The 55,884-nt window shown below is 63.4% G+C and carries 52 protein-coding genes and 1 tRNA gene (1 of these 53 only partly in view); 29 read left to right on the top strand and 24 right to left on the bottom strand.

The annotated features are described in order from the left end of the window. The 4 genes in view from NKI32_RS25210 to NKI32_RS25195 are tightly spaced (at most 31 nt apart) and all read right to left on the bottom strand, a layout consistent with a single transcriptional unit that may run on beyond the window. Positions 1 to 742, bottom strand: partial view of a rhomboid family intramembrane serine protease gene (locus NKI32_RS25210; RefSeq protein ID WP_352459754.1) — the 5' portion only. 59 nt of this gene lie to the left of the window's left edge; 742 of the gene's 801 nt are visible here — the first part of the coding sequence; it begins with the start codon at positions 740 to 742; its stop codon lies off the left edge, out of view. A gap of 31 nt (positions 743 to 773) precedes the next feature. Next, the gene (locus NKI32_RS25205) at positions 774 to 1,355 is read right to left on the bottom strand and encodes a cob(I)yrinic acid a,c-diamide adenosyltransferase (protein ID WP_023671672.1); all 582 of its coding nucleotides are present in this window, start codon (positions 1,353 to 1,355) and stop codon (positions 774 to 776) included. Positions 1,356 to 1,374: 19 nt separating this feature from the next. Beyond that, entirely contained in the window at positions 1,375 to 1,566 is a 192-nt protein-coding gene (locus NKI32_RS25200) for a twin transmembrane helix small protein (protein ID WP_023671673.1), read from the bottom strand. A 24-nt stretch (positions 1,567 to 1,590) separates the two neighbouring features. Beyond that, positions 1,591 to 2,457, bottom strand: a complete 867-nt coding sequence (locus NKI32_RS25195; RefSeq protein WP_352498154.1) for an SDR family oxidoreductase — start codon at positions 2,455 to 2,457, stop codon at positions 1,591 to 1,593. A gap of 60 nt (positions 2,458 to 2,517) precedes the next feature. Between NKI32_RS25195 and NKI32_RS25190 the strand changes: the two genes are divergently transcribed. Beyond that, a complete protein-coding gene (locus NKI32_RS25190; protein ID WP_023671675.1) occupies positions 2,518 to 3,369 on the top strand; it encodes a YihY/virulence factor BrkB family protein in 852 nt (283 codons plus the stop codon). On the opposite strand, the gene NKI32_RS25185 is transcribed toward NKI32_RS25190, so the two are convergent. Next, positions 3,366 to 4,241 (bottom strand): DMT family transporter, encoded by an 876-nt coding sequence (locus NKI32_RS25185; RefSeq protein ID WP_031195766.1) that lies wholly within the window; start codon positions 4,239 to 4,241, stop codon positions 3,366 to 3,368. The two genes, NKI32_RS25190 and NKI32_RS25185, sit on opposite strands and share 4 nt — an antisense overlap. Before the next feature lie 218 nt (positions 4,242 to 4,459). On the opposite strand from NKI32_RS25185, the gene NKI32_RS25180 reads away from it, so the two are divergent. Continuing rightward, the gene (locus NKI32_RS25180) at positions 4,460 to 4,747 is read left to right on the top strand and encodes a hypothetical protein (protein ID WP_023671677.1); all 288 of its coding nucleotides are present in this window, start codon (positions 4,460 to 4,462) and stop codon (positions 4,745 to 4,747) included. Here the strand turns inward: NKI32_RS25180 and gluQRS are convergent, their stop codons facing one another. Beyond that, positions 4,748 to 5,623, bottom strand: a complete 876-nt coding sequence (gene gluQRS / locus NKI32_RS25175) for a tRNA glutamyl-Q(34) synthetase GluQRS (RefSeq protein WP_352533932.1) — start codon at positions 5,621 to 5,623, stop codon at positions 4,748 to 4,750. A 74-nt stretch (positions 5,624 to 5,697) separates the two neighbouring features. On the opposite strand from gluQRS, the gene NKI32_RS25170 reads away from it, so the two are divergent. Both NKI32_RS25170 and NKI32_RS25165 read left to right on the top strand, forming a co-directional pair. Continuing rightward, entirely contained in the window at positions 5,698 to 6,339 is a 642-nt protein-coding gene (locus NKI32_RS25170; RefSeq protein WP_352533934.1) for a DNA-3-methyladenine glycosylase family protein, read from the top strand. Positions 6,340 to 6,466: 127 nt separating this feature from the next. Next, the gene (locus NKI32_RS25165; protein WP_008874122.1) at positions 6,467 to 7,024 is read left to right on the top strand and encodes an HNH endonuclease; all 558 of its coding nucleotides are present in this window, start codon (positions 6,467 to 6,469) and stop codon (positions 7,022 to 7,024) included. 266 nt (positions 7,025 to 7,290) lie between these two features. Here NKI32_RS25165 and NKI32_RS25160 read toward each other — a convergent pair whose 3' ends face one another. Together NKI32_RS25160 and NKI32_RS25155 are read right to left on the bottom strand one after the other, a co-directional pair. Next, positions 7,291 to 7,809, bottom strand: coding sequence for a disulfide bond formation protein B (locus NKI32_RS25160; protein WP_023731053.1), 519 nt, complete (start codon positions 7,807 to 7,809; stop codon positions 7,291 to 7,293). Positions 7,810 to 7,871: 62 nt separating this feature from the next. Next, a complete protein-coding gene (locus NKI32_RS25155; protein ID WP_353004108.1) occupies positions 7,872 to 8,456 on the bottom strand; it encodes a YqaA family protein in 585 nt (194 codons plus the stop codon). A 206-nt stretch (positions 8,457 to 8,662) separates the two neighbouring features. Here NKI32_RS25155 and NKI32_RS25150 point away from each other — a divergent pair. Next, a tRNA-Leu gene (locus NKI32_RS25150) sits at positions 8,663 to 8,747 on the top strand. A 189-nt stretch (positions 8,748 to 8,936) separates the two neighbouring features. Here NKI32_RS25150 and NKI32_RS25145 read toward each other — a convergent pair. The 4 genes from NKI32_RS25145 to NKI32_RS25130 form a co-directional block, all read right to left on the bottom strand. Then, positions 8,937 to 9,431, bottom strand: a complete 495-nt coding sequence (locus tag NKI32_RS25145) for a cation efflux transmembrane domain-containing protein (RefSeq protein WP_353004106.1) — start codon at positions 9,429 to 9,431, stop codon at positions 8,937 to 8,939. A gap of 133 nt (positions 9,432 to 9,564) precedes the next feature. Next, positions 9,565 to 10,716 carry a YncE family protein gene (locus NKI32_RS25140; protein ID WP_023815698.1) on the bottom strand — a complete coding sequence of 384 codons (1,152 nt, stop codon included), beginning with the start codon at positions 10,714 to 10,716 and terminating at the stop codon, positions 9,565 to 9,567. Positions 10,717 to 10,791: 75 nt separating this feature from the next. Then, positions 10,792 to 12,072: a GNAT family N-acetyltransferase gene (locus NKI32_RS25135; RefSeq protein ID WP_023673759.1), complete on the bottom strand. Its 1,281-nt coding sequence runs from the start codon at positions 12,070 to 12,072 to the stop codon at positions 10,792 to 10,794. After that, entirely contained in the window at positions 12,072 to 13,475 is a 1,404-nt protein-coding gene (locus NKI32_RS25130; RefSeq protein WP_023714963.1) for a lipopolysaccharide biosynthesis protein, read from the bottom strand. Before NKI32_RS25130 ends, NKI32_RS25135 begins: the two co-directional genes overlap by 1 nt. Before the next feature lie 172 nt (positions 13,476 to 13,647). On the opposite strand from NKI32_RS25130, the gene NKI32_RS25125 reads away from it, so the two are divergent. The 3 genes from NKI32_RS25125 (at position 13,648) to NKI32_RS25115 (ending at position 17,029) form a co-directional block, all read left to right on the top strand. Next, a complete protein-coding gene (locus tag NKI32_RS25125; RefSeq protein WP_353004103.1) occupies positions 13,648 to 15,618 on the top strand; it encodes an N-6 DNA methylase in 1,971 nt (656 codons plus the stop codon). Then, positions 15,549 to 16,676: a type ISP restriction/modification enzyme gene (locus tag NKI32_RS25120; RefSeq protein ID WP_353004101.1), complete on the top strand. Its 1,128-nt coding sequence runs from the start codon at positions 15,549 to 15,551 to the stop codon at positions 16,674 to 16,676. Before NKI32_RS25125 ends, NKI32_RS25120 begins: the two co-directional genes overlap by 70 nt. Positions 16,677 to 16,738: 62 nt before the next feature. Beyond that, positions 16,739 to 17,029 (top strand): hypothetical protein, encoded by a 291-nt coding sequence (locus NKI32_RS25115; protein ID WP_156932561.1) that lies wholly within the window; start codon positions 16,739 to 16,741, stop codon positions 17,027 to 17,029. Positions 17,030 to 17,721: 692 nt separating this feature from the next. Here the strand turns inward: NKI32_RS25115 and NKI32_RS25110 are convergent. Further along, entirely contained in the window at positions 17,722 to 18,225 is a 504-nt protein-coding gene (locus NKI32_RS25110) for a hypothetical protein (protein WP_023686685.1), read from the bottom strand. A gap of 435 nt (positions 18,226 to 18,660) precedes the next feature. Then, positions 18,661 to 18,933 carry a DUF4242 domain-containing protein gene (locus tag NKI32_RS25105; protein WP_023685308.1) on the bottom strand — a complete coding sequence of 91 codons (273 nt, stop codon included), beginning with the start codon at positions 18,931 to 18,933 and terminating at the stop codon, positions 18,661 to 18,663. 244 nt (positions 18,934 to 19,177) lie between these two features. On the opposite strand from NKI32_RS25105, the gene NKI32_RS25100 reads away from it, so the two are divergent. Continuing rightward, positions 19,178 to 21,766 (top strand): helix-turn-helix transcriptional regulator, encoded by a 2,589-nt coding sequence (locus tag NKI32_RS25100; protein WP_353004099.1) that lies wholly within the window; start codon positions 19,178 to 19,180, stop codon positions 21,764 to 21,766. Positions 21,767 to 21,982: 216 nt separating this feature from the next. Here the strand turns inward: NKI32_RS25100 and secA are convergent, their stop codons facing one another. Continuing rightward, entirely contained in the window at positions 21,983 to 24,715 is a 2,733-nt protein-coding gene (secA, locus tag NKI32_RS25095; protein ID WP_023672992.1) for a preprotein translocase subunit SecA, read from the bottom strand. A 244-nt stretch (positions 24,716 to 24,959) separates the two neighbouring features. Here secA and NKI32_RS25090 point away from each other — a divergent pair, with 244 nt between their 5' ends. Further along, the gene (locus tag NKI32_RS25090) at positions 24,960 to 25,880 is read left to right on the top strand and encodes a peptidylprolyl isomerase (protein ID WP_353004096.1); all 921 of its coding nucleotides are present in this window, start codon (positions 24,960 to 24,962) and stop codon (positions 25,878 to 25,880) included. A 44-nt stretch (positions 25,881 to 25,924) separates the two neighbouring features. Here NKI32_RS25090 and NKI32_RS25085 read toward each other — a convergent pair whose 3' ends face one another. Further along, entirely contained in the window at positions 25,925 to 26,512 is a 588-nt protein-coding gene (locus tag NKI32_RS25085; protein ID WP_353004165.1) for a TetR/AcrR family transcriptional regulator, read from the bottom strand. A gap of 114 nt (positions 26,513 to 26,626) precedes the next feature. Continuing rightward, positions 26,627 to 27,856 (bottom strand): caspase family protein, encoded by a 1,230-nt coding sequence (locus tag NKI32_RS25080; RefSeq protein WP_353004094.1) that lies wholly within the window; start codon positions 27,854 to 27,856, stop codon positions 26,627 to 26,629. A 169-nt stretch (positions 27,857 to 28,025) separates the two neighbouring features. On the opposite strand from NKI32_RS25080, the gene argJ reads away from it, so the two are divergent. The 5 genes from argJ (at position 28,026) to NKI32_RS25055 (ending at position 31,175) form a co-directional block, all read left to right on the top strand. Beyond that, entirely contained in the window at positions 28,026 to 29,267 is a 1,242-nt protein-coding gene (gene argJ, locus NKI32_RS25075) for a bifunctional glutamate N-acetyltransferase/amino-acid acetyltransferase ArgJ (protein ID WP_353004092.1), read from the top strand. A 29-nt stretch (positions 29,268 to 29,296) separates the two neighbouring features. After that, on the top strand, positions 29,297 to 30,046 hold the full coding sequence (locus NKI32_RS25070) for a GNAT family N-acetyltransferase (RefSeq protein WP_023713717.1): 750 nt from the start codon (positions 29,297 to 29,299) through the stop codon (positions 30,044 to 30,046). Beyond that, on the top strand, positions 30,043 to 30,459 hold the full coding sequence (mutT, locus tag NKI32_RS25065; protein ID WP_023685791.1) for an 8-oxo-dGTP diphosphatase MutT: 417 nt from the start codon (positions 30,043 to 30,045) through the stop codon (positions 30,457 to 30,459). The genes NKI32_RS25070 and mutT overlap by 4 nt, the downstream gene beginning before the upstream one ends. Positions 30,460 to 30,556: 97 nt before the next feature. After that, the gene (locus tag NKI32_RS25060) at positions 30,557 to 30,865 is read left to right on the top strand and encodes a hypothetical protein (RefSeq protein WP_023694000.1); all 309 of its coding nucleotides are present in this window, start codon (positions 30,557 to 30,559) and stop codon (positions 30,863 to 30,865) included. 127 nt (positions 30,866 to 30,992) lie between these two features. Further along, a complete protein-coding gene (locus tag NKI32_RS25055; protein WP_023704292.1) occupies positions 30,993 to 31,175 on the top strand; it encodes a Flp family type IVb pilin in 183 nt (60 codons plus the stop codon). A 12-nt stretch (positions 31,176 to 31,187) separates the two neighbouring features. Here NKI32_RS25055 and NKI32_RS25050 read toward each other — a convergent pair whose 3' ends face one another. After that, positions 31,188 to 32,060: a methyltransferase domain-containing protein gene (locus NKI32_RS25050; protein WP_023704291.1), complete on the bottom strand. Its 873-nt coding sequence runs from the start codon at positions 32,058 to 32,060 to the stop codon at positions 31,188 to 31,190. A gap of 72 nt (positions 32,061 to 32,132) precedes the next feature. On the opposite strand from NKI32_RS25050, the gene NKI32_RS25045 reads away from it, so the two are divergent. From NKI32_RS25045 to NKI32_RS25030, 4 genes are all read left to right on the top strand, one after another. Then, entirely contained in the window at positions 32,133 to 32,918 is a 786-nt protein-coding gene (locus NKI32_RS25045; RefSeq protein WP_502897993.1) for a ComF family protein, read from the top strand. Positions 32,919 to 32,940: 22 nt separating this feature from the next. After that, the gene (gene grxC / locus NKI32_RS25040; RefSeq protein ID WP_023672982.1) at positions 32,941 to 33,222 is read left to right on the top strand and encodes a glutaredoxin 3; all 282 of its coding nucleotides are present in this window, start codon (positions 32,941 to 32,943) and stop codon (positions 33,220 to 33,222) included. 86 nt (positions 33,223 to 33,308) lie between these two features. Beyond that, on the top strand, positions 33,309 to 34,175 hold the full coding sequence (locus NKI32_RS25035) for a carbon-nitrogen hydrolase family protein (protein WP_023748462.1): 867 nt from the start codon (positions 33,309 to 33,311) through the stop codon (positions 34,173 to 34,175). Next, positions 34,172 to 34,597, top strand: coding sequence for a DUF1178 family protein (locus NKI32_RS25030; protein ID WP_023672980.1), 426 nt, complete (start codon positions 34,172 to 34,174; stop codon positions 34,595 to 34,597). The genes NKI32_RS25035 and NKI32_RS25030 overlap by 4 nt, the downstream gene beginning before the upstream one ends. 4 nt (positions 34,598 to 34,601) lie before the next feature. Here NKI32_RS25030 and NKI32_RS25025 read toward each other — a convergent pair whose 3' ends face one another. Beyond that, positions 34,602 to 35,087: a MarR family winged helix-turn-helix transcriptional regulator gene (locus NKI32_RS25025; protein ID WP_023672979.1), complete on the bottom strand. Its 486-nt coding sequence runs from the start codon at positions 35,085 to 35,087 to the stop codon at positions 34,602 to 34,604. Between the two features lie 101 nt (positions 35,088 to 35,188). Between NKI32_RS25025 and NKI32_RS25020 the strand changes: the two genes are divergently transcribed. Further along, positions 35,189 to 36,079: a DMT family transporter gene (locus NKI32_RS25020; protein WP_353004088.1), complete on the top strand. Its 891-nt coding sequence runs from the start codon at positions 35,189 to 35,191 to the stop codon at positions 36,077 to 36,079. Between the two features lie 85 nt (positions 36,080 to 36,164). On the opposite strand, the gene NKI32_RS25015 is transcribed toward NKI32_RS25020, so the two are convergent. The 4 genes from NKI32_RS25015 to NKI32_RS25000 all read right to left on the bottom strand — a co-directional run bounded on the left by NKI32_RS25015 (position 36,165) and on the right by NKI32_RS25000 (position 39,494). After that, positions 36,165 to 36,497, bottom strand: coding sequence for an MmcQ/YjbR family DNA-binding protein (locus tag NKI32_RS25015; RefSeq protein WP_353004161.1), 333 nt, complete (start codon positions 36,495 to 36,497; stop codon positions 36,165 to 36,167). A gap of 25 nt (positions 36,498 to 36,522) precedes the next feature. Further along, complete coding sequence (ubiG, locus tag NKI32_RS25010) at positions 36,523 to 37,272, bottom strand: bifunctional 2-polyprenyl-6-hydroxyphenol methylase/3-demethylubiquinol 3-O-methyltransferase UbiG (protein WP_023672976.1); 750 nt, start codon at positions 37,270 to 37,272, stop codon at positions 36,523 to 36,525. An 84-nt stretch (positions 37,273 to 37,356) separates the two neighbouring features. After that, the gene (locus tag NKI32_RS25005) at positions 37,357 to 37,656 is read right to left on the bottom strand and encodes an antibiotic biosynthesis monooxygenase family protein (protein WP_352443928.1); all 300 of its coding nucleotides are present in this window, start codon (positions 37,654 to 37,656) and stop codon (positions 37,357 to 37,359) included. Further along, positions 37,653 to 39,494, bottom strand: a complete 1,842-nt coding sequence (locus NKI32_RS25000; RefSeq protein WP_353004086.1) for a CHASE3 domain-containing protein — start codon at positions 39,492 to 39,494, stop codon at positions 37,653 to 37,655. Before NKI32_RS25000 ends, NKI32_RS25005 begins: the two co-directional genes overlap by 4 nt. A 245-nt stretch (positions 39,495 to 39,739) precedes the next feature. Between NKI32_RS25000 and NKI32_RS24995 the strand changes: the two genes are divergently transcribed. The 9 genes from NKI32_RS24995 (at position 39,740) to NKI32_RS24955 (ending at position 53,306) form a co-directional block, all read left to right on the top strand. Next, positions 39,740 to 40,993: an aspartate kinase gene (locus NKI32_RS24995; RefSeq protein ID WP_023672973.1), complete on the top strand. Its 1,254-nt coding sequence runs from the start codon at positions 39,740 to 39,742 to the stop codon at positions 40,991 to 40,993. Positions 40,994 to 41,076: 83 nt separating this feature from the next. Further along, positions 41,077 to 43,347: a phosphoenolpyruvate--protein phosphotransferase gene (gene ptsP, locus NKI32_RS24990; RefSeq protein ID WP_023693992.1), complete on the top strand. Its 2,271-nt coding sequence runs from the start codon at positions 41,077 to 41,079 to the stop codon at positions 43,345 to 43,347. Between the two features lie 8 nt (positions 43,348 to 43,355). Continuing rightward, a complete protein-coding gene (gene prfA, locus NKI32_RS24985) occupies positions 43,356 to 44,435 on the top strand; it encodes a peptide chain release factor 1 (RefSeq protein ID WP_023824677.1) in 1,080 nt (359 codons plus the stop codon). Continuing rightward, positions 44,428 to 45,306 carry a peptide chain release factor N(5)-glutamine methyltransferase gene (gene prmC, locus NKI32_RS24980; protein ID WP_353004084.1) on the top strand — a complete coding sequence of 293 codons (879 nt, stop codon included), beginning with the start codon at positions 44,428 to 44,430 and terminating at the stop codon, positions 45,304 to 45,306. The genes prfA and prmC overlap by 8 nt, the downstream gene beginning before the upstream one ends. A 304-nt stretch (positions 45,307 to 45,610) precedes the next feature. Next, a complete protein-coding gene (locus tag NKI32_RS24975; RefSeq protein WP_353004081.1) occupies positions 45,611 to 46,591 on the top strand; it encodes a DUF4167 domain-containing protein in 981 nt (326 codons plus the stop codon). A 208-nt stretch (positions 46,592 to 46,799) separates the two neighbouring features. Continuing rightward, positions 46,800 to 49,406 carry an ATP-dependent chaperone ClpB gene (gene clpB, locus NKI32_RS24970; RefSeq protein WP_023672968.1) on the top strand — a complete coding sequence of 869 codons (2,607 nt, stop codon included), beginning with the start codon at positions 46,800 to 46,802 and terminating at the stop codon, positions 49,404 to 49,406. A gap of 71 nt (positions 49,407 to 49,477) precedes the next feature. Further along, a complete protein-coding gene (locus NKI32_RS24965) occupies positions 49,478 to 49,834 on the top strand; it encodes an MmcQ/YjbR family DNA-binding protein (RefSeq protein ID WP_023685771.1) in 357 nt (118 codons plus the stop codon). A 292-nt stretch (positions 49,835 to 50,126) separates the two neighbouring features. After that, positions 50,127 to 51,644, top strand: coding sequence for a L,D-transpeptidase family protein (locus NKI32_RS24960; RefSeq protein ID WP_353004079.1), 1,518 nt, complete (start codon positions 50,127 to 50,129; stop codon positions 51,642 to 51,644). 102 nt (positions 51,645 to 51,746) lie between these two features. Then, the gene (locus tag NKI32_RS24955) at positions 51,747 to 53,306 is read left to right on the top strand and encodes an MFS transporter (RefSeq protein ID WP_353004076.1); all 1,560 of its coding nucleotides are present in this window, start codon (positions 51,747 to 51,749) and stop codon (positions 53,304 to 53,306) included. Positions 53,307 to 53,479: 173 nt separating this feature from the next. On the opposite strand, the gene NKI32_RS24950 is transcribed toward NKI32_RS24955, so the two are convergent. Further along, positions 53,480 to 55,450, bottom strand: coding sequence for a M23 family metallopeptidase (locus NKI32_RS24950; protein WP_023686664.1), 1,971 nt, complete (start codon positions 55,448 to 55,450; stop codon positions 53,480 to 53,482). Positions 55,451 to 55,884: the final 434 nt, after the last annotated feature.

Genomic DNA, 55,884 nt, shown 5'->3' with positions numbered 1-55,884 from the left:
GACCGGCTGGCGCCGGCCCAGTAGAAGCGGCTGGCTGATCGGCGGGTTGCGGCTCGCCGTCGCCACCGGCGAGCAGCGGCACGCCGCGGCTGCGCATAATGAGCACCAGCACGCCACCGGCAATGATGCCGCCAATATGGCAGGCCCAGGATATCTGGTTTTCGCCGCCGGCGGCAAACATCACCACCTGGAAGCCGATCCACAGGATCAGCGGGATGAAGGCCGGGATACGCAGCGGAATCCGGGCAAAGACCAGCACCCACACTTTCACCCGGGGGTAGAGGACCAGATAGGCGGCGACGACGCCGGCAATGGCGCCGGAGGCGCCGATCAGCGGAACCTCCGAACTCCAGGCGACGAGCCCCTGGAAGAAGGCGCCGGCGATGGCGCAAAGCAGGTAGAAGATGAGGTAGCGGATGTGGCCGAGTGCGTCCTCGACATTATCGCCGAACACCCACAGGAACAGCATGTTGCCGCCGAGATGAAAGATATCGGCATGCAGGAAGGCATAGGTGAGGTAACTCAGGCTCTCCGGAATGACGACGAATTGGGGCGAGAGTTCTGCCGTATCGTGGACAACGGAAGGAATAAAGCCGAGGCCGAGCACGGCGGCATTGTTGAAATTTTCGCCGCCGATCGTGGTGATGAGAAAGACCAACGCGTTGGCCGCGATCAGGCCGATCGTCACATATTGCAGCCGGATGTGGCGCAACCTGTTGGAGTCGTAAAGCGGGATGAACATGCCCCAAGCCCTTTCCCGCCTTCGAGAAAATTCAGCGGTTCTTGCCGGGCACCCATAACACGTCGGCATTTCCGTTGTCATTGACCGCACGGGCGGCGACGAACAGAAAGTCGGAGACGCGGTTTATGTATTTCAGCCCCTCGCGATTGACATGTTCGGCCGGGTCCTGCGCCAGCGCCACCATGATCCGCTCGGCCCGTCGCGCCACGGTGCGGGCAAGATGAAGTGCTGCCGCCGCCGGCGTGCCGCCATTGAGCACGAAGGATTTGAGCGGCTGCAGATCCTTGTTGAGAAGGTCGATATCCTTTTCGACGCGGTCGGTCTGCGAGGCGATGATGCGCAGCGGCTCGTAGCCCAGCGGCTTGCCGTCGTCGGGCACGGCGAGATCGGCGCCGAGGTCGAACAAATCGTTCTGGATGCGGGACAGCATGGCGTCGATGGCGGGATAACTTGCCGCTGTGTGCAGGCGGGCGATGCCGATGCAGGCATTGGCTTCATCGACGGTGCCGTAGGCATCGACGCGCAGGTCGGATTTCAGCCTGCGTTCACCGGTGCCGAGGCCAGTGGTGCCGTCATCGCCGGTGCGGGTGTAGATCTTGTTGAGCTTGACCACGTCGCCTCCCGAACGGCCGTCACTTGCGGGTGAAATACACCACCAGCAGGATCAGTGCCAACGCCAGCGCCTGCAGCAGCACGCGTGCCTGCATCAGCTTGTTCGAGCTCACACCGGAGCCGCCGCGCATCATGTTGATGAGGCCGCGGACAAGCACGATCACCACGGCGACCATGACGAGGACGAGGAGGACTTTGATGACGGTTGCCATGATCTGTTCCCAGTTCTGTTGCGATCAGGCGCGTCCGGCCAGAACGCGGTAGAGCATCGATGCCGGCAGGATGCGCTTGAGCATCACGCCAATCCTGGCCGGCACTGTTACCACATAGTGCGGGCGCGGGCGCCGCGACAGAAGTGCATGGCGCAAGGCCGCATAGACCACCTCCGGCCCCTTTTTCAGCCGTGATGAGCTGCCGCCGGCCCGAAGCCGCGCCAGCTGCGTGGCATAGGCGACGTGGTGGACGGAATTCTCGTGGTCGATGTTTTTCAGGAACCAGAACAGCCCGTTGCTGGCGATTTTCGAGGTCACCGGCCCCGGTTCGATCAGCGAGACATGGATGCCGCTGCCCCTGAGTTCCTGCTGCATGCACAGCATCAGGCCTTCGAGCGCGTGCTTGGAGGCTGAGTAGGCGCCGCGAAAAGGCACCGGCGCTAGCCCAAGGATCGAGGAACAATGAACGAGGCGGCCATGTCCCTGGCGACGCATTACCGGTACGATGCGTCGGGTGAGGTCGTGCCAGCCGAAGAAATTGGCCTCGAACTGCTCGCGCAATGCCGCAACCGGCAGGTCTTCCACGGCGCCGGGCTGTGCATGGGCGCCGTTGTTGAACAGGGCGTCGAGGCGTCCGCCTGTCCGCTCCAGCACCGATGCCGCAAGTGCTGCGATGGAATCCGGCTCACGGTAGTCGAGATAAAAGGCCTCGATGCCGTCGGCTTCAAGTGCGGCTATGTCATCCGGCTTGCGCGCCGTTGCAAACACGCGCCAGCCATCCGCCTTCAGTGCACGGGCGCAGTGGGCGCCTATCCCGGACGAGGCGCCGGTGACGATGATGGTGCGCAACTCTTTGGCAGGCGGCATCGTGGTTTGAGCAAGGGTTGCCATTTGCCACAATCCCTTCCCATATTCGCGGCGTCGAGACAATCGAAGGGAACGCGGCTCTTGATGCGGAATATCGTCGTGCTGCGCCGCGTGCTCTATGACGCGCTTGGCCATTTCAACACCGATGACGGCTGGGCCATGGCCAGCCATCTGGCGATCACTTCGCTCATGGCGCTGTTCCCGTTCCTGATCTTCGCCACCACGCTGGCGAGCTTCCTCGGTGCGCAGGCGTTCGCCGATACTGCCGTGCACCTGGTCTTCGACACCTGGCCCGAACAGATCGCCAAGCCTATCGCGCGCGAGGTGCTCAACGTGCTGACCGTGCGGCGCACCGATCTTTTGACCTACGGCGTGCTGCTGGCGGCCTATTTCGCCTCCAACGGCATCGAGGCGCTGCGCACCTCGCTCAACCGCGCCTACCGCGTCGCCGAAACGCGCGGCATCATCTACCGCCGGGTGCAGAGCATTTTCTTCGTGCTGATCGCGACGGCCGGTTTCCTGGCGATCAGCGTGCTCCTGGTCTTTGCGCCTTTGCTGGCGCGGCTGGCGGAAGCTCATTTCGAGTGGATCAAACCCTATACGGGCACGATCACGCTGTGGCGCTACGTCATCGCCTCAACCGTCATCATTGGTGGCTTGTTTGCCGTCCACTACTGGCTGCCGGCGGGCAAGCGCCGCTTTGTCTCGCTGGTGCCTGGCATCATCTTCACTCTGGCTGCGTGGCTTGTCGGCTCGACGATGTTCGCGACCTACCTCGACCATTTCTCGTCCTATGTGACGACCTATGCCGGCCTCGCCTCGATCATGATCGCCGTGGTTTTCCTCTATATGCTGTCGGCGATCTTCATCCTCGGCGGCGAACTCAATGCGGCGATCAGCCGCTTTCTCGAAGCGCGCGCACGGGTCGGCAGCTAGGTTTTGGCTGGCCGAGCCGTGGCCAGCCCGACGCCGAGCGTCGCGATTGCCATGCCGACGATCTGCACGAGGCTGAGCTGTTCGCCGAACAGCGCCCAGGCGATGACAGCGGTGACGGCCGGCACCAGGTAGAACAGCGACGCGACCTTCGACATCTCGCCGTCGCGGATCATCACCATCAGCAGGAAGATGGCGCCGATCGACAGCACCAGGACCAGCCAGGCCATGGCGAAGATCAGTTCGCCGTTGATGATCACCGTGTGGGTCTCCAGTGCCAGCGAAGCCAGGATCATCAGCGAGCCGCCGCCGATATATTGCCACATCGTCGCCGCCACCAGGTCGCCACCCGAGGCATAGCGCTTCTGCCAGATGGTCCCGGCGCTCATGCCCAGCACCGAGACCAGCGACGCCGTCAGGGTTTCGGGCGTAACGCCGCCGCCGAGAGCGCCGAGCTTCGGCCACAGCACGATGATCACTCCCACAAGGCCGACGGCAAGGCCGGCCCAGTGGCGCGGCAGGATGTCCTCGCCGAGGAACCGGCCGGCAAGCACGGCGGTGATCAGCGGTTGCAGGCCGACGATCAGCGCCGAAAGCCCGGCGGGCATGCCCCTGTGGATCGCCCAGAACACGGCGCCGAGATAGATGCCATGCATGAGGATGCCGGCGACCGTGGCGTGAAGCGCTTCTGCCCTTGTGGCTCGCTTCGAGCCAAGCACGAGCATCAGCCCGGCAAGCAGCAAGGCGGCGATGACAAAGCGGGCTGCCAGAAAGGTGAAGGGCTCCGCCCAGGGCATGGCGTAGCGCGCGCCGATGAAACCTGTCGCCCACAGGACGACAAACGAGGCGGGGATGAACCGCTTGAGACTGTGCATTTCGGGGAAGCCGTTTCCGGTGGAGAGGTCCGATTCGGTGAAGAGACAAATACGGCAATTGCTCTAATGCGGTTCAATCCGGCAAGCAAAGTGAAACAATTGGTACATAAGCTCATCCTGATGTAGGAGGTGGCCGAATTCAAAGGGCGGCGTCAGGGCAATCGACTTCTGTCGATCGATCCGGCGACATGGCGTTTTGGCTTCGACAGGGAGCGCGCATGCTGTTGCATCTCGATACAAGCTGGCTGTTGATGACGGTGGCCAGTGTGGCCGTGTTCGGCTTCTTCTTCGGCTCAGCGCTCGACGCCATCATGCAGGAGGACGGTTTTGGGTCGACCGGCAACACGCTGCTGTTCACGCTCGGCTTTTTCGCCGCGGTCATGGCCGCGAACGAACATGGCATCGTCCTGAGAGATCTGAAGCTCGCGGTTGCCTGGGGACTGGGCGGCGCCTTCGCGTTTATCGGCGCGTTGGCGCTGCTCAAGGCGGGGCTGGCCCGGCTTTAGTCATAGCCCGGCCAGCCGCCTGACTTCGTCCGGCGACATGCCTGCCTGCCTCAGCGCGGCAAGGCCGGTATCAGCAAAACTCTTCGACAGTTTGCGCCCATCCGGACCGAGTATGAGACGGTGGTGGAAATACTGCGGCTGGCCGAGGCCGAGCAATTCCTGCAGCAGGCGCTGGATGCCGGTCGCGGAATAGAGGTCGCGGCCACGCACGACATGGCTGACGCCTTGCAGAGCGTCGTCGACGACGACGGCCAGGTGATAGCTGGTCGGGATGTCGCGGCGCGCCAGAATGACGTCGCCCCAGTCCTGCGGACGCGCCTCGACACGCTGCGTCGCCGAAAGCGTCTCGTTGGTGAATTCGCGCCAGGACAAATCCGTGCCGACGCGCGCCAGCGCTGCATCAATGTCGAGGCGCCAGGCGAAGGGCGCATTTTCGGCGATGCGGCGGTTGCGTTCGCTGACCGGCAGCGCCTTGTCGGCGGCGGGATAAAGCGGCACGCCGTCCGGGTCGCGCGGCCAGCCGCGGCCGCGCTTTTCGCTGTCGGCGATGAAGGCCCTGATCTCGCCACGGCTCATAAAGGCAGGGTAGACGAGTTCTTCGCGGACCAGCCGGTCGAGCACGGCCTGATAGTCGGAGAAATGCTCGGCCTGGCGCCGCACCGGCTGTTCCCATTCGAGACCTAACCATTCGAGGTCGCGAAAGATGCCGGCCTCGAATTCAGGCGTGCAGCGGATCGTGTCGATGTCCTCGATGCGCAGCAGCAGGCGGCCGCCGGCCGCACGCGCCAGTTGCTGGTTGAGCAGTGCCGAATAGGCATGGCCGAGATGCAGTTCGCCATTCGGGCTCGGCGCGAAGCGGAATGTCAGGAGCGTCATCTCACAAGCGGCAATCGGGTTGTGCAGCGGTTTTGCCAATTGCTACCGTGAGGTCGGTTCAGGAACAAGAAAACATGCAACGCATCGCGACACTGGACGATATTGCGCGCGGGCTGGATGCGCTTTGCGCAATCGATCCGCGCCTGGAAAAGGTGCGCGGCATGGCCGGCGAGGTGCCGCTGCGGCTGTCGGAGCCCGGCTTTCGAAGCCTGGCCTCCATTATCGTTTCGCAACAAGTATCCCGTGCGAGCGCCGATGCCATTTTCGGCCGGCTGGTGAAACTGGTCGATCCGCTAACGCCGCAGGCGATCCTTGCCGCCGGCGAGGACATGTTTCGTGAGTCTGGGCTGTCGCGGCCGAAGCAGCGCGGTCTGATCGCGGTTGCGCAGGCCGTGGTTGAGGGGCTCGACCTGCATCACCTCTGTTCGCTCGACGCCGAAGAGGCGATCGCGGCTATGATCGCGGTGCCGGGCATCGGCCCGTGGACGGCGGAAGTCTATCTCCTGTTTGCCGCCGGCCACCCCGATATTTTCCCCGCGCGCGACGTCGCGCTGCAGAGCGCGGTTGGCCACGCGCTCGGCATCGAGCCGCGTCCGCCGGAGAAAACGCTGATCGCCCTGGCCGAATCATGGAGCCCGTGGCGAGGTGTCGCATCGCGGCTTTTCTGGTCCTATTATCGCGAAACCAGGGGCCGGGACGCAGCACCTCCGGCCTGAAACCGTAAAAAAGCATGAAAATCCTGCATTTTTGCCGCTTTTGGCTGATGACAATCCGCTTCACATCCCTGTCATGTCGGGCTTACAGTATCCGCGCCGATCGGTTCTAGAACGAGGAGGTCAACAAGTGACGGTTGCCGTATCTCCGGATGGGCTTCCTGCGCTGGTGCTGAATGCGGATTACCGTCCGCTCAGCTATTACCCCTTGTCGCTCTGGTCCTGGCAGGACGCCATCAAGGCGGTGTTCCTCGACCGGGTCAACATCGTCGCCGAATACGAGCATGCGGTGTCTTCGCCGACCTTTTCGATGAAGCTGCCCAGCGTCGTCAGCCTGAAGGCCTATGTGAAGCCGTCGAGGCACCCGGCATTCACCCGCTTCAACGTGTTCCTGCGCGACCGCTTCCAGTGCCAGTATTGCGGCACGCCCGAGGATCTGACCTTCGACCACGTCATCCCGCGCCATCGCGGCGGGGCGACGACGTGGGAGAATGTCGTGGCCGCCTGTTCACCCTGCAATCTGAGGAAGGGTGGCATGATGCCGGCGCACGCCAAGATGTGGCCGCTGCAGAAGCCCTACCAGCCGACCGTGCACGACCTGCACAACAATGGCCGGCTGTTCCCGCCCAACCATCTGCATGAAAGCTGGATGGATTATCTCTACTGGGATGTGGAGTTGGAGCCGTAGGGATTGGCCCGATCGGCCTTGCCAGGGCAATCGCCGATGTCAGGTGCTGCCCCTCATCCGGCTGCCGCCACCTTCTCCCCGTATTGTGACGGGGAGAAGGGAATTGGCTGCAAATCTGGCGCCCTTTTTTCAGCGTTCGGGATTGGCGAAACCATCGATGACTGCGTCTTTCTCCCCGTCACTACACGGGGAGAAATGCCCGGCAGGGCAATGAGGGGCGGTGCCAACATTTAGAGACTGGCCGCATGGCGCGACCTCGCACTTGATTAGTCGCGCGCCAGCGCGCCGCGGAAGGCGATGGCGGCGAGGATGAAGCTGGCGATGGCGTTCCAGCCGGCCAGCGACAGGCCGAGGATACGAAGGGCTGCCTTGTCGCAGGATGGCGGCACGAATTTGTCGAGCGCGTCGAGCACGCCCTTGCCGCCGGTGTCGACCGGGCCGGCGCCGGCCGTGCAATCGGCCGGGCCCTGCCACCAGGCCCATTCGACGCCCGAATGATAGACGCCGAGATAGAGGCCATAGAGCATCAGCAGGCCGCCGACGGCAAGCAGGCCGCGCGTCAGCCATGCGGGCGCGCTAAGCATCGAGGCAATCACCGCCAGCAGCATCAGCGGGGCGCCGATATAATAGGGCGTGCGCTGCTCCAGGCACAGATGGCAGGGGATGTAGCCGCCTATGTGCTGGAAGGCGAGCGCGGAGCCGACCGTGGCGGCCATGGCGACGGCGAGAAACAAAGCGGTGCGCGTCCGCTGGCGTCCGGTATCGGCTGTCATCGTGGCTGTCATGTTTCGTCCGTTGAATTCGCCGTCCGCCGGCATAGTCCTGACCCACCGCCCGCCTTGGGCGGTCAGAAGGCGTATTTGACGACGATATAGAGCAAAATCAGGGCGGCGGCGCCGACGCCGACGATCAATCCCAAACGCTTCTCGATGAATTCCTTGATCTCCTCGCCATAGCGGCGCAGCAGCCAGGCAAGGAGCAGGAAACGAGCGCCACGCGCCAGGATGGCGGAGACGATGAAGACGACAAGATTGACGTGGAGGGCGCCTGCCAGAATGGTGACCACCTTGATCGGCGGCAGGTGGGCGGCACCCGATGTGACGAGCAGCACCAGCATCAGCCCGGTGCCGGCCGACTGCCACCTCTCGAACGCGTCAAGGCCGCCAAAGTGCTCCAGCATCGGCCGTGCTATCGTGTCGTAGGCATAGTAGCCGATCAGCCAGCCGGCAATGCCGCCCAGCACGGACGCAACGGTGGCGGTCAGCGCGTAGCGATAGGCGCGTTCGGGCCGCGCCAACGCCATGGGCAGGTACAAGACGTCGGCAGGTATGAAAAACACCGAGCTTTCGACGAAGGCGATGAAGGCCAGCCACCATTCGGCGGATTTGCGGGCCGCCAGCGACAAGGTCCAGTCGTAAAGTCCGCGAAGCATCGGCTCTCCTGGATGCAGGTTGCCCAGACGCAACGCGCTTTGATGCGCGTCTGTCTAGAAAGATTTTCCGCGCCGCACAATGGCAGGAGCGTCATGAAACAGAAAGGCGGGCTTTTGCCGCAAGCAGGGCACGGCGGCGCATTTGGCCAGTTGACGAACAGGCCTCCAACCGTATAGTCCGCGCCCATCCAGGCCTTTGGGCCTGAGCCCCTATGGCGGAATTGGTAGACGCGCTCGACTCAAAATCGAGTTCCGCAAGGAGTGCTGGTTCGATTCCGGCTAGGGGCACCATTTTTTATCTCACGCCAGTTCGCTTCGCTCACGGGCTCCGATGGGGCGGCCTGACCGGCCGACGGGCGGTCGCCCTTGCGAACCCTCCGGGGTTCGAACAGTGCCTCGAACACAGAGCCAACCGCGGCTGCTGAGGATGACAGCGATAGCGCCAATCAGCGGCGGCCGGTAGCCCCGCTCTACGTGCTCTCAGGCCGCCGCACGGTGTTCTTCACGGGCAGCTTCCCACACTTCGCGGGCCGCGCCGGCGTTCATGACCGCGATCCCCAATCCCACCGCCAAATCGGGCCACGCGGAATGCCAGAGCAAGGCCGTGACCAACCCTGCGGCAATAATGGCGATGTTGGCCAAGGCGTCGTTGCGGGCCGACAGGAAGGCCGCCTTTGTGAGGCTGCCGCCACGATGCCGGTGCGCGGCCAGCATGTAGGCACAGGACAGGTTGACGGCGAGAGCGCCAAGTCCCGCCAAGGTCAAGGCGATAGGCTGCGGCGGCACCGGCACGTTGAACTTTTCCCAAGCCGTCCAGAGCGTTGCCAGACCCGGCATGAGAAGGATGAGCGCCAATGCCATCCCCACCCGCGCACGGGAGCGCGCAGACCAGCCAAGTGCGAGCACAGCGAACTCGATCCCGAAATAGGCAAGATTGAGAAGCGCGACGATGAGGACGATGCGGCGGAGGTTCATCTTCTGGCGGTATCCGAAACCAGTGTGTGGAGCTACAGCTTCGCGGTGTCCAAGGAAAGCCCCTGCTCGTTCCGGGCCGACGAGCGGTCGCCCTTTGCGACCTCTTGCGTTCGAGCGCGCCTCGAACGCGGACTTAGCGCATATTTCCCGTATGGCCTTGGGAATACCGTCCCGGTTGCGGCCACACCGTCAGGCCGTGCGGCTCTGAGCCAACCCGAAACTTGGTCACGGCGCCTGTTGTCGTGTCGATCATGTAGGCGGCACTGTCGAAGCGGCCGGACAGCCATAGTTGTTTGCCGTCGGCGCTGACATTGCCCATGTCGGGGCTGCCGCCGCCAGGGATCGGCCAAAGTGCTACGACCGCGCGGGTGGCGAAGTCGATCACGCTCACGCTGCCCGGTCCCTTTGCCTTGCCCTGCTCCATCTTGTGCGAGCCCCGGTTCGAGACATAGAGCCGCTTGCCGTCGCGGCTGACGACGAAGCCATGGGCGCCGATGCCGGTCGGGATGAAGCCGATCTCCTTGAAACTGTCGCCATCGACGAGGAACACGCCGTCATTCATCATGTCGGCGACGTAAAAAACCTTGCCGTCGGGCGAGAGGCGGATGTCCTGCGGCATGCCCATTTTCGAGAAGTCGAGATGGCCAAGCACCTTCTGGTTCTTCAGGTCGATCTTGGCCAATCCGCCATTGCCGTATTCGCAGGTGAAGATCGCGTAGGCCCCGTCGACCGAGAATTCGGCGTGGTTGATGCCGGGGCAAGTGGGCGTCGGCAGGCTCGACATTAGCGCCATGGTGTGAGGATCGCGGAAATCGAGCCGCTCCAAGGCTTCGTCGACGACGATGGCCGCGCCCGGCATGAAATACAAATTATAGGGATCGTCCACGGCGATCTGCGGGCCGGGCTTGCCGGTCATCGGGTCGATCGGCGTCAGGCTGCCGTTCTTGCCGGTGCCATTGTTGGCGACCCAGAGCGTCTTCAGGTCCCAGGACGGCACGACGTGCTGCGGTTTGCTGCCGACCGGGAACCTGTCGACTTCCTTGAGTGTCATGGTGTCGATCACCGTGACGCTGTTGGAGGAGCGGTTCGGCACATAGACGCGCGGCAGTGCACCCAGCGTGGCCGGGCTGAGATGGCTGGCGGCGGTGTGGCTGTAGATGTTGATGGACGGCGCGGGCTCGCTGCAATCCTCGGGACAGCTATCGGCCCAGGCGCGGACAGGCAGCAGCGCAAGCAGCAAAAAGGCCGCACGGGGACCGGCGTGACGCAAAAAGGTTCTGATCATCAGGATGGCTTGTCGTGAAGGCCGGCCGAAATTGCCGCCGGAGCCATAGCTGGTGTCTTGCCGTTGATCCAGTGGCTATCGCCGTCCCAGCAAACTCTTCACGCGGTTGCGCAGCAGGCGGGCCATGTTGCGGGTCTCGCGGTAGAGATGCAGCTGCGAGGCGGCCTGGCGGGCGAGGCGGTCGGCATCCGGCGTCAGCCCGATCACCAGCGAGCCCATCGGCTTGCGCTCGCTCCACAGCCGGCTCATCACCGGGTGGTCGGGCACGGCGCAGGAATCGGTCATCATGATGTTGGGGTCGTCGAGATGCTGCCTGGTCACCTCGATCATCAGCAGCGTGCCCGGCGAATAGGTCGCCAGCGTCTCGTCATAGGCGGTCTTCCAGGTGTAGGCGACGCCGGCCTCGACGAAGACGACCAGGCAGGCGATTGTGCGGCCGTCCAGCGTCAGCGAATGGATGCGGCACATGTCGTGCTCGGCCAGCCGGTGCACGGCCTCGCGGGCAAAGGCGGCGCGGTAGCGGTCGATGGCCATGGCGGTGCGCTCGCGGCCCTTCCAGCCGGCGGCTTCCAGCGTCAGGAAGCTTTCGATGGCGTGGCGGATTTCGTCCGGTCCCCGCGCCACGATATGTTCCAGCCTGCCGAGATCCCCCAGGCGCCGCTTCAGGCGGCGGAATTCGCGGTAGTGGTGCGCGCGCAGCGATGCCTTCAGATACGCCTCGCCGTCGAGCGTACTTTCGAGCACCGGCCGGTCCGCCTTGCCGGTGGTGACCATTGTCAGGCCGCGCGTCTCGGCAACGGTGGCCAGCACGCTGGCCAACGGGCCGTCGAGGCGCATGTCGGGCAGCACGAAGACCTTCGGCAGCTTGAGATGCGGCCGCGACAGCATGCCGAAGAAATCCTCGACGACGCCGATCGGGTCGTCGTGGTCGACCAGCGGTGTGCCGATCGGGCCGAACGGGCTCGACCAGGTGCGCATCACCGGAACGCCGAGCGGCACGGCCGGCCTTTCGACCGAGAACGGCACCAGCAGGCGCAGCCGGTTGCGGTATTCGTCGCCGTCGCGGATCACCGCCAGCTTGACCTCGCGATCTTCCAGCCGGGGCATGGCCGGCGCCAGAAAGCGCGGGTTGAAGAAAACGTTGGGCTCGATCGTGCGGGTGCACAGATAGTCGAGTTCCTCGACCAGTTCGAAGCCGGCCGAAGCCGGATAGATCGCCAGCTTGCGCAGCGGCCGGTTGTTGGCGAGGATCTCAAGATGCGCCGGATCGGCGTCGCGCGCCAGGCCGGCAAGGCCGGACACCATGGCGCCGGCCGGACCGCCGCTGGTTTCCTCGATCAGCGGGATGGCGGCCATCAGGCGGCTCCCTCGGCAGCGGGCACGAAGATCAGCATGACGATGCCGAGCTTGCGCCAGACGGTGAAGGACAGGGCGCTGGCCTCGAAGACCATGGCGAGGCTGGTGGCGATCGCCGCCCCCCACAGGCCAAAGAGCGGGATCAGCACCACGTTGAGGCCGATGTTGAAGGCCAGCGTCATGGCATAGACGGCGGCGCAGATGTTCTGGTTGCCGCTCATCGTCAACAGGCTTTCGCACGGGCCGACGGCGGCGCGCGCCACGACGCCGAACACCAGCAGGAACAGCAGCGGATAGCCGGCGGTGAATTCGGGGCCGAACAGCACCAGCATCGGTTCGCCGAGCGCCAGCACCAGCAGCGCCATCAGCAGCGACGGCCAGAACGTCCATGACACCGTCTCGCGGGCGAAGGCGGCGAGCTTTTCCGGTTCGCCATGGGTGAACTGCGCATAGCGCTGGGCAACGCCGGCCTTGACGGAGAAATAGACGAAATGCACCAGCGCCAGCGTCTTGACGGTGGCGAAATAGACGGCGACGTCATTGGGCTGGAGATAGGCGCCGACCATCAGCACGTCGGCGTTGGTGAGCAGGAAGAAGAAGCTCTCGACCAGGAAGATCGGCAGCGAGACGATGAACCACTCGCCGAAATGCACCTTCATCGGCCCGGGCGGGATATTCCTGCCCATGCGCGTGGTCACGCCGATGAGCTGGCCGAGCGTGGTGGCGTAGGTGGCGGCGATCGAGGCGAAGATCGCTGTCCTGGCGTCGGGCGCATAGCCCAGCGCCAGCATCAGCGCCATCAGCGCCAGGATCAGCACCGGCCGCACCAGATAGGTCGGCGACAGCGCAAACAACGCCCAGGAATTGGCGCGTGACTGGCCTTGCAGCAGGTCGCCCATGGCGATCATCGGCAGGCAGAACAGGCCGAGGATGAAGGGCATCACATAGTAGCTCTCGATCCAGTTCGCGCACAGCCAGACGCCCAGTGCGCCAAGTCCGGCGATCGCGGTCGAGGCAATCAGCACGAACAGGCGGCTGGCGACCACGATGCCGCGCAGCTCGGCCATCATGTTGCGTTCGCGGTATTCGGGGATGAAGCGGATGACCGAGGTGTGGAAGCCGAGGCAAGCAAGGTTGCCGACGATGACCATCGTCACCCAGACGAGGACGAAGATGCCGTATTCGAACGAGCCCATCCAGCGCGCCATCAGCACCTGGCTGATGAAGGCGATGACGGCGCTGACGATGCGGATGGCAAAGGCGATCAGCGACATGCGACCGGCTTCGCCGCGCTCGTCGGCGGTGAACAGCACCGCATCGATGCGGCCAAGCAGAGGCCCCATGCGCAGCGCCAAGCGCTGCGGCAAGAACCGCCCGGCCGTCGTCGCCGCGGAAAAGCGCACCCCGATGTCTCTCCGTTTTCCGCCTCTTTTCAAGGTTTCGATGTAGCGGAGACACATTAAGAAAGGGTGGGCGGAGAGGCGGTCCGCCGGAGCGGACGAAAGGCCAACGATTTCTTGTCGACGCTTGCTTAGAACATCAGTTACGGGTTCATTGCTAGAATAGGGGGAGCGCATGGACATTCGTTTCGATAGGTATTTGAAGGCGCTGGCGGCCAACTACCGCGATGGCGGAACGGAACATACCGGGCGAGCCGCGCTTGAAAACTTTCTTAATACATTCGCTGTGGACGCGATGGCGCCCGGCATTGAAGTGCAACACGAGCCGAAACGAGACGCCGACAAGGGCTCACCAGATTTCAAAGTGAAGCGGCAAGGCATGATCCTTGGATATGTCGAGGTGAAAGAGATTGGCGCAAACCTGGACAAGATTTTGAAGTCCGACCAAATCGTCAAGTATCGCAAGCTATCGGACAATATCGTCGTCACCGACTATTTCCATTTCATCCGCATTGACGGTGCCGGCAAGATACTAGACCGCCAGTCGCTGGCCTTTCCTAACGACATCGAAAGCCGCACGATCCAAGTTAACCCGGACAAGGCCGAAGCGGTGTCAAAGCTGCTCGCGGCATTCTTCTCCTCTCCCCCGCAGGGTTTGCAAAGGGCACAGCAACTGGCGGTCGCTCTAGCGACCCGATCGAAGCTGCTTCGCGACTACCTGACAGAGGAACTGGTTCGACAGACAAAAGTGCACAAAGAAGGGAGACTACATGGACTCTACGACGTTTTTCGCGAGCAGGTCTTCCATGAGCTAACAGTTACCGAGTTCGCCGACGCGTTCGCGCAGATGCTTGCTTACGGTCTCTTTCTCGCAAAGTTGAACGCGAGCGACGACGAAATCATCCGGCTCGACAACGTGCGCCGCTTCATTCCCGGATCTTTTCGACTGATCCGCGAACTAGTCCGATTCTTGGAGGAGATGCAGGAGACCGAATATGATGAGGCGAAATGGGTGGTCGACGAGATTCTATCGATCGTCAACGGCCTCGCCATAGCTAACATTCGCGAAGACCTGTCGTTCCGCCAGCGCAAGGCGATCAGTCGCAAGATCCGTGCCGGGGACGAAGAAGAGCACCGGCTCTTCGAGCGCGATCCGTTCATCTATTTCTATGAAGACTTTCTGAGAGCCTATGACAAGGAGACACGCAAGGCACGTGGCGTTTACTATACGCCACCACCGGTGGTTAACTTCATTGTGCGGGCTGTAGACGACATCCTAAAAAATCAGTTTCAAATCGCCGACGGACTTGCCGACCACAAGAAGGTGACGGTGTTAGATTTTGCGGCAGGAACGGGCACTTTCCTGCTCGAAGTGATGCAACGCATCTTCGACAACATAGGCGGGCCGGAGACAGGCAAGGCGGATGCTGTGGTGCGCGAGCACATGCTCAAGAATCTCTACGGATTTGAGTACCTAATCGCGCCCTATACGATCGCCCATTTGAAGCTTTCGCAGTATCTCAAGGACAAAGGCCATCCGCTGACAGAAAATGAACGGCTACAGGTGTTCTTAACCAACACGTTGGAGCCTGTTGAGCCGCAAAAAAGCGCCTTCTTACCGGAGCTGTCGAACGAGGTGAGGGAAGCGCAGACCGTTAAGGAGAAGCCGATCCTCGTGATCCTTGGCAACCCGCCTTATGCAGGCCATTCAAAGAATAAGGGAAAGTGGATCACAACTGCTATTGACGGCTATAAATACACCTTCGGTCGTCCGCGTCCGTCTCCGTTTGCACACGACGGAAATCCGGTCTTTAGTGATGTGAAAAAGCCGCTGGGGGAAAAGAATCCGAAATGGCTGAATGACGACTATGTCAAATTCATTCGGTTTGCTCAGTTGAAAATGGACGAGGTCGAAGAAGGGGTCGTCGGAATTATCACCAATCACTCATGGTTGGACAGCAAGGGGTATGGCATACGGACATCTGGGGAAGCCGGCTGTCCAAATATCAGGAGTGTGCCGAGGCAGAGATCTCCACGATCGAATGGTCGCGACCTAAACCGTTCTCTCCCTACTTCATGCTCTCAGCGGTCGACTGGACTGGATGGGAAGAATACGGGCAATGGTGGCAGATCGCGGATAGCCTGAGCGCTGCATCCGATAAAAGGCAAATCTTCTCTGCGAATGTGCTAGGATTTCAAACTCATAGGGACCATTTCGCCGTGGCGTTTGATCGCCAAGAGATGCTGTCTCGCGTCCGAGATATGTGCGACACAAGCAAATCAGATCAGGTTCTCAGGGATCTGTATTTCCTCAAAGACAACCGGGACTGGCAGCTCAAAAACGCACGCGAATCATTACAGAAAGCGGAAAATCCGGAACGTCCCATCATCGATTGCGCCTTTCGACCCTTTGATGACCGACCATGTTATTTTGGTCCAGAGTTCATGGACTATCCCCGAAGGGAACTGCTCGACCATGTGGCTTGGCAGCAAAATCTTCAATTGCTGGTTTCTCGTCAAATTGGAACCGGCAGCTGGCGACACTCGCTCGTCGTCGAAACGCCCGCGAATGATTGCACCGTCTCGGATGCCTCAAGCGAGGCGAACTACGCGTTTCCGCTATGGCTGTATGATGTAACTGGAACCAAGTCAGAGAACCTCTCCCCCGATTTCCGCGCTTTCCTCGACAGGGGGTACGACCACCACTATTCGCCGGAAGAAATTCTCGGCTACATCTATGCGGTTCTGCACGCGCCAGCTTACCGGTCGCATTATGCTGCGTTTCTTCGCATTGATTTCCCACGCATTCCTTTTGCCGAGAAGGCAAAAGATTTCGAGGTGCTGTCTCTGCTTGGGTGGGCCTTGGTGCAGGCACATCTGCTTCATGATCTGCCTCGGCGGAGCCTAGCAAACTATCACGGCAAAGGGGCTAACGAGGTTGAGCATGTGCGTTGGTCGGCGGAAGATGAGCGCATTTCAATTAATAAAACACAGAGTTTTGCGCCTGTGCCGGAGGCGGTGTGGAATTTCCATATTGGCGGCTATCAAGTGATCGACAAATATCTGAAATCGCGCAAAGAGCGAATGCTATCACTCGACGAAATCAACCAAGTCGGGCGTATCGCCGACGCGTTGGCCTTCACGAATGAGCAGATAGCGCGCATTGATACTGCTTATGCACAGGCTTTTCCCAACCGGGGATAAGCTGGCGACGCCACTCGCATCGTCCACCAAGCTTTGTCATGATCGGGGTGATTCGAGGCGCCATGACAAAGCAAAGCGAACCTGACCTATTCGGTAATGTCGACTCGCAGGGCGACCTGTTCGGGACCGAACTCACGCAGCCCGTGTGGCAGCCCGATCCGGATAAAGTGCGGCGGCGACTAGAGCGCATTCTTGCCGAAGCGAGGGCGGCAAAGTCGATGCCTTGGGATTGGTCCAAGCAGAGCCTCTACCGGACAATCTTTCCACAGATGGCCGGGCTGCTGTCTGACGAGGAGGCAGCGCAGTACTGCTTCCAGTTTGACCAGGAATGGGAACGGCTCAAGGCAGCTTAGGAAATATTGATACGCTGGGCCGGACAGTGCCCTCCTCTGGCCTACCGACCATCTCCCCCCAGGTGGGGAGTGGGCAATAACAAAGCCCGGCTGGCAGCCGGCGCGAAGCTGTCAACTGACAGGCTGCGTCAGGAACAGGGGATACGCCGGTTACGGGTGGTCGCTTCATGAAAACGGGATGAGGCAGAGTTCGGCCCAGAATCGACCCGTTACATCCGTGGACATGGCAAGAAATCAACTCGATCTTTTTGGCGCCGAAGAACAGTCCGAGCTGTTGCGCTGACTGTTTATTATCATGGCGATCCTGGCCGGGTACGCGCGCGATTGCATAGGCTTATCGCCGAGGCGCGAAGCGTGGAAACGCTGCCCTGGATCAGGACAGTGTCCGGCTCTACCGCAAGATCGTGCCCCAGATGGTGCTCTGGCTGCCGGAAGAAGAAGCCGCGCAGCTGAAGTTCGAGTTCGAGGCCGAAATGGTGCGGCTGAAGGCGGCGTAGAAACGGATACGCCAGCCCTGGGTTGTCGTCGGCTCGGGCATCGCTGTCTCGGGCTTGGCGAGTCGGAGGAAACAAAAGGGCGAGCGAACGCCGGGGAAGACTGGGGAGCCGGTCGGCGTTGCGCTCGCCCCTCCCCCGCCAAGGGGGATGGCCAGGCACCGGATGTCCGGTGCCCGAGGTGTCACATGTGAGGCGTTACATCCCCTTCATGGCGTCGCACGACACGTTCGGGTTCATGTCGGCGAAGGCGCCCGTCGGGTTCTGTTTCCATGCCCAGACGTGCAGTTCGTAGAACGGGCCGAGGCCGTAGCGATTGGGGGCGCTGTTGAAGTTGAACAGCTGGCCTTCGAGCGAGGCCGGGCCTTTCGAGGTGATGTATTCGACCGCTATCAGCTTCAGGCTGCCGTCGGCCGTCGGCTCGTACATCACCGCTTCGGGCTTGGCGACATCGACGGCATCGTCCTTGAGATAGGCGCCGTTGACATAGTGGATGCCCATGGCGCCGCCGGTGATGCCGCTGGCGCAAGGGATGGGGGCATAGCCTTCGGCGGTGGCGGCTGCCACATTTTCGAAGCGGCTGTTGGCTGCGCGCACCTTTTCGGCCAACGGGTTGGCGTCGTGCGCCTGGGCGGCCGCACCCGCCGCGATCGAGATGGCGGCGAAAGCCGCGAAGCGTGTCGTCCAAAGCATTTTGGTCATGGTCTTCCGTTCGTTTGTTGACGCTTGAGGCGACGGCGGCCGATGCCGAAACGCCTGCGGCGTTGGTTTAGGATTTGGTTTGTCCGTCCCGGTTCATGCGATGCGGCTTCCGTTGCCGGGCTTTGGCCGCAGCCATTAAAAACCGTGCAAAATCAACGATCCCAAAAGTAATATTGCCAATATTCCTGCGGGACGTCCCGCTCCGATAGCCCGATGTCGCGCCTCAGATAGCCGCCTTCCGGGGGCAAGCGCCGCCTTTCAGACAGATACGCAGGCAGCTTCGACGCGAACCGCCATAGACGGCCGAGCACGGAGGTTGGCCGGCCGGTCTTTCCCAGGACAGGCCCGATTCCACCGAGCGGCAGGCCATCAGGCAGTTCGCCACGGCCGCGAAGGACAGTTTGATGCTCATCATCGTGGCGACCGAACGCAGGATCAGAGGTAAAAGTAAGGGTCAAGAACCCGCACCTCCGTGATCTTGTCGACCGGCAGCGAGTTTTTCTGAGCGGTGCTGCGGATAGCTTCGGGCGTCGGCGCGTCGTAGATGCAGAAGCTGTGCTTCTTGTCGGGCGTGACGAAGGACTGGATCCAGGTGACGCCCTTTTCGGCATTGCGCATGACGACCCCGCCGACCGCAGTGGCGCCGATGTCGGTCATCGGAATGTTGAGGCCGTCCGGAAATGTGCGTTCAATCAGATAGCGAGGCATGGAAGACTTCCTTTTCCATTGGTTCACGCTCGATCGGAGCGCGGCTGGACGTTGACCACGCCGGCCCGGCCCGCGCATCGGAACGATTCCCCATATTGGACGGGACGATTCCCTATATTGGCGTCGTTCTTTGTGGAAAGAGGCACGGCAATGTGTGCAAAGTCACATTGCGTCGCTTTCTTCACGGGCTAATCGTGAGCGGCCCGCCATGGTGGGAAAACTCCGATCCTGTGAGACGATGACAATGATGCTTCTGGAACGGCAGACGCAGCTGCAGCAGCTCGAGACACTGCTTGGCGATGCAATAGGCGGCCATGGCCGAGTCGCGGTGCTGGCGGGGGAGGCCGGCGCCGGCAAGACGGCGATTGTCGAGGCGTTCGCGGCCCGTGTCGGGCAGAGCGCGGCAATGTTGCGCAGCGCTTGCGAGGATCTGTCGATCCCCGATCCGCTGGGGCCGCTTTACGATCTGGCCCGTGAGGCGCAATGGGCGCTGCCGCGCGCAATCGACGCCCGGCATGGGCAGAGACTGCCGCTGTTTTCCGATGCGCTCGACGCCTTTGCGGCCAAGGGACCGAGCCTGCTGGTGATCGAAGACCTGCACTGGGCCGATGATGCCACGCTCGATTTCGTGCGCTTCCTCGGCCGGCGTATCGTCAACACCCACATCCTGCTGTTGCTGACGGCCCGCACCGACCGCAGCGAAGGACAGATGCGGGTGCGCCGCGCCCTGGGCGAAATCCCGGCCGGCAGCGTGGCGCGCATCGACGTGCCGCTGCTCAGCGAGGCGGCCGTGCTGTCGCTCGCCGATGCGGCCGGCCGCGATGGCGACGCCATCTACCGGGCGACCGCAGGCAATGCCTTCTTCGTCACCGAATTGTTGTGCGCCGAAAACGAAATGGCGCTGCCGGCAAGCGTGCGCGACGCGGTGCTGGCGCGGGCCGAGCGGCTGTCGGTTGGCGCCCGGGCCATGCTCGACGCGGTGTCGGTGTTTCCGCGCCGCGCCGACGCCTGGGCCTTGCAAGGCCTGTGCGGCGTCGCCAGCGCCGGCCAGTTGGCCGAGTGTGTCGCCAACGGCCTGCTTGACGATCTGGGCGACGGCTACGCCTTCCGCCACGACATCGCGCGACGCGCCATCGAAATGATGCTGACGACGTCGCACAGGCGGCAGTTCAACCAGCGTGCGCTGGCGGCACTGCTCGAAAATGGCGACGTCTCCACAGGCCGCCTGGTGCATCATGCGGTCGAGGCGCACAATCTGGCGGCGGTGCGCGAACTTGCGCCAATCGCCGCGCGCGAGGCGTCGCGCGTCGGCGCCCATCGCGATGCCGCCGGCTATTACGAGATCGCCTTGCAGCAGGCCGACAGCCTGCCGGTGATCGAGCGCGCCGCGCTCTACGAAAGTCATGCCTTCGAGTGCCATCTCATCGGCAAGATCGATGATGCGCTTGCAGCGCAGGGACAGGCGCGCCGGTTGCATCAGGCAGACGGCAACAGGCTGAAGGAGGGCGACAGCCTGAGATGGCTCTCCCGGCTGAGCGAAATGGGCGATGACCGCGAGGCGGCGGCCGCCTTCGGCGCCGAGGCTGTGGCGATGCTGGAAGCGGCTCCCGCCGGTCCCGAACTCGCCATGGCCTATTCGAACCTCTCACATCTGGCGATGCTGTCGGAGAGGGTGGAAGACACGCTGTTCTATGGCGAGAAGGCAGCGGCGCTGGCTGCGCGCATGAATCGTCCCGACATCGCCTCGCATGCCCTCAACAATGTCGGCTGCGTCGAGCAGTGGCTCAATCCGGATGCGGGACGCCTGCGCCTCGACCAAAGCCTTGAAATTGCGCTCCAGGGCAATTTCCAGGAGCATGCCGCGCGCGCCTTCACCAACCGCGCCTGTTTCGAGATCACCCAGATGAGCTACGACGCGGCACGTCCGGTGCTCGAGAGCGGCATCCACTATTGCACCGAGAACGACCTCGGCACCTGGCGCGACTATCTCAGGGGCATGCTGGCCGATGTGCAGCTGCGTCAGGGCCAATGGGATGAGGCCGCCGCGACGGCAAGCGATGTCATCGACAATGAGCGGACAACCACCGTGGGCCGGTTTCCGGCGCTGCTGGCACTGGCGAAACTGCGCCTGAGGCGCGGCGATCCCTCGGCCGAGCCGCTGTTCGCCGAAATGGCGCGTCTGGTCGGAAGCGGCGGCGACCTGCAGATGCTGAGCTCTTACGCAGCGCTGATGGCGGAGCAGGCATGGCTGGGCCTGGCCGACAGGCAAGAGGCGCTGGCGCTGATCACCCGCGCCGAAACGCCGGTGCGCTCGCGTGCCCATGTCGGGGAGCTGGCTCTGTGGCGAACATTGCTCTCTCCCGATATGCCGGCCGGCGACACCGCCGAGATGGCGACACCATACCGGCTGCTCCTGACCGGCGACTGGCGTTCGGCTTCGGCACTCTGGTCCGAATTGAATGCGCCATACGAGCGCGGACTGGCGCTCATCCTCGGCGATGACGAGGGGCAGCGTCTGGCATTGGATATTTTCGACGGCCTGGGGGCAAGGCCGGCGGCCCAGCGCCTGCGCGATATCATGCGCAGGAACGGCGTTGGCGGCATCGCCCGCGGCCCGCGCCGCTCGACGCGCGCCAACCTCGCCGGCCTCACCTTGCGCCAGATGCAGGTGCTGCAGCTGATCGAACGCGGCCTCTCCAACAAGCGGATCGCCGAGCAATTGACGATTTCGCCAAAGACGGTCGATCACCATGTCTCGGCGGTGCTGGGCAAGCTGGATGCGGTGTCGCGCGGCGAGGCGACAGCGACCGCGCGCGATTCGGGGTTGTTGTGAGGTTTTGACGAGGGTTGGACCGAGAGGTCGCGATCCTTCGCACCCCCCTCTGTCCTGCCGGACATCTCCCCCTCAAGGGGGGAGATTGGCTGTCATCGCGGCTTTCGCCAATTGTCGAAGTTGAAAGAAGTCAGAGCGCCGCAACTGCTGATCTCCCCCCTTGAGGGGGAGATGGCCGGCAAGCCAGAGGGGGGTGCTGTCCCGCCGACCTAATGATCAAGCAAACGCGCCGTGGCAGTGCTTGTATTTCTTGCCGGAGCCGCAGGGGCAGGCTTCGTTGCGGCCGATCTTGCCCCAGGTCGCCTGGTTGTTCGGATCGCGGTCTTCGGGAGCGACGATGGCGTTGCTCTCCTGGCGGACCAGAAGTGCGGTCTCGCCGCCCTCGAAATCGTCCTCGCCCGTGGTGCCGTCAATGTGGCTGCCGAACATTTCAGGCGCTTCGGGCGGCGGTGCTTCGGCGGCCTGGCGGACCAGTTCGACGCGCATCAATTGCGCGGTGACGGCCTGGCGCAGATTGCCGAGCAGCGCCTGGAACAGCTCGAACGCCTCGCTCTTGTATTCCTGCAGCGGATCGCGCTGGGCGTAGCCGCGGAAGCCGACGACCGAACGCAGATGGTCGAGGTTGACGATGTGCTCGCGCCACAGATGATCGAGCGTCTGCAACACCACCGAGCGTTCGACATAGCTCATCACGTCTGGGCCGAAGCGCTCGGCGCGCTCCTTGGCGGCGGCGTCGGCGGCCTTGGTCAGGCGCTCGCGGATGTCGTCCTCGGCGATGCCTTCTTCCTTGACCCAGTCCTCGACTGGCAGGTCGAGATTGAGGAATTCGGCGACCTCGGCCTTGAGGCCGGCGACGTTCCACTGCTCGGCATAGGCGTTTTCGGGGATGTTCTTGGTGACGATCTCCTCGATGACGCCTTCCCGCATCTCGGCGATCGTCTCGGACAGGCCTTCGCCGTCCATCAATTCGATGCGCTGCTCGAACACCACCTTGCGCTGGTCGTTCGAGACGTCGTCGTATTTCAACAGGTTCTTGCGGATGTCGAAGTTGCGCGCTTCGACCTTCTTCTGCGCCTTTTCCAGCGCCTTGTTGATCCACGGATGGATGATGGCCTCGTCTTCCTTGAGGCCGAGCTTCTGCAGCATGCCGTCCATGCGCTCGGAACCGAAGATGCGCATCAGATCGTCCTGCAGCGACAGGAAGAATTTCGAACGGCCGGGGTCGCCCTGGCGGCCGGAGCGGCCGCGGAGCTGGTTGTCGATGCGGCGCGATTCATGGCGCTCGGTGGCCAGCACGTAGAGGCCGCCAGCGGCCAGCGCCTTTTCCTTCAGGCGCTCGACATCGGCAATAATTTCCTTTTCGCGTGCCTCGCGCTCGGGGCCTGCAGGCATGTCGCCCAGTTCGTCCTCGATGCGCATCTCGGCGTTGCCGCCGAGCTTGATGTCGGTGCCGCGTCCCGCCATGTTGGTGGCGATGGTGATGGCGCCGGGCTTGCCGGCCTGGGCGACGATGGCCGCTTCGCGCTCGTGATGGCGGGCGTTCAGCACTTCGAAATCCTTGAACCCTTCCTTGCGCAGGCGCTCGGCCAGCTGCTCGGATTTTTCGATCGAGGTGGTGCCGACCAGCGTCGGCTGGCCCTTGGCGCGCGCTTCCTTGATCTCCTTGACGATCGCCTTGTACTTCTCCTCGACCGTCCGGTAGACCTCGTCGTCCTCGTCCTTGCGGATGACCGGCAGATTGGTCGGGATCTCGGTGACTTCGAGGCCGTAAATGTTGCCGAACTCCTCGGCCTCGGTCAGCGCCGTGCCGGTCATGCCGGACAGCTTCTTGTAGAGGCGGAAATAGTTCTGGAAGGTGACGGATGCCAGCGTCTGGTTTTCCGGCTGGATCGCCACATGCTCCTTGGCTTCGAGCGCCTGGTGCAGGCCTTCCGAATAGCGGCGCCCCGGCATCATGCGGCCGGTGAATTCGTCGATGATGACGATCTCGTCGTTGCGGACGATGTAGTCCTTGTCCTTCTGGAACAGCCGGTGCGCCTTCAGCGCGTTGTTGACGTGGTGGACGATGGCGACGTTCTCGACGTCATAGAGCGACTCGCCCTTGAGCAGGCCGGCCGCGCGCAGCAGGTTTTCCAGCTTCTCGGTGCCTTCCTCGGTGAAGATCGAGGTCTTCTGCTTCTCGTCGATCTCGTAGTCGGCCGGGCCGAGCTGCAGCATGAAGGCATCGATGGTGTTGTACATTTCTGAACGGTCCTCGAGCGGACCGGAAATGATCAGCGGCGTGCGCGCCTCGTCGACCAGGATGGAATCGACTTCGTCGACGATCGCGTAATTGTGGCCGCGCTGCACCATCTGCGCGCGCTCATACTTCATGTTGTCGCGCAAATAGTCGAAGCCGAGCTCGTTGTTGGTGGCATAGGTAACATCGGACGCGTAGGCGACGCGGCGTTCCTCGTCGGACAGGCCATGGACGATGACGCCGACCGAGAGGCCGAGGAATTTGTAGACGCGGCCCATCCATTCGGAGTCGCGGGTGGCAAGGTAGTCGTTGACGGTGACGACATGGACGCCCTTGCCGGCAAGCGCGTTGAGATAAACGGGCAGGGTGGCGACCAGGGTCTTGCCCTCGCCGGTACGCATTTCGGCGATGCCGCCATTGTGCAGCACCATGCCGCCGATCAGCTGCACGTCGAACGGGCGCATGCCGAGCACGCGGCGGGATGCCTCGCGGACGGTGGCGAAGGCCGGCACCAGCAGGTCATCGAGCGTGGCGCCGTTGGCGATATCCTGGCGGAATTTTTCCGTGCGGGCCTGAAGCTCGGCGTCGGACAGCGCCCGCATCTCGTTTTCCATGGCGTTGATCGCCTCGACACGCGGCCGGGTCGATTTTACGCGACGATCGTTGGAGGAACCGAAAACCTTACGGGCGAGACCGCCGAGACTGACCATCCGATGGTCCTTTCGATAGAATTCTCAATCTTGAGATGAGCGCCGGCCGGCCCCATCAATTCCGCGTGAAACGCGGACAAACACAAAAAGCGCCCGGAAAACGGTTCTGGACGCAAAGTCGTTGGACAGATAAGAGGGGGCTCAACTGATGTCAACGCCGCGTTAGCCCTATGGGCAGCGCCAAATTCCGCCACAATCCGGCTGATCTGCAAGCCCTACCAATCCCCCCTTGGAGTTAATCTTGATGTCCTTACTGTTTCGCCGTGCGTCGCTCGCCAGCCTTGGCTTGGCTTTCGGCCTGTCGGCCCTGTCGCTGTCTCCGCTGATGGCCCAGGAAGCCGCTCCCGCCCCGGCCGATGCCGCAGCAGCGCCGGCGGCAGCCCCCGTCGATCCGAACGCCGTCATCGCTACCGTCAATGGCCAGAAGCTGACCGAGGCGGACCTTGGGCTTGCCGAGGGCGAGCTGTCGCAGCAGTTCTCGCAGTTGCCACCCGAGCAGCGCCGCGCCGCGGCCCTTTCGGCGGCCATCGAAATCCGCGTCATGGCCGCCCAGGCGGTCGCCACCGGGCTCGACAAGGATCCCGAATTCCAGCGCCGCATGGCGTTCCTGCAGCAGCGCGCGCTGCATAGCGAGATGGTCGAGAAGGGCGTCGTCGACAAGGTTACCGATGCCGAGGTGCGCGCCCGCTACGACCAGGAAATCGCCAGCACGCCGCCGGTCAATGAGATTCATGCCCGTCACATCCTCGTGAAGACGAAGGAAGAGGCCGAGGCGATTATCAAGCAGCTCGATGGCGGTGCCGACTTCCAGAAGCTCGCCAACGAGCATACCAGCGATCCCTCGGGCAAAACCAATGGCGGCGATCTCGGCTGGTTCGGCCCGGGGCAGATGGTGCCGGAATTCGACAAGGCGGCAGTTGCGCTCGAAATCGGCAAATACACCAAGGAGCCGGTGCAAACGCAATTCGGCTGGCATGTCATCAAGCTCGAGGACAAGCGCACCAAACAGCCGCCGGCCTTCGACGACGTCAAGGACCAGGCCAAGCAGGCGGTGATCCGCGACAAGTATTTCGCACTGGTCAAGCAGCTGCGCGGCGCCGCAAAGGTTGAAATCCCCGACGCCAATCTGAAGAAGGCCGTCGACACGATGGAAGCCGGCAAGTAAGGCCGGCACCGAAAACATGCAAAGGGCGCCGTTCGGCGCCCTTTTCAATTGCGGGAGATGCCTGACATCACATAGCGGACAGTGGCAAGGATTGTCGCCTCATCTTCGTCCAGCCGGTTGGTCAAAAGGTGTTTCCAGGCATAGGCAGCGATGAGGTCGGCGACCAGCGCTGCGTCGATATCGGCCGCAACCTCGCCGCGCGCCTTGGCGCGCTCGATGATCCGAGCGGTGTGGGACACGCGCCCATCGGCATAGCCAGTCAGGGCCGCGGCCGCCGCTTCGTCCGACTGGGCCTCGGCGATCAGCGAGCGGAATACGCTGCCCGAGGATGTGTCGCGCCAATGCGCGAAGAGGTTCCTCAGGAAACCGACGAGGTCGTCTTCGAGACTGCCGGTATCGGGGACGTCGACACGCTTTTGCCGCTTGTAGACCTCTAACAGCAGGGCCGCCTTGCTCGGCCACCAGCGATAGATCGTGGGTTTGCCGGCGCGCGCCCGCCGCGCCACCGCCTCTATGGAGAAGCCGGCATAGCCGGCCTCGACCAGCACCGCCTCCGCGGCCTCGAGAATGGCCTCGGCGCTGTCTGGGTTGCGCCGCGCCCCGATCGATCTGCGCGCCGGATCCTCGCCCATGTCTGTCCTCGCCAACAATCTCGCCGGCAATATAGGTGAGCTGGCAGGCAAACGAAACGGCCCGTTTCCAGCGCTTGTAGAAGCAGGTCTCACATTCGCCCTTCGCGGGCATTTTCAGTTCATCGCTTGCGAGGTTTCCGAGGCGATCCGCCACTGGCCGTCGCTCTTCACCAGCCCAAGCGTGACTCGTGCCTTGCCGGTCATGCGCGCCGCCGATTTGTCTTTCGACATATAGTCGTAGCTCATCGCGAACACGGCTTCGGCGCGGTTCTCGCCCTGCGGCGTCACATTGAGGCTGCCGGGCTCGAGACTGAACGACCAGGATGCAAATTGCGCGAACCAGTCCGTCTTGAGCTTGACGACGGCGTCGCTGTCATAGCGCGTGCCGAAGATGGTGGCGGAAGGCGCATAGAGCCGCTTGACGGTCTCGCCGATCGCCGCGGCATCGGGCGCAAGATAGTCGTCGCGCAGGAATTTCTCGATTGCGATCTTGTCGTCGCCTACAGACCGTTCGAGTGCCGCAACCTTTGTTTCGGGCGCCGGGGGGACGGCGGGCTTCGGCTGTGCAACCGTTTCGCCGCCGGGCACAAACTCAAACCGTTCGAGCAGCGAACCCTGTTCCCATGGGCGCTGTCCCTCGCGGGTTTCGGAGACCACGTCGCGGCGCACCGCGATCATCATGTCGTTGATGCTCTGGCCGGGCTCGGCCATGTGCCGCAGCAGGGCGGCGGCGAACGGCGAATTGCGTCCGGTGCCGTCCATGGCGACAGCGCCCGGCGCCGTCGAGAAGGCGATGAAGGAGCCGCGCGTCGAATCGAACTGCGCCAGACCGGCAAGCGCCGTTGCCGAGCGCGTGGCGGCGGTGCGGCTCAGGCTGCGGGCAAAGGGATTGTTGCGGCAGGCGTCGAGGAAAACCAGGCTGACCTTGGTCTGCTGCTCCATGATGTCGAGGACTTCGTCGATCGGCACGGCTTCGAGCTGCAGCTTGACCGGCATGTCGAGCCGGGCGTCGACCGGCACGATGTAGTTGCGCCCTTCGACCTGGAGGCCGTGGCCGGCATAATAGAACAGCCCGACCCCGGCGCCTTCCAGCGCATCGGAAAATTCGCCGATCTTGCGCTCGAGTTCGCGCTTGCCGAGATCGTTGCCCTCGATGACGTCGAAGCCGATCGAGCGCAGCTTGCCGGCAATATCGAGGGCATCGTTGACCGGATTGGTGAGCGTGCCGGCTTCGGCATAGGTGCCGTTGCCGATGACCAGCGCCACGCGCCGTTCCGGCTGCGCATCGGCGCTCAGGAGCAAAAGCCCCATAAACGCCACCGCCAAGATCACCAGCCTGCCCATGGCCGATATCATAACGCCAGAGGCCCCGGTGACGCCAACGGATTTGAAATGCAAGCTTAATCCCTGGTGGCTTGCCGACAGCGGCGGCCAAGAAAACGCCCTTGCGCCGGGCCGTGCTATCGGGCAAACCGGCCTTCGCCTAGCGTTTTTCCGTCGCCCGAGGTCCCCAATGTCCGCAACGATTTCGCCGCTCGCGCCGAAGAAATATCCCAAAATGCCTGCCATTGAGGGCGTGCGCATCGCCACCGCAGAGGCCGGGATCAAGTACAAGAACCGTACCGACCTCTTGGCCATGGTCTTCGATGCCGGCACAGCGGTTGCCGGCGTGTTCACGAAGTCGAAATGCCCCTCGGCGCCGGTCGACTTCTGCCGCGAGAACCTTGGCGCCGGCAAGGCGCGAGTGCTGGTGGTCAATTCCGGCAACGCCAACGCGTTCACCGGCAAGAAGGGCCGCGCCTCCACCCAACTGACCGGCGAGGCAGCGGCCAAGGCCGCAGGCTGCACGCCAGGCGAAGTGTTCCTCGCTTCTACCGGGGTAATCGGCGAGCCGCTCGACGCCACCAAATTCAGCCATTTGCTGGCCGGACTGGTCAAGGACGGCAAGCCGGATCTGTGGACCGAGGCGGCAAAGGCCATCATGACAACCGACACCTATCCGAAAGTGGCGACAGCGACGGTCAAGCTCGGCGACACCGACGTCATCATCAATGGAATCTCCAAGGGCGCCGGCATGATCGCGCCCGATATGGCGACTATGCTGTCCTTCATCGCCACCGATGCGCCGATCGCCGCCCCCGTGCTGCAGGACTTGTTGTCGCGCGGCACCGCCAAGACCTTCAACGCCGTCACCGTCGACAGCGACACCTCGACCAGCGACACGCTGCTGTTGTTCGCCACCGGAGCCGCTGCCAAGCGCGGCGCGCCCGCCATCAGCGATCCCAAGGATGCGCGTCTCGGCGCGTTCCGCCGGGCGCTGGGCAAGGTGCTCAAATCGCTGGCGCTGCAGGTGGTGCGCGACGGCGAGGGCGCCCGCAAGCAGGTCGAAGTCACCGTTACCGGCGCCAAATCGGCGCGCTCGGCCAAGCGCATCGCGCTGTCCATCGCCAATTCGCCGCTGGTCAAGACGGCGGTTGCCGGCGAGGACGCCAATTGGGGCCGCGTCGTCATGGCCGTCGGCAAGGCCGGCGAGCCGGCCGATCGCGACCGGCTGTCGATCTGGTTCGGCGACAACCGTCTGGCGCATGAGGGCGAACGCGACCCGGGCTACTCCGAGGAAGCGACCTCGGCCTATATGAAGCGCGACGACATTCGCATCCGCGCCGATATCGGTATCGGCCGCGGCAAGGCGACGGTGTGGACCTGCGACCTCACCAAGGAATATGTCGCCATCAATGGCGATTACCGGAGCTGATGGAGTTGGCTTCCAGGCATCCGGCAAGCATGCTCGCCATCGTGCGCCGCTACGAGGCTGCGGGGTTTCGCGCCTGGCCGGCGGCGGCCGTGCATTATGACGGCACCTGGGTGGTGCGGCTGACAGCCGGCCATCCGGCCAAGCGGCTGAACTCGGTCAACCCGCTCGATCCCGGCGACACCCAGCACATTGCCGAGCGCATCGGCCGCGCCAGCCGGCGCTTCGACGCCTATGGCAGGCCGCTGACCTTCCGCATCTCGCCGCTGTCGGGGCCGGACCTAGCCAAGCATCTCGACAATGAGGGCTGGAGCACATTCGACGAATCCCTGGTGATGCGGCTGCCGCTGGCGGACGCGCAACTGGCGCCGGCCATGGACCAGATTCCGCTGAAGGATATCAGCCGCTTTCTCGGCGCGTCGCTCAAGGTCAGCGGCTCGGATGCATCGCTGCGGCCCGGTCTTTCGGAAATCATCGGCGCTATCCAACCCGAAGTCGGGCTGTTTGCGCTGGAGGAAGGGGCCGACCCTCTGGCGGTGCTGATCTGCGTCCATGACGGCGATCTTGCCGGTCTGTTCGAGATCGCCACCGCCAAGTCGGCGCGCAATCAGGGCCATGGCCGCAACCTGATCCTGTCGGCGCTGAAGTGGGCGAGGCTGCGTGGCGCTCGCGAAGCCTGGCTGCAGGTCGAGGCCGGCAATGCGCCGGCGCTGGCGCTCTATCGCTCGCTGGGCTTCGACGAAGTCTATCGCTACCACTATCGCCGGCCGCCGGGCGCATGAGCGAGATCACCGGCAAACGCCTGCTGCTGGTCGCCGCGTGCGCGCTGGTCGATACCGATGGGCGGGTGCTTCTGGCGCAGCGGCCCGAGGGCAAACAGCTTGCCGGCCTGTGGGAATTTCCCGGCGGCAAGGTAGAGCCAGGCGAGACGCCGGAACAATGCCTGATCCGCGAACTGCAGGAAGAAATCGGCATCGAGACTGACATTCCTTGCCTGGCGCCGCTAACCTTCGCCAGCCATTCCTATGATGATTTCCATCTCCTGATGCCCCTGTTCGTCTGCCGCCGCTTCCGCGGCATCGCGCAGCCCAGGGAAGGGCAGGCGTTGAAATGGGTGCGGCCAAAGCAGATGCGCGACTATCCCATGCCGCCGGCCGACGCGCCGCTAATCCAGTTCCTCATCGACCTGTTGTGATACAAAGCCATTTCGCGGTCTGATCTAGCCAGCGTTAATGGAAGATTTATCTCGTCGTGAAAAATTGCGGCAAAGCGGGTTCGCGGGGAGCGATTGCATGAGCCTCGACAGGGAATGGGACTCGATCCGGCCAGATCGCAGCTTTCGCGCCGCCGGCGTCGGCTTATTGCGCGTCACGCTGTTGTTCGGCTCGGCCGCAGTGGCGCTGGCGCTGATCGCGGTCCCCGTGCTGGACAACCAGACGCGATCATCCAGCCGCGATGCTCTTGCAGGCGGTCTCGACCCGATGAGCACGGGTTCGATCGGCTCGCGGGCCACCTATACGCTGCGCAGAAGCGTGCTGCAGCCCTCACCGAGCTCAGTCTGCATCATCCGCGCCGACGGCCAACGCAGCGGCGACTGCTGACCAACAAGGTCGACACCAGCTTGAGAACTTCCTCAACGCAGGCCCATTTCACAGCCTGTTAAGCTTGTGCCGTTAACCTTTCTTAACAGGTCGGCGATATGGTCGGGGATGAGAGGGATCGACGATCATGAAGCAATTGCTGCGCCGATTTTTGCAGGACGAAACAGGCGCCACGGCCATTGAATATGGCCTGATCGTTGCGGTGCTGTCGCTTGCCATCGTCGGGGGTGTCGGCAAGGCCAGCAATGCGATCCAGTTTCTGTTCAGCGACAACAACAGCAGGCTCGCAAACGCCTTCGCCGAGCACTGATCCGGAGCGCCGTCACCGCCCGTCGGGGTTTTCCAGTATCGTCTTCAGCGAGACCTTCGCCGAACCCGGTTTCAAGGGCTTTTGCTGCGAGGCATCGGGCGCCCAGCCCGACATCCAGACGATGGAAAAGCTTGCCCTGATGCGGCCATCAGCGTCCGAAAAGCGTTCGGCATAGATTTCGGCGGCACGGGTAAAAAGCTTTCGCGCTCCCGGTCGCCGGCTGCGATCGGTCAGCGCGCTGGTTTCGCCCATCGCCCTGAGATCGGCAATGAGGTCGAAGAGGGTATCGTAGCGGACGGTCACCGTTTCGACGTCGGCCACCGGTAGCGCCAGTCCGGCGCGCTGCAGCAGTGCGCCGGCGTCGCGAACATCGGTGAAGGGGATGACACGCGGGCTGGCGCCGCCATAGAGTTCGGTCTCGGCGGCGAGCAGGCTTTCGCGCAATTCGGAAAGCGTGCCGGCGCCGGCAAAGGCGCCGAGGAAAAGCCCGTCGGGCCGCAGAGCGCGGCGGATCTGCACCAGCATGCCGGGAATGTCGTTCATCGCCTGCAACGACAGAAGTGAAACGACGAGGTCGAGGCTTTCCGGCTGGAACGGCACTGTTTCCAGCGGTGCTATCAGCCCTGGCCGGCCGTCCAGAAACGCTGGATCTGCCTCGACGCGCACGATCTCCGCTGCCTTGCCGCTTGCAGCGACCACGTCCGTTGCGTCCGGCGTCTGGCAAAACAGCACCGCGGCCTTGCCGAATTTCCGCTCGACCGCGCCGAGCCGGTCGGCAAGGTCTTCCGCCGCCCGCCGCATCAGAAAATCCGCGCCGGCTACGGGGTGGGCCAGCGCCCTGCGCTTGCGCACCAGCCAAAGTTCAGTATCGATGATCGGCTGCAACGGTAGACATCCCTGTTTGTCCGTCTAGTGATATCCTGGCGCGGACGACAAAACCACGTGGCCGATCCGGTGATGGAGATCAAGAGCCTCGCTCAAACCATGTTGAAACTGGCCATGTTGGACTGGCCGGCGCGGATGCTGTTCCCGCCGGTCTGTGCCGGCTGTCGCAGGTACGTCTCGCAACCCGGCGTTTTGTGCGGTGCCTGCTGGCCGAAGCTGAGGCTGCTGGAGCGGCCATGGTGCGCGGTGATGGGCACGCCATTCACCCACGATATGGGCGAGGGGTTCCTGTCGGCCGAGGCGATCGCCGATCCGCCGCCGTTCGAGCGGGCGCGGGCGGCCGTGGCCTATTCCGGTGTCGCCCGCCAGATGGTGCAAGGGCTGAAATACCAGGATCGCACCGATCTGGCGCCGTGGATGGCGCGCTGGATGCTGCGCGCCGGCGCTGAGGTAATTGCAGACGCCGATGTCGTCGTACCGGTGCCGCTGCACTGGCGGCGCTTCTTTCGGCGGCAGTTCAACCAGTCGGCGGAGTTGGCAAGGGCGGTTGCGCAGCTTAGCGGGCTGCCTTTCTCGCCCTCGGCGGTCCGGCGCGTCAAGCTCACGCGCCAGCAGGTCGGGCTGGAGCGGCAGGAGCGCGAGGCCAATGTCCGCGCCGCCTTCCGTGTGCCTGCGGAAGCCGAAATCGAGATCACTGGGCGCCGCGTGCTTCTGGTCGACGATGTCTACACCACCGGCGCCACCGTGCGCTCGGTCGCCAGGGCGCTGAAGAAGGGCGGCGCCGGAGCGGTCGATGTGCTGACCTTCGCGCGTGTCCTGCCGGGGGACTTTCGGGCCGACGAGTCCGCGACTATATAAGGTCGAGGAAAGGCACGGACCGATGCTCGATGTGACGATTTACACCCGTATGATGTGCGGCTATTGCGCGGCGGCCAAGCGGCTGCTCGACCGCAAGGGCGTCGCTTACACCGAGCATGACGCTTCGTTTTCGCCGGAATTGCGCCAGGAAATGATTTCGCGGGCGCATGGCCGCTCGACCTTTCCGCAGATTTTCATCGGCGACACGCATGTCGGCGGCTCCGACGACCTCCACGAGTTGGAGGCACGGGGGCAGCTGGATAGGCTGCTTGCCAACGGCTCGACGACAAAGAGCGGTTCGTAGCGCCGCTCTATGTCTTTGTTTTTACGCAATTCCGGACGGAAAACCGTTACACGATTTTCCTGGAATTGCTCAAAGAGGACGTGACGATGGGTATTTTCAAGGCGGCGGCGATCCAGATGCGTTCGGGCGAGAGCCCCGAGCGCAACGCGGTCGATCTCGAACGGCTGGTGCGCGAAGCGGCAGGCCTCGGTGCAACCTACATCCAGACCCCGGAAATGACCGGTGCGCTGATCCGCGACAAGGAAGCCAGGGCTGCTTCCTTCACCTTGGAAGACAAGGACATCGTCGTGGCGGCCGCGCGCAAGCTCGCCAGCGAACTCGGCGTCTTCCTGCACATCGGCTCGACCGCCATCCTGCGCACCGACGGCAAGCTCGCCAACCGGGCGCTGCTGTTTGGGCCGGACGGCGCCACCCTTGCCACCTACGACAAGATCCACATGTTCGATGTCGACCTCGACAATGGCGAGAGCTGGCGCGAATCCGCCGCCTATGAGCCGGGCACCGAGGCCGTCGTCACCGAGATCGACGGCGCTAGGCTCGGCTTTGCCGTCTGCTACGATCTACGCTTTCCACAGCTGTTCCGCGCCGAGGCGATGGCCGGCGCCGACCTCTTGTCGGTGCCTGCCGCCTTCACCCGCCAGACCGGCGAGGCGCACTGGCATGTGCTGCTGCGAGCCCGTGCCATCGAGAACGGCGCCTATGTGGTTGCTGCAGCACAAGGTGGCCTGCATGAGGATGGCCGCGAAACCTATGGCCATTCGCTGATCGTCGACCCATGGGGTCGAATTCTCGCCGAGGCCGACCATGACGATCCGGAGGTGATCATCGCCGAGATCGACACGGCGCAGTCGTCGGCCGCGCGTAAGAAAATCCCCAATCTCAAGAACGCGCGTGATTTTGCCGTCAATGCCGGCGCAGTGGAAGCGCCGCGGCTCAGGGGCGCGGCTTCGTGATCCGCTTTGCCCTGATCTGCGAGCACGAGCACGAATTCGAGGGCTGGTTTCGCAGCAATGACGATTTCGACACGCAGAAGAAGCGCGGCTTCGTCGATTGCCCGAGCTGCGGCTCGCACAAGGTGCAAAAGGCGCTGATGGCGCCAGCCGTCTCCACCGCGCGGAAGCAGGAAACAATTGCGCTGGCCATGGGCGAAACCCAGAAGCAGGCTTTGGCGCAACTGAAGGCGATGGCCGAGAAGGTGCGCGAGAATGCCGACTATGTCGGCGACAAGTTTGCCGAAGAAGCGCGCAAGATCCATTTCGGCGAGAGCGATGCGCGCGGCATCTATGGCGAGGCGACGTTGGACGAAGCCAAGAGCTTGGCCGAGGATGGCATCGATTTCATGCCGATCCCGAGTTTTCCCGAGGAGCGCAATTGAGCGATCAGCTGGCGCTATCGATCAATTTGCCAAGCAACTGAGCCAGTGCCCCCCGCTCCGTGCCGGTGAGCCCGGCGAGGATTTCATGCTCGTTGGCGACGTGGGCGGTCAGGGCTTCGTCGATCAAGGCCAGACCTTTTTCGGTCAGTTGCACGACAATGCCACGCCGGTCGTTGGGGTGCGGGCCGCGCAGGATCAGTCCGGCCTTCTCAAGCCGGTCGAGCCGGTTGGTCATGGCCCCAGAGGTCACCATCGTCGCCTCGTATAGAGCGGTCGGTGTCAGCGCGTAGGGCTGGCCGGAGCGGCGCAGCGTCGCCAGCACATCGAATTCGCCGGCCTGCAGTCCGAAACGGGCAAACAGCGGGGCGAGGCGCTCGCGGGCGATTAGCGACGAGGCTTCGTTCAGCCGCCCAAGCACCAGCATTGGCGACACCTCCAGGTCCGGCCGTTCCCGCTTCCATTGCTCCACCGCCTTTGCCGCGCGATCCATCTGTCTCACCGCTAAGTATCTTGACGTTAAGAATCTTTGTGGTATGCTACCTCAAGATACAGTTTCGACCCAGTGCCGCAAGTGAGTGACGGGACCATCCGATGAAATTTCTCTGGGAATCGGCGCTTGGCCTGCTGGTCGTCACCGGCGGCCTGCTCGGCCTGACCCTGCCGTTCGGCAAGCTGGCGACGGCTGCCGGCGTTCCGGCCATGGTCTGGGCCTTCGTCATCTCGTTCGGCGCCGGGGGCGTGCTGCTGTGCGCGTTGCTCGCGAACGGCGAGCGCATGCGGCTCACCTCGCACAGACTGCGCTATTTCTTCATCACCGCCGCCGTGTCCTACGCCGTGCCCAATCTGCTGATGTTTTCGGCTATCCCGCATCTCGGCGCCGGCTATACCGGCATCATGTTCACGCTGTCGCCGGTCATCACACTGGTGTTTTCGATCCTGCTCGGCGTTCGACGGCCAAATACGCTCGGCAGTATCGGTATCGCCGTCGGCTTCATCGGCGCCGTCATGGTGGCGGTGACGCGCGGCGAGGCCGGCCAGCCGGCCGATTTCTTCTGGGTACTGGTCGGACTTTTGATCCCGGTCAGCCTTGCCGCCGGCAATATCTATCGCACCGTCGACTGGCCCCAAGGCACCGGCCCGATCGAACTGGCCGTCGGCAGCCATCTGGCTTCGGGAACGCTGCTGCTAGTCGGCATTCTCGCGCTGTTCGGGGTCGGCGCCTTCGCCCCGCTCAGGGCCGTGCCGCTGGTTGTCGTGGCGCAGGTCGCCTCGGCCTCGGCGATGTTTGCCTTCTTCTTCCGGCTGCAGGCCGTGGGCGGTCCGGTCTATCTCAGCCAGATCGGCTATGTGGCGGCGGCCGTCGGCCTGTTTGCCGGAACCATCTTCCTCGGCGAGCACTACCAGTTGCTGACCTGGGCCGGCGCGGTGATCATCACCATCGGCGTGATCATCACCACCAAGGCGCAGAGCCAGAAGGCATAGGGTCTTTGTTTACGCAATTCCCTAGGCAAAGCGCTATGCGCTTTCCCGGGAAACCGCTTCACACTTTTCCTCGAACTGCTCAAGCTTAAATTTGGCTCGCGTCGAGGCGCTTCCGTAGCGCCGGCGGGGCGACGTTTCGCCAGACCGTCCGAACGGCGCTGCGGAATGTCTGTTCGTCGCAGGCTTCGAGCATGATCGACGTCCATCCCTTTTGGCCCCAGCCGCCTGTCACGAGCCTGAAAACCGATGGCTCAGCCGCGGCCATCATCTCTTGCTGGTCGCGGTCGAGCTTGACGACAGCACGGTCGGCTTCGGGCAGCGAGACGAAGATACGGTTGCGGACGCGGAAGTCAGCCTTGCCGAAATGCGATTGCTCGACCGTTTCGGGAAGATCGAGCGCCAGCTCTCGGGCCCTCATAGTGTCCACGGCCGCCCCCTTTTGTTCAGACCGATCGTTTTTCCGCCAGCACCATATAGTTGACGTCCATGTCCTTGGAGCGTGCCCAGCGGTCGGCGAGAGGATTGTAGGTCACGCCGGTACGGTCGATGATGGTCATGGCGGCGCTGCCGAGCGCCTTTTCAAGCTCTTCGGGCCGCACCAGCTTGCCGAACTGGTGGGTGCCGCGCGGCAGCCAGCGCAGCACATATTCGGCGCCGATGATGGCCAGGCCCAGTGCCTTCAGCGTGCGGTTGATCGTGGCCACGAACATGATGCCGCCGGGCTTGACCATCTCGCCGCACTTGCCGATGAACAGGTCGACATCGGCAACATGCTCGACAACTTCCATGTTGAGGACGACGTCGAATTTCTCGCCGGAATCGGCCAAATCCTCAGCGGTCGTAGCGCGATAATCCACCGTCACGCCGCCTTCGGCCGCGTGCAGCTTCGCCACCTCGATGTTGGTTGCCGAGGCGTCGGCGCCGACCACTTCGGCGCCAAGCCTTGCCATCGGCTCGCACAACAATCCACCGCCGCAGCCGATATCGAGGAAACGCAGGCCTTCGAACGGCCGCGCCGCCCGCGGATCGCGGCCGAAGCGCGCCGCCACCTGGTCCCGGATATAGGCCAGCCGGACCGGGTTGAATTTGTGCAGCGGACGGAATTTGCCGTTCGGGTTCCACCATTCGGCGGCAAGCGCGGAAAAGCGTTCCACTTCTCCGGCATCGATTGTCGATCGTCGGGCCTCTGGCATGGGGCGGGTCTCCTCGGACGCTAGGAAGTCGGGTGCCGGGGCAAGAAAGTCAAGGCCGGTTTTTGCGACTGCTGGCTAGTCGACCTATGGCCTCGAGATCACAATCGCCGCATGTTCCATCGCAACACTTGCGGGATCGATGGCCCGCATCGCTTCGCAATCGCCGATCTCGGCCATGATCCGGCCTGCGGCGGCGAGAGCCTGCTCGCGACTTCGCCAGCGCACCACATCGACCCATCCGCCATCGTCCCGCCGCGCCAGACAGCGGTTTACGAAACCAGGTTGCCGCGCCAGCCAGTCGGCGACCAGGTTGTTGGCGGCGGCAAAGCCCGCTTCCGCTCCAGGTTTGAGGCGAAAGGTGACGATTTCCAGGGCCTCGGTCATCTTGCGTCCAGCACGTCGCGCAATTTCGCCGCCAGCTGCTCGATGGTGAAGGGCTTGGCCAGGAAATGCACGTCATGGTCGAGCACGCCATTGTGGACGACGGCGTTCCTGGTGAAGCCGGTGGTGAAGATCACCTTCAGCTTCGGCATGCGCGCCAGCGCCTCCTCGGCGAGCTTGCGGCCATTCATCACCGGCATGACGATATCGGTGAACATGAGCGCCACACCAGGGTTGTCGCCCAGCTTTTCCAGCGCTTCCTGGCCGCTTGCGGCATGAATGACGGTGTAGCCGAGTTCGCGCATGGCATCCGTGGTGGAAGCCCGCACGCGTGGATCGTCCTCCACGACAAGGATGGTTTCGGTGACCGGCACGGCAGGATTTCCGGCTCGTTCCGAAGATATGGCGGCCTCTTCCGGGCCGAAGAAGCGCGGCAGGTAGATCCTGATCGTGGTGCCTTGGCCGGGTTCCGAGTAAATCTTGACGTGTCCGCCGGACTGTTTGACGAAGCCGAACACTTGGCTCAGCCCGAGGCCGGTGCCCTTGTCGACCGGCTTGGTGGTGAAAAACGGCTCGAAAGCCCGCTCCATGACGTCCGCCGGCATGCCGGCGCCGGTGTCGCTGACCGCGATCATCACATACTGGCCGGCTTTGACCTCGGCATGGGTGGCGGCGTAGCCCTCGTCGAGGTGGCTGTTGGCGGTCTCGATGGTCATCTTGCCGTCCTCGCCCATGGCGTCGCGCGCATTGACCGCCAGGTTGAGAATGGCATTTTCGAGCTGACTCGGATCGGCATGGGTCTTCCACAGGCCGCCAGCCAGCACGGTTTCTATGCGGATGGTTTCGCCGAGCGCCCGCCGAAGCAGGTCCGACATGCCGGTGACCAGACGATTGGCGTCTACAACCTGAGGCGCGAGCGGCTGCTGGCGCGAGAAGGCAAGCAGCCGTGACGTCAAGTTTGCGGCCCGGGTCGCCGCATCGGTCGCCGCTTCGATGAATTTCATGATGTCGTGCTCGCCCCGCGCCAGCTTGCGCTGGGCGAGGTTAATGGCGCTGATGATCACCGCCAGCATGTTGTTGAAATCGTGGGCGATACCGCCGGTCAGCTGGCCCACCGCTTCCATTTTCTGCATCTGGCGGATCTGCGATTCGGCCTTTTCACGCGTCTGGATTTCGTTGCCGAGCTCGATGTTCTTGCGCATCAGCTCTTCCTGGGCGATGGCCACTGCGCGGAAGCGCCGGCGCGAAAGGCGAACCGTGTAGGCGCCAAGCAGGAAGATCGCCAGCAGCGCCGCTATCGAGCCGATTCGCAGCCAGTTTTCGACCCGGTCGGTATGAGCGTCGCGCGCGGCGATGGCTGCGCCGCCAATGCGCCGGATCGTGTCCATGCTGGCCCGGATCTGGTCCATGGCGGCCTTGCCCTGGCCGCTGCGGACCAGTTCCAGAGCTTTTGCCGCATCGCCGCGATCGTAGAGTGCAATCGTCTCAGCCAATTCGGCCTGGTTTTGTGAAAGCGCGTCCTTGACGTGGTTGATCTGCTGCACGAGTTCGTCGTCCGGCGCGGTCATGCCGTCGATGCGGGCAAGCTGGCCCGGAATGGCGTCGACCGCCTGCCGATAAGGCTGGAGGTAGGATTTCTCGCCGGTCAGGAGATAGCCGCGCTGGCTGGTCTCGGCCTCCTGAGCCATCGCAAGCAAACCGGAAAGCAATTCCTGATACTCGACCGCCTCGCGCGCGGCCTCACGATTGGCTCTCTGGGTCTCGACCAGCACGGCGCGTGTGCCGACGATCAACGCCAGCACGGCGAAGCCGATGAACAGCGGCAGCGATTGCCACCGCATGGCGCGTCGAAGGCGAACAATCATTCGATATGCCGGACCAAAAGGAGTTTCCCGCGGGCAGCATTTGGTAAGCGGCGGCGGGGCCGAACGCAATATGCCGCGATCCTGAAGCCGGCATCCGCCGCCAGCCTTGCGAAACCGTGATCATTTGGCTAAGGAGGCGCGCATTCAGCGGCCGGCTTCTGTCGAGCGCTTACTTCCCCTTTCGGTCCTGGGCCGGCTTCAGTCAAAGGCATTTCGCTTCCATGGCGCGCATCGTGATGAAATTCGGCGGAACCTCCGTCGCCGACATCGCCCGCATCCGCAATGTGGCGCGTCACGTCAAACGCGAGGTCGATGCCGGCCATGAGGTCGCTGTCGTGGTTTCGGCGATGGCGGGCAAGACCAATGAACTGGTTGGCTGGACCCGCGAAGCCTCGCCCATGCACGACGCGCGCGAGTATGACGCCGTGGTCGCCTCGGGCGAGCAGGTGACTGCCGGCCTGCTGGCGATCACACTGCAGAATATGGGCGTCCATGCCCGCTCCTGGCAGGGCTGGCAGATCCCGATCAAGACCGACAACGCGCATGGCGCGGCGCGCATCCTCGAAATTGACGGCGCGTTCCTGATCAAGCGCTTCGGCGAGGGCCAGGTGGCTGTCGTCGCCGGCTTCCAGGGCATCGGCCCGGACAACCGCATCGCCACGCTCGGCCGCGGCGGCTCCGACACAAGCGCGGTGGCCATTGCCGCGGCGGTCAAGGCCGACCGCTGCGACATCTACACCGATGTCGACGGCGTCTACACCACCGATCCGCGCATCGAGCCGAAGGCGCGGCGGCTCAACAAGATTTCGTTCGAGGAAATGCTCGAAATGGCCTCGCTCGGCGCCAAGGTCTTGCAGGTGCGCTCGGTCGAGCTTGCCATGGTGCACAGGGTGCGTACGTTCGTGCGGTCGTCCTTCGACGATCCCGATGCGCCCGGAATGGGGGATTTGCTCAATCCTCCGGGAACGCTCATTTGCGACGAGGAAGAGATCGTGGAACAGCAGGTCGTCACCGGAATTGCCTACGCCAAGGACGAAGCGCAGATTTCTCTGCGCCGCGTCGGCGACCGCCCGGGCGTTGCCGCCGGCATTTTCGGCCCGCTGGCCGAGGCCAACATCAATGTCGACATGATCGTCCAGAACATCTCCGAGGACGGCAAGTTCACCGACATGACCTTCACCGTGCCGTCCGGCGACGTGGACAAGGCGTTGGCCGTGCTGGAGCGTCTGAAGGCTTCGATCGGCTATGACGTGGTGCAGTCGGAAGCCGGCATGTCGAAGGTTTCGGTCATCGGCATCGGCATGCGCAGCCATGCCGGTGTGGCCGCCACCGCTTTCAAGGCGCTGGCCGACAAGGCGATCAACATCCGCGCCATCACTACCTCCGAGATCAAGATTTCGATACTGATCGACGGTCCCTACACGGAACTCGCGGTTCGTACTTTGCATTCCGTGTACGGTCTGGATAAGCAGTAGCGAGAGCGATTTGAGTTGTTGCGTGTGCGCCGGTCGCAGTGGAAACTGCGGCGGGCAAAATGCCCATTGGAGAAGAAGCCGCGATGCGTGATACGGCCAGCGGCCCGCGCGTTCTGCTGAAACGGCTCCGCGAGCTCATGCAGGAGCCGCTGGAGCCGCAGGAGCGGCTCGACCGGATCGTGCGCGACATCGCCTCCAACATGGTCGCCGAGGTCTGCTCGCTCTATGTGCTGCGCGCCGATTCGGTGCTCGAACTCTATGCCACCGAAGGTCTGAACCCGAACGCCGTCCATTTGGCGCAACTGCGGCTGGGGCAGGGCCTCGTCGGCACCATTGCCGCGAGCGCGCGGCCGCTCAACCTCTCCAATGCACAGGAACATCCGGCCTTCGCCTACCTGCCGGAGACGGGCGAAGAGATCTACAATTCCTTCCTCGGCGTGCCGGTACTAAGGGCAGGGCGCACGCTGGGCGTGCTGGTGGTGCAGAACAAGACCATGCGCCACTACCGCGACGACGAGGTCGAGGCGCTGGAAACGACCGCCATGGTGATCGCCGAGATGATCGCCACCGGCGATCTCGCGCGCCTGACCCGGCCCGGCCTCGAACTCGATCTGCGCCGTCCCGTCAGCTTTACCGGCCTGTCCTTCAACGAGGGCGTCGGCCTCGGCCATGTCGTGCTGCATGAGCCACGCATCGTCGTCACCAATCTGTTCAACGAGGACAGTGAGGAAGAGGTGCGCCGGCTGGAGACGTCGCTCGGTTCGCTCAGGCTTTCTATCGACGACATGCTGGAGCGGCGCGATGTCGCCTTCGAGGGCGAACATCGCGAGGTGCTCGAAGCGTATCGCATGTTTGCCAACGACCGCGGCTGGGTGCGCCGGCTGGAAGAGGCGATCCGCAACGGCCTGACAGCGGAAGCGGCGGTGGAAAAGGTCCAAAGCGACATGCGCGCCCGCATGCTGCACATGACCGATCCTTATTTGCGCGAGAGGATGAGCGACTTCGACGATCTCGCCAACCGGCTGCTGCGCCAGCTGATGGGGCGCGGGCCTGACGACGTCGCGGCGTCACTGCCGAAGGATGCCATCCTGGTCGCGCGCTCGATGGGCGCGGCCGAACTGCTTGATTATCCCAGGGACAAGCTGCGCGGCGTGGTGCTGGAAGACGGCGCTGCCACCAGCCATGTCGTCATCGTAGCGCGCGCCATGGGCATTCCGGTCGCCGGCCAGATGAAGGGCGCCGTTTCCATGGCGGAAAACGGCGATGCCATCATCGTCGACGGCGAGGAAGGCACCATCCATCTGCGGCCGCAGCCCGACCTCGAAGCTGCCTATGCCGAAAAAGTGCGCTTCCGGGCGCGCCGGCAGGAAGTCTACCGGGAACTGCGCAAGAAGCCGTCGGTGACCAAGGACGGCGTCCAGGTCGACCTGCTGATGAATGCGGGCCTGGCCGTCGACCTGCCGCAGCTGGCCGAGGCGGGTGCCGCCGGCATCGGCCTGTTCCGCACCGAATTGCAGTTCATGGTCGCCTCGACCTTCCCGCGTGCCGAGGCGCAGGAGCGGCTCTACCGCGACGTGCTGGACGCGGCGCGCGGCAAGCCGGTCACCTTCCGCACCATCGACATCGGCGGCGACAAGGTGCTGCCCTACTTCAAGGGCGCCATCCAGGAAGAAAACCCTGCGCTCGGCTGGCGCGCGATCCGGCTGACGCTCGACCGGCCGGGTCTGCTCAGGACCCAGATCCGCGCTCTGCTGAAGGCCTGCGGCGGGCGCGAACTGAAGCTGATGCTGCCGATGGTTACCGAACTCGGCGAAATCGCCCAGGCGCGCGAGATCATCGACCGCGAAGTGCGGCATCTCTCCCGCTTTGCCCACCATCTGCCGACCAGCCTCAAGGTGGGCGCCATGCTGGAAGTGCCGTCGCTGCTGTTCCAGCTCGACGAGTTGATGAAGGCGGTCGATTTCGTCTCGGTCGGCTCCAACGACCTGTTCCAGTTCGTCATGGCGGTCGATCGGGGGAACACGCAGCTCTCCGACCGCTTCGACACGCTTTCGACGCCTTTCCTGCGGGTTCTGAAGCAGATCGCCGACGCCGGGGTTCGCAACCACACGCCGGTGACGCTGTGCGGCGAGCTTGCCGGAAAACCCATTTCCGCCATGGCGCTGATCGGCCTTGGCTACCGCTCGATCTCGATGTCTCCAGCCTCGATCGGCCCGGTCAAGGCGATGTTGACCGAACTGCCACTGGAGGAATTGGAGGCTTTCTTTGCCGACAATCTGATGGCGCCAGCTCAAGGGCTGCCGATGCGGGCGCTGCTGCAGGCCTTCGCCGACGACCGCTCCATCCCGCTATAGCATTAGCCATGGTCAATCTTCCCCGCGAGCGTATGGATCAGGTCGTCAAGCGTTTCGAGATGCTCGAAGCGCAGATGTCGGCCGGCCCGGCGGCCGATGCCTATGTGAAGATGGCCTCGGAGTATGCCGAGCTGCAGGACATGGTGGCCAAGGTCAGGGAACTGCGCTCAGTCGAGCGCGAGCAAGCCGACCTCGAGGCGATGCTTGCCGACAAGGGCACCGATGCCGAGATGCGGGCCCTGGCGGAGGCAGATCTGCCCGGCGTCGAAGCGCGTATCGAAGAGCTGCAGAAGGACATCCAGATCCTGCTGTTGCCCAAGGATGCGGCCGACGACAAGAACGCCATCCTTGAAATCCGCGCCGGCACCGGCGGCGATGAGGCGGCATTGTTCGCCGGCGACCTTTTTCGCATGTATGAGCGCTATGCCGCCGAACGCGGCTGGCGCTTCGAGACGGTGTCGGCCAGCGACGGCGATGCCGGCGGCTTCAAGGAAATCATCGCCACCATTTCCGGTAGGGGCGTCTTTGCGCATCTGAAATTCGAATCCGGCGTGCACCGCGTGCAGCGCGTGCCGGCGACCGAGGCCAGCGGGCGCATCCACACTTCGGCGGCGACGGTGGCCGTTCTGCCGGAAGCCGAAGAGGTCGACATCGATATCCGCGCCGAAGACATCCGCATCGACACGATGCGCGCCTCGGGTTCGGGCGGCCAGCACGTCAACACCACCGATTCTGCGGTGCGCATCACCCATTTGCCGACCGGCATCATGGTGGTGCAGGCGGAGAAGTCGCAGCATCAGAACCGGGCGAAAGCCATGCAGATCCTGCGTGCGCGGCTTTACGACCTTGAGCGCAGCAAGGCAGACGAGGAGCGCTCGGAGTCGCGCAAATCGCAGGTTGGTTCGGGCGACCGTTCGGAGCGCATCCGCACCTACAATTTCCCGCAGGGCCGCCTTACCGACCATCGTATCAACCTGACGCTCTACAAGCTCGACCGGGTGATGATGGGCGAGCTCGACGAGGTCATCAATGCGCTGATCGCCGACCATCAGTCGAAGCTGCTCGCCGATATCGGCTTCGATGGCTGACATGTTGCCCGGCGCGCTCGGGCCGTTGTTGCGGGTGGCGCGGGAGCGGCTTGCCGCGGCCGGCCTTTCCGACCCGGCGCTGGATGCCAGGCTGATCGTCGAACATTTTTCCGGCACGGACCGTACGCAGGCGATCGCCGACCCGCAACGGACGGTCGATGCGGGTGCGGTTGCCGCAATCGGCGCTGCTCTGCAGCGCCGCATGGCCGGCGAACCGGTGCACCGCATCCTCGGGTTTCGCGAGTTTTACGGCCTGCGGCTGTCGCTGTCGCCGGAAACGCTGGAGCCGCGGCCGGACACCGAAACGCTGGTCGAGGCGATCCTGCCTTTTGCCGGAGCGACGGCCGAAAGGCTGGGGGAATACCGTATCCTCGATCTCGGCACCGGTACCGGCGCGATTGCGCTGGCGCTGCTCAGCGCGGTTCCGGCCGCGACCGCCACCGGGGTCGATATTTCACAAGACGCGCTGGCAACCGCGATACGTAATGCCGAGCAACTCGGATTCGCCGGCCGGTTCGTGGGGCTGCAGTCCGACTGGTTCGAAAAAGTTTCGGGCCGATACCATGTAATTGCCGCAAACCCTCCCTATATATCGTCTGGAGACATTGGAAATCTGCAGGACGAAGTCCGCGATTTCGATCCGCACAGAGCCCTTGATGGCGGTGTGGACGGTCTTGGCCCCTACAGGATCATCGCCGCCGAGGCGGCAAAGTTTCTGGAAGCAGAAGGCAAGATAGCGGTCGAGATCGGCCACTCGCAGCGCAATGAGGTCAGAGACATATTCGCGGCAGCCGGCTACAGGCTGGCCGGGGCATTCGTCGATCTTGGCGGAAACGACAGGGTTCTTATGTTTGAACAGGGAAAGCCTTGATGCAGTGCAAAAAAGCGCTTGGCAATGCCGGGGAATGCGGCTAGGGTCCGCCCTAACCGGATGAGACGAAGCAGGCAGTGCTCTTAGCGATTCGGTTTTCCTTGGAAATAGCTGCCTTCTTGCGCAAACGACGCCCAAGCTTCGTGCGGGAATCGTCCGGCAAGTGATGTAACCGGAACGGGATGACACGTGGCGCCAACGCAATTGATGCGGGCGAACGCCGGTGAAGAAACGAAACGGCTGGCTGCATGAGCGCCTCCGTTCGTGAAACGTTTTTCGAAAATTTCAAAATGAAGAGAGTCTTATGAGGCCACAACAGCAGAACAGGCGCATGCGCGGTCGCAACAACAATGGCGGCGGCGGTGGCAACAACAATAACAACAACAACAACCGCAAGGGCCCAAATCCCCTGACGCGCAACTACGAGAGCAACGGCCCGGACGTGAAAATCCGTGGATCGGCTCAGCAGATCGCCGAAAAATACGCCACTCTGGCCCGTGATGCGCAAAGCTCCGGCGACCGGGTTATGGCGGAAAATTACCTCCAGCACGCCGAGCACTACAACCGCATCATTGCCGCCGCACAGGCGCAGATGCCGATCCAGAATGCCCCGCAGAACCGCGACGAATTCGACGACGATGAAGATCGCGACGATTTTGACAATGCCGGCAGCGGCAATGGCGGCGAGACGCAAGCGCCGATGGCGAACCACGGCAACGGTCCGCAGCCGACGATTGAGGGCACGCCGGCCGAACTCGCATACGGCCAGGAAAACGGCCGTGAGAACAACAGTGGCCGTGACAATAATGGCCGCAACAACAACGGCCGCGACAACAATGGCCGCAACCGTGACCGCCGCCCCAATGGCGGCTATGGCCAGAACGACCAGCGTGGCGACTTTGCCCAGCGTGGCGAGCAGAACGGCCAGCGCGGCGACCAGCAGCGCTTCACCGAAACCCCGGCACAGGCGGAAACCGTTTCCGCGGTTGAGCCCGAAGCCGAGAGCGGTTTCTCCGAGCCGGCGCCGCTGTACGAAAACCTGTCGCCGGCGGCTCTTGCCGCCCGGGCCGAACTCAATGAGGCAGCCGCGGAGAGCGGCGCTGCCCGTCGCCCGCGGCGTCCGCGCCGCCCGCGCAACAATGCCGATCAGGTCGGTGACGAACAGTCTGGTGGTGGCCAGGTGGTGGATGGCGCCGGCGAGACCGCTGCCGCTGTTGACGTGGTTGATGCGGCGCCGGCCGAAAGCCCTGCCGGCGACCCGTTCGCCGTCGACGCCAACAACTGACCCACAAGACATAAGTCGATGAAACGGCGGAGAGAAATCTCCGCCGTTTTCGTTTGCTCGGCGATGCAATATCATCAGCCGGACGTCTTGAGCGGCAATGGCTTGCGCCCCATATCTGGCGTGAACTGGACCCGGCTCGGATGAGCGGGTCCGTCACCGCAATCTGATCCGGTGCCGCAAAGCGGGCCGGTGATGGAAGGAGACAGATATGAACCTCGAGAAATACTCCGAGCGCGTCCGCGGATTCATTCAGTCCGCCCAGACCATGGCGCTCTCGCGCAATCACCAGCAATTCACTCCCGAACATATGCTGAAGGTCCTCGTCGATGACGATGAGGGGCTGGCCGCCTCGCTGATCGAGCGCGCCGGCGGCAACGTGCGCGACGTCAAGCTTGGCGTCGAGACCGCCCTTGAGGCCATGCCCAAGGTGGAAGGCGGCAACGGCCAGCTTTATCTCGCGCAGCCGCTGGCCAAGGTGTTTTCGACCGCCGAGGAATTGGCCAAGAAAGCCGGCGACAGCTTTGTCACGGTTGAACGGCTTTTGCAGGCTCTGGCCATGGAGAAGTCGGCCAAGACGGCCGATATCCTGTCCAAGGCCGGCGTCACAGCGCAGGCGCTGAACCAGGTGATCAACGACGTCCGCAAGGGCCGTACCGCCGATTCGGCGAGCGCCGAGCAGGGCTATGACGCGCTAAAGAAATACGCGCGCGACCTTACCGCCGATGCCCGCGCCGGCAAGCTCGACCCTGTGATTGGCCGTGACGACGAGATCCGCCGCACCATCCAGGTGCTGTCGCGGCGTACCAAGAACAACCCGGTGCTGATCGGCGAGCCGGGCGTCGGCAAAACGGCGATCGCCGAAGGTCTGGCGCTGCGCATCGTCAATGGCGACGTGCCCGAATCGCTGAAGGACAAGCAGTTGATGGCGCTCGACATGGGCGCGCTGATTGCCGGCGCCAAATATCGCGGCGAGTTCGAGGAGCGGCTGAAGGCCGTGCTCAACGAAGTCACCTCGGCGGCCGGCGGCATCATCCTGTTCATCGACGAGATGCACACGCTGGTCGGCGCCGGCAAGGCCGATGGCGCCATGGACGCTTCGAACCTGTTGAAGCCGGCGCTGGCGCGCGGCGAACTGCACTGCGTCGGCGCGACCACGCTCGATGAATACAGGAAGCATGTCGAGAAGGACGCGGCCCTTGCCCGCCGGTTCCAGCCGGTCTTCGTCAACGAGCCGTCGGTGGAAGATACCGTGTCGATCCTGCGTGGCCTGAAGGAGAAGTACGAGCAGCACCACAAGGTGCGCATCTCGGATTCGGCGCTGGTCGCGGCGGCGACCTTGTCCAACCGCTACATCGCCGACCGTTTCCTGCCGGACAAGGCGATCGACCTTGTCGACGAAGCCGCGTCGCGGCTGAGGATGCAGGTCGATTCCAAGCCCGAGGCGCTGGACGAAATCGATCGCCGCATCATGCAGCTCAAGATCGAGCGCGAGGCACTGAAGGTCGAGAAGGACGAGGCGTCAAAGGACCGGCTCGCGCGTCTCGAAAAGGAACTCGTCGGCCTCGAGGAGGAATCGACCGAGATCACCGCCAAATGGCAGTCGGAGAAGCAGAAGCTTGGCCTCGCCGCTGACCTCAAGAAGCAGCTCGACGCGGCCCGCAACGACCTCGCCATTGCCCAGCGCAAGGGTGAATTCCAGCGCGCCGGCGAGCTTGCCTATGGCAAGATCCCGGAACTGGAAAAGAAGCTGAAGGAAGCCGAAGCTCAGGACGGCAAGGCCGGCATGGTCGAAGAGGTGGTCACGCCCGACCACGTCGCCCATATCGTGTCGCGTTGGACCGGCATTCCGGTCGACAAGATGCTGCAGGGCGAGCGCGACAAGCTGCTGCGCATGGAAGACGAGATCGGCAAGCGAGTCGTCGGCCAGGGCGAAGCGGTACAGGCGGTGTCCAAGGCCGTGCGTCGTGCCCGGGCCGGGCTGCAGGATCCGAACCGGCCGATCGGCTCGTTCATGTTCCTCGGACCGACCGGCGTCGGCAAGACCGAACTGACCAAGGCGCTGGCCAATTTCCTGTTCGACGACGAGAGCGCTATGGTGCGCATCGACATGTCGGAATACATGGAGAAGCACTCGGTCGCCCGGCTGATCGGAGCGCCTCCCGGTTATGTCGGCTATGAGGAAGGCGGTGCGCTGACCGAAGCGGTGCGGCGCCGGCCCTATCAGGTCGTGCTGTTCGACGAGATCGAGAAGGCGCATCCGGATGTCTTCAACGTGCTGTTGCAGGTGCTCGACGACGGGCGGCTGACCGACGGGCAGGGCCGCACGGTCGACTTCCGCAACACGCTGATCGTCATGACGTCGAACCTCGGCGCCGAATATCTGGTCAATCTCGGCGAAGAGCAGGACGTCGATGCCGTGCGCGACGAGGTTATGAGCGTGGTGAGAGCCTCGTTCAGGCCGGAGTTCCTCAACCGCGTCGACGAGGTGATCCTGTTCCACCGGCTGCGCCGGCAGGATATGGGCCGCATCGTCGAGATCCAGCTCAAGCGGCTGGAAAGCCTGCTCGCCGACCGCAAGATCACACTGTCGCTCGACCAGGATTCGATCGACTGGCTGGCGGCGAAGGGCTACGACCCGGCCTATGGCGCGCGGCCGCTGAAGCGGGTGATGCAGAAGGACCTGCAAGATCCGCTGGCGGAAAAAATCCTGCTTGGCGAGATACTCGACGGCTCGACCGTCAAGGTCACCGCCGGCTCCGACCGGTTGAATTTCCGGTCCAGGCCCACTGTGGTGCCGACCGACGCGGCAGCCTGATCCAACGCCGCGCGTCCGACCGGACGCGCGGCATTTTCTTATGAAACAACAATCCTTTGACGGGGGTGCAGATGACGCTGGACGACTACAACAGCTTCTGCGCCTCGCTGCCGCAGACGACGCATGTCGTGCAGTGGGGCGGGGCCGATGTCTGGAAAGTCGGTGGCAAGGTCTTCACCATCGCCGGCCATGACCGGGAGGGTGGCGTCTTCGTCACCTTCAAATGCTCTGAAATGGCTTATGACGTGCTGAAGGATCAGCCCGGCTGCCGGCCGGCGCCCTATCTCGCCTCGCGCGGCATGAAATGGATCCAGCGTCAGACAAGCCAGAGCATGGATGATGATGCGCTGAAGGACTATCTCGGCGAAAGCCACCGCCTCGTCGTCCTCAAGCTGACGAAGCAGACGCGCAAGGAATTGGGCCTGTAGCAACCAGTAATCCGCCATCTTCATGCCCGGTTCATGTTGGAAAGCTTATGTTGTGGTTTGCTGGCGAAGGGGTTTGCCTGCAGGCTTTTGACGATCAGGGCGTTCCTTGCGCATCCAAACGGTGGCGAGAACGTTCTGGTGGGAACACTGCCGGGCGGCGGCAATTACGCATGACCCCGAAAATCGAAATTCGATTTTCGGAAAGGATCATGCGCAGACATGAAGTGTTACAGCGACCTTTGCGCGTCCAAACGGACGCGCGGCGCTGTAAGTACCGGAGAGTTTGACCACCATGTTCCGCACGATCCTTGCCTTTTCGGTGCTCGCCCCCGGGCTGCTCACGTCCAGCGCCATGGCATCGCCGACTGTGGACAACGCACTGCCGGCCGTCCGCGCCGCCGATAGCGGCGGCATTGTGCTTGCCCAGGACGGCAATCTCGACATCTATTACGACGCCAGGGGCAACCGCGTCATCGTCGATGCCGAGACCGGCAAGGTCATCGCCATCCAGCCGCCGCAGACCAGGCTCGACCGCCGCGCGCTGCGCCGGGAAATGCGGGCACGTGAGCTTGGACGCGCACCGGTCGAAGACGACGACCGCTACTATCTCGACGATCCCGAAGACATGGCGCGTTTCCGCCGCAGGCAACTGGACGATCAGGGACGAATCCCCGGCCCGCCGGTTGATGAATACGATCCTGAAAGCGACAGATTCCTGGGGGCCGCTCCGCAGGATGATGCCAATGACAGCGACACCTATCCGGAAGCGCCGAAATCCGCTGAACCGCGGCCCGTCAAGCGCCAGCCGCTGAACGAAGCCTCTATCGATCCCGCCGAACCGGCGGCGCCCGCCGACCAGGCCGCGCTGCCGCCGAAAGCCGGTGGCAAGACCGTGGTCGATCCCTCGCTTTCACTCGGCGCACGCCAGGATGTAGCCGCCTTGCAGGTGCTGCTCGACCGCGCCGGCGCTTCACCCGGCGTCGTCGACGGGCGCTTCGGCTCCAATGTCGACAAGGCGCTTGCCGCCTATAACCAGATCACCGGCAGCAATCTGCGCTCGACCGACGCGGTCGGCATCCAGGCTGCGCTGGCGCAAACCGGTGGCGATGCTTTCGCCAATTATACGATCACGCCCGAGGACGCGGCCGGGCCTTATGTCGCCTCGATACCGGAGGATTACAGCCAGAAGGCGCAGCTCGACCGCATGGCTTACACCTCCGTCACCGAAGCCTTGGCCGAACGGTTCCACATGGACGAGAACTACCTGAAGGGGCTCAATCCCGAGGCCGACTTCAGCCGTCCCGGCACCATCATCAAGGTCGCCAATTTCGGCAGGCTGGTGGCGACGCCGGTTGCCCGCATCGTCGCCGACAAGGACAAGAAGCAGGTGTTCGCCTATGACGCCGGTGGCAAGCTGGTCGCGGCCTATCCGGCCACCATCGGTTCAGCCGACACGCCCTCGCCGACCGGCACCCATACGGTGTCGCGCGTCGCGCTCGATCCGAACTACACCTACAACCCCAGCATCAATTTCAAGCAGGGCCAGAACGACAAAATCCTGACCATCCCGCCGGGTCCGAACGGCCCCGTCGGCTCGGTGTGGATCGCGCTGGACAAGCCGACCTATGGCATTCACGGCACGCCCGATCCCTCCAAGATCGGCAAGACCGAAAGCCATGGCTGCGTGCGCCTGACAAATTGGGATGCGCGTGAACTGGCCAAGCTGGTGTCGCCGGGCGTCACCGTCGAGTTCGTCGGCGGTCCCTCGGCCGATGATGTTGCGGAGCAAGTGAGCGCTCCAGCGCAGTGATATCGGCCTGCCCATAAGGCAGACCGATATCCAAAGCTGGATTCATGAGCGCAGGGCGCTGGCTGGTTGTTGCCGGCCCGCAACAAGTCTAAGCAGACGCTCATGAAGTCTCCGAGCGAAGCCGCAGCCGTTCCCCTGAGCAGGGCGCTTTCCAACGGTACATTTTGCCCGCAGTCGCAGCGCAAGTTCGTGTTGGTCGCGGCGATCCTGGCGTCAGCGCTCGGCTTCATCGACGGGTCGATCCTGGCCATTGCCATGCCGGCAATGCGCGTCGACCTCGGCGCCAGCCTGGCCGAGGTCCAGTGGATTTCCAACGCCTATGCGCTGACGCTGTCGGCGCTGATTCTGGCCGGCGGCGCCGCCGGCGACCGGTTTGGCCTCAGGCGCGCCTTCGTTGCCGGCATCGCGCTGTTCATCGTCGCTTCGCTGGCCTGCGCGGTGGCGCCGAATGCGCTGGTGCTCATCGCCTTTCGCGCCATTCAGGGCATTGGTGCGGCGATCATGGTGCCGGGCAGCCTCGCCATCATCGCCAAGGCCTATCCGAAGAAGGAGCGCGGCCGGGCGATCGGCATCTGGGCCGCCGCCTCGGCGCTGACGACGGCGCTCGGTCCGGTGCTCGGCGGCTTCGTTCTGTCGGCCTTTGGCGGCGGTATCTGGCGGGCGATCTTCGCCGTCAACCTGCCGCTCGGGCTGATCTCGATCTATCTCCTGCTGGCCAAGATTCCCGCCGACGCGCCGACGGAGAAGCGAAGCCTCGATCTCGGCGGCGCCGCTCTCGCCACGCTTGCCTTCGGGGCGCTTGCCTACGGACTGACCTCGATGAGCGCCGAAGGCAGCGGGCTGATGTCGGGGCCGAGCATCGCCGCAGGCGCCGTGCTGCTTATCATCTTCATCGTCTTCGAGCTTCGGCAGCGCGAGCCGATGATCGATCTCAAGCTGTTTCGGATCGGCGCCTTTGCCGGCGCCAACCTCGCCACCTTCTTCCTGTATTTCGCCCTGTCGGCCAATCTGTTCTACCTGCCGATGCTGTTGATCGCCGGATGGGGGCTGAGCACCAAAGAGGTCGGTTTCATCTTCCTGCCGCTGTCGGCGTCGATCGCGCTGCTGTCGGGTCTCGTCGGCCAGTGGTCGGATCGCATCGGTCCGCGTTTTCCGATCGCCAGCGGCTGCCTGGTAGTTGCCATCGCCTTTGCCGGGCTGGCTTTGCTCACTCATGCCGGCATGCACAATTTCTGGACCGGTATCTTTCCGCTGATGGCCGTGATGGGGCTCGGCATGGCGCTGGTGGTGTCGCCGCTGTCGACGGCGGTCATGACCGCGGTCGAGGACAAGGATACCGGCGCCGCTTCCGGCATCAACAATGCGGTTTCGCGCATTGGCGGGCTGATTGCTGTGGCGGCGATGGGCTCGCTCGCGGCCTGGGTCTATTCGACGATGCTCGATACCAGCGTCAGGCCGGGCATTCCGGGGTTCGGAGAACCGGCATTGGCCGGCCTGGCGCCAGACCTTGATGCAACACGGCTCGCCGCCAGCGATGCGGCGTTCGCGGCCGTGTCGACAGTGACGGCCGTGCTTTGCCTCCTTGCCGCTGTTATCGCCTGGGCCACCGTTTCGGGGCAAAAGCTGCCTTGGTCACGAGCCGAAGAGGAGCAGTCGACCTGATTCGGAGCCGACCCGATTCGGAATGCTCTGATGGGGCGATTATGATTCGCCGGCGTCGAGTGTGACGGCTTAAAGCGCGTCGCGCTGAAACGGATTCATACGACGCGCTTTAAGTGTTTGTTTTGAGGCATGTCGTTGTCCCAGAACCGCGGCACACTTCTGGGCGACATGCATTAGCCTTCGATCTTGGCGCTCGCGACCTTCAGCGGATTGCTGTCTTCCTGCTTGAGCAGTTCATCGATGCGCTCGCGCTCGCGCTTGAAAGCGACCAGGTCGTCGCCCTTCAGCACCTTGCCGACCGGCAGGCGCACGCGCATCGGGTCGACCTTGGTGCCGTTGACGATCAGCTCGTAGTGAAGATGCGGACCGGTGGAGAGGCCGGTCTGACCGAGGAAGCCGATGGTCTGGCCCTGGCGGACATGAACGCCCGGTTCGATGCCTTTGGCAAAGGCGCTCTGGTGATTGTAGGAGGTCTCGTAGCCATTGGCATGGCGGATGATGATCTGCTTGCCGTAGCCGCCGGCCCAGCCGGCCTTTTCGATGGTGCCGTTGCCGGCGGCGATGATCGGCGTTCCGATCGGCGCCGCCCAGTCGACGCCGGTATGCATGCGGACATAACCGAGGATCGGATGTCGGCGGGCGCCGAAGCCGGAGCGGAATTTCCCGGCCGGCAGGGGATTGCGCAGCAGGAACTGCTCGGCGCTCGATCCATCCTCGTCGAAATAGTCGGTCGAGCCGTCCTGCATCTGGAAGCGGTAGAAATTGCGTGTCTGGCCGCCGAAGGTCGACGAGACATAGAGCAGTTCCGATTCGTCGGAGGCCTGGTCGTCGCCGTCAGGCTGCGAGAACAGCACGTCGATGCGGTCCGATGGATTGAGCCTGGACTGGAAGTCGACGCCGGAGGCCAGGAGCTTGACCAATTGCTGGGTCAGCTTCTTCGACATGCCATAGGAATAGGCGGCGCGGTAGATGCCGTCATAGACATTCGGCAGATTGCCGCGCACCACCACCGGTGCCGACGAATCGTCGAACGCGGTCAGCAATTCGGGGTTCGGCTCCGGTTCCTGCGCCGGCACATACTGGCCGCGGTCGTCGAGCGCGATGGTGACGATGTGCGTTGTCTTGTCATAGACGCTGGTGCGAACGACCTTGGCGGCGTCGCCATGTACCTCGAGCCCGACCCGCAGCACGGTTCCGGCCTTCAGCGCCGGTGCGTTGAGCAGCTTGCCGATCGCCTCCGCCATGCCGGTGGCGTCATCGCCCGTATAGCCCGAATCAGCGAAAGCCTCGGCAATGTCGCGGTCCCTGGTGAAGGGAATGATTTCCTCGGCGAAAGCCGGGGTCTGGTCGTCGAGCGCGACGCGCGGCGCCACCGAGACGTTTTCCGGCACGATCTTGACGTCGTAGGAGCCGGCCATCGATTCGGCGAAGGCATCGCCGAATCGCTGCGGGTCGACATAATGCAGCGAGGCGACCTGCACGGCGCCGTCGCTGAGGTCGGTGCCGGCTTCGCGCACCACTTTTTCCACCTCGTCGGCGGACAGGTCGCTTTTCTCGTCGAAGGAGGCCGTCTCGACCGGGAAATCGACCGTCTTCAGGCTCATCTCGCTTTCGACCTTGGCGCCGTAGATCTGGCCCCCAACTGCGGAAGCCGTCGCCGGCTGCGCCGGCGTCGAGTCGCCATCGTCGCCGAACACCTGCATCGGGTCGAAAGGCGGATAGGCGCGGTTGGTGGTGTGGCCGGCGGCCAGCGCCATCTTGATCTGCACGAACGGCATGGTGTGGATAACGTCGCGGTCACCGACCTTGGTCACCATCGACACTTCCATGCGCCGGCGGTCCTTGGCCTTGGCGATCTGGCGCGGCGCCACCAGCCTGGTGGTCTTGGCGACCTCGCCGGAATCGCCGCCGCTTTCGAGCTGGGCCAGTTCGGCGATTTCGGGCGGGGTTGCCAGCTGCTGGCGGCCGTCAAGGGCGGCAAACAACGCCACGCCCATCAGCACACTCGAGGTCACGCCGGTAAGAAAGGTGCCCGACAGCCAGCGCGCCGAAACCTCGCGCCGGTCGGGCGGGCCGCTGCGGCCATCCGCGATCAGCGGCGGCTCATTGCCGAGTTCGGCTATGACATCTTCCGTGTCTGGCATCCAGAAAGGCTGCTTCTTCCCCGGGCGGAACGGCTTTTCGCTTCTGTTGGGCCATGACATTTGCCTGTCACGGCGAGTGAAGTCAACGAAGCGGCGAAATCCCCACGCACACGCTCTGTTTTACAGCCCCTTGTAGAGAGGCGTCTTTATCCTCTTGTAGGAGGCTCCGAACCGTGATGCGCAGACCCCGCTTTGGCTCTTATAGGAAGGCACCTCGCGGGCCGCGCCGAGCCCTTCTTTGTTGGCCTTGGTGTCGAACGGCAATGCGGCGGCAATAGGGCTCCTTTTTGGCAATGCCAATGTTCCCTTGGGGCAGTCCGCGTCGCCAAAACTTCTGTCGTAAAAAGTTCAAAAACATCGTCGATGACTGTTGACAGTTCTGGTTGGTGGCGACTATATACGCCTCACGAACGAGGGCGGTGCGCCGCTGGCGG

The organism is Mesorhizobium sp. M0761 (assembly GCF_040320205.1).
Lineage (GTDB): Bacteria > Pseudomonadota > Alphaproteobacteria > Rhizobiales > Rhizobiaceae > Mesorhizobium.
The sequence above is the reverse complement of the archived record's forward strand: the minus strand, read 5'-3'. Positions and strand labels throughout refer to the sequence as shown.

What these genes read in the sequence shown, in the direction of transcription:
- NKI32_RS25200 (WP_023671673.1), bottom strand. Translation starts at nt 1,566, where the DNA reads ATGGCAACCGTCATCAAAGTCCTCCTCGTCCTCGTCATGGTCGCCGTG.
- NKI32_RS25195 (WP_352498154.1), bottom strand. Translation starts at nt 2,457, where the DNA reads ATGGCAACCCTTGCTCAAACCACGATGCCGCCTGCCAAAGAGTTGCGC.
- NKI32_RS25190 (WP_023671675.1), top strand. Translation starts at nt 2,518, where the DNA reads ATGCGGAATATCGTCGTGCTGCGCCGCGTGCTCTATGACGCGCTTGGC.
- NKI32_RS25185 (WP_031195766.1), bottom strand. Translation starts at nt 4,241, where the DNA reads ATGCACAGTCTCAAGCGGTTCATCCCCGCCTCGTTTGTCGTCCTGTGG.
- NKI32_RS25180 (WP_023671677.1), top strand. Translation starts at nt 4,460, where the DNA reads ATGCTGTTGCATCTCGATACAAGCTGGCTGTTGATGACGGTGGCCAGT.
- gluQRS (WP_352533932.1), bottom strand. Translation starts at nt 5,623, where the DNA reads ATGACGCTCCTGACATTCCGCTTCGCGCCGAGCCCGAATGGCGAACTG.
- NKI32_RS25170 (WP_352533934.1), top strand. Translation starts at nt 5,698, where the DNA reads ATGCAACGCATCGCGACACTGGACGATATTGCGCGCGGGCTGGATGCG.
- NKI32_RS25160 (WP_023731053.1), bottom strand. Translation starts at nt 7,809, where the DNA reads ATGACAGCCACGATGACAGCCGATACCGGACGCCAGCGGACGCGCACC.
- NKI32_RS25155 (WP_353004108.1), bottom strand. Translation starts at nt 8,456, where the DNA reads ATGCTTCGCGGACTTTACGACTGGACCTTGTCGCTGGCGGCCCGCAAA.
- NKI32_RS25145 (WP_353004106.1), bottom strand. Translation starts at nt 9,431, where the DNA reads ATGAACCTCCGCCGCATCGTCCTCATCGTCGCGCTTCTCAATCTTGCC.
- NKI32_RS25140 (WP_023815698.1), bottom strand. Translation starts at nt 10,716, where the DNA reads ATGATCAGAACCTTTTTGCGTCACGCCGGTCCCCGTGCGGCCTTTTTG.
- NKI32_RS25135 (WP_023673759.1), bottom strand. Translation starts at nt 12,072, where the DNA reads ATGGCCGCCATCCCGCTGATCGAGGAAACCAGCGGCGGTCCGGCCGGC.
- NKI32_RS25125 (WP_353004103.1), top strand. Translation starts at nt 13,648, where the DNA reads ATGGACATTCGTTTCGATAGGTATTTGAAGGCGCTGGCGGCCAACTAC.
- NKI32_RS25120 (WP_353004101.1), top strand. Translation starts at nt 15,549, where the DNA reads ATGCTCTCAGCGGTCGACTGGACTGGATGGGAAGAATACGGGCAATGG.
- NKI32_RS25115 (WP_156932561.1), top strand. Translation starts at nt 16,739, where the DNA reads ATGACAAAGCAAAGCGAACCTGACCTATTCGGTAATGTCGACTCGCAG.
- NKI32_RS25110 (WP_023686685.1), bottom strand. Translation starts at nt 18,225, where the DNA reads ATGACCAAAATGCTTTGGACGACACGCTTCGCGGCTTTCGCCGCCATC.
- NKI32_RS25105 (WP_023685308.1), bottom strand. Translation starts at nt 18,933, where the DNA reads ATGCCTCGCTATCTGATTGAACGCACATTTCCGGACGGCCTCAACATT.
- NKI32_RS25100 (WP_353004099.1), top strand. Translation starts at nt 19,178, where the DNA reads ATGATGCTTCTGGAACGGCAGACGCAGCTGCAGCAGCTCGAGACACTG.
- secA (WP_023672992.1), bottom strand. Translation starts at nt 24,715, where the DNA reads ATGGTCAGTCTCGGCGGTCTCGCCCGTAAGGTTTTCGGTTCCTCCAAC.
- NKI32_RS25090 (WP_353004096.1), top strand. Translation starts at nt 24,960, where the DNA reads ATGTCCTTACTGTTTCGCCGTGCGTCGCTCGCCAGCCTTGGCTTGGCT.
- NKI32_RS25085 (WP_353004165.1), bottom strand. Translation starts at nt 26,512, where the DNA reads ATGGGCGAGGATCCGGCGCGCAGATCGATCGGGGCGCGGCGCAACCCA.
- NKI32_RS25080 (WP_353004094.1), bottom strand. Translation starts at nt 27,856, where the DNA reads ATGGGCAGGCTGGTGATCTTGGCGGTGGCGTTTATGGGGCTTTTGCTC.
- argJ (WP_353004092.1), top strand. Translation starts at nt 28,026, where the DNA reads ATGTCCGCAACGATTTCGCCGCTCGCGCCGAAGAAATATCCCAAAATG.
- NKI32_RS25070 (WP_023713717.1), top strand. Translation starts at nt 29,297, where the DNA reads ATGCTCGCCATCGTGCGCCGCTACGAGGCTGCGGGGTTTCGCGCCTGG.
- mutT (WP_023685791.1), top strand. Translation starts at nt 30,043, where the DNA reads ATGAGCGAGATCACCGGCAAACGCCTGCTGCTGGTCGCCGCGTGCGCG.
- NKI32_RS25060 (WP_023694000.1), top strand. Translation starts at nt 30,557, where the DNA reads ATGAGCCTCGACAGGGAATGGGACTCGATCCGGCCAGATCGCAGCTTT.
- NKI32_RS25055 (WP_023704292.1), top strand. Translation starts at nt 30,993, where the DNA reads ATGAAGCAATTGCTGCGCCGATTTTTGCAGGACGAAACAGGCGCCACG.
- NKI32_RS25045 (WP_502897993.1), top strand. Translation starts at nt 32,133, where the DNA reads ATGGAGATCAAGAGCCTCGCTCAAACCATGTTGAAACTGGCCATGTTG.
- grxC (WP_023672982.1), top strand. Translation starts at nt 32,941, where the DNA reads ATGCTCGATGTGACGATTTACACCCGTATGATGTGCGGCTATTGCGCG.
- NKI32_RS25035 (WP_023748462.1), top strand. Translation starts at nt 33,309, where the DNA reads ATGGGTATTTTCAAGGCGGCGGCGATCCAGATGCGTTCGGGCGAGAGC.
- NKI32_RS25025 (WP_023672979.1), bottom strand. Translation starts at nt 35,087, where the DNA reads ATGGATCGCGCGGCAAAGGCGGTGGAGCAATGGAAGCGGGAACGGCCG.
- NKI32_RS25020 (WP_353004088.1), top strand. Translation starts at nt 35,189, where the DNA reads ATGAAATTTCTCTGGGAATCGGCGCTTGGCCTGCTGGTCGTCACCGGC.
- NKI32_RS25015 (WP_353004161.1), bottom strand. Translation starts at nt 36,497, where the DNA reads ATGAGGGCCCGAGAGCTGGCGCTCGATCTTCCCGAAACGGTCGAGCAA.
- ubiG (WP_023672976.1), bottom strand. Translation starts at nt 37,272, where the DNA reads ATGCCAGAGGCCCGACGATCGACAATCGATGCCGGAGAAGTGGAACGC.
- NKI32_RS25005 (WP_352443928.1), bottom strand. Translation starts at nt 37,656, where the DNA reads ATGACCGAGGCCCTGGAAATCGTCACCTTTCGCCTCAAACCTGGAGCG.
- NKI32_RS25000 (WP_353004086.1), bottom strand. Translation starts at nt 39,494, where the DNA reads ATGCGGTGGCAATCGCTGCCGCTGTTCATCGGCTTCGCCGTGCTGGCG.
- NKI32_RS24995 (WP_023672973.1), top strand. Translation starts at nt 39,740, where the DNA reads ATGGCGCGCATCGTGATGAAATTCGGCGGAACCTCCGTCGCCGACATC.
- ptsP (WP_023693992.1), top strand. Translation starts at nt 41,077, where the DNA reads ATGCGTGATACGGCCAGCGGCCCGCGCGTTCTGCTGAAACGGCTCCGC.
- prfA (WP_023824677.1), top strand. Translation starts at nt 43,356, where the DNA reads ATGGTCAATCTTCCCCGCGAGCGTATGGATCAGGTCGTCAAGCGTTTC.
- prmC (WP_353004084.1), top strand. Translation starts at nt 44,428, where the DNA reads ATGGCTGACATGTTGCCCGGCGCGCTCGGGCCGTTGTTGCGGGTGGCG.
- NKI32_RS24975 (WP_353004081.1), top strand. Translation starts at nt 45,611, where the DNA reads ATGAGGCCACAACAGCAGAACAGGCGCATGCGCGGTCGCAACAACAAT.
- clpB (WP_023672968.1), top strand. Translation starts at nt 46,800, where the DNA reads ATGAACCTCGAGAAATACTCCGAGCGCGTCCGCGGATTCATTCAGTCC.
- NKI32_RS24965 (WP_023685771.1), top strand. Translation starts at nt 49,478, where the DNA reads ATGACGCTGGACGACTACAACAGCTTCTGCGCCTCGCTGCCGCAGACG.
- NKI32_RS24960 (WP_353004079.1), top strand. Translation starts at nt 50,127, where the DNA reads ATGTTCCGCACGATCCTTGCCTTTTCGGTGCTCGCCCCCGGGCTGCTC.
- NKI32_RS24955 (WP_353004076.1), top strand. Translation starts at nt 51,747, where the DNA reads ATGAAGTCTCCGAGCGAAGCCGCAGCCGTTCCCCTGAGCAGGGCGCTT.
- NKI32_RS24950 (WP_023686664.1), bottom strand. Translation starts at nt 55,450, where the DNA reads ATGCCAGACACGGAAGATGTCATAGCCGAACTCGGCAATGAGCCGCCG.